Annotated in this window: 53 protein-coding genes (2 of these 53 cut by a window edge); 23 read left to right on the plus strand and 30 right to left on the minus strand. The window is 65.7% G+C overall.

Annotated elements, in window-relative coordinates:
- A protein-coding gene (locus JQ507_21895; protein QRI67615.1) for an NAD(P)-dependent oxidoreductase crosses the window boundary here: on the minus strand, nt 1-152 show its 5' portion. Its footprint begins 460 nt before the window's first position; only the first 152 of its 612 coding nucleotides appear in the window; the start codon lies at nt 150-152; its stop codon lies beyond the left edge, outside the window.
- A 103-nt stretch (nt 153-255) separates the two neighbouring features.
- Between JQ507_21895 and JQ507_21900 the strand changes: the two genes are divergently transcribed.
- The gene (locus tag JQ507_21900; protein QRI67616.1) at nt 256-642 is read left to right on the plus strand and encodes a helix-turn-helix transcriptional regulator; all 387 of its coding nucleotides are present in this window, start codon (nt 256-258) and stop codon (nt 640-642) included.
- A 39-nt stretch (nt 643-681) separates the two neighbouring features.
- Here the strand turns inward: JQ507_21900 and JQ507_21905 are convergent, their stop codons facing one another.
- Nucleotides 682-1,095: a flagellar assembly protein FliX gene (locus tag JQ507_21905; protein QRI67617.1), complete on the minus strand. Its 414-nt coding sequence runs from the start codon at nt 1,093-1,095 to the stop codon at nt 682-684.
- 264 nt (nt 1,096-1,359) lie between these two features.
- On the opposite strand from JQ507_21905, the gene JQ507_21910 reads away from it, so the two are divergent.
- From JQ507_21910 to JQ507_21925, 4 genes are all read left to right on the plus strand, one after another.
- Nucleotides 1,360-2,484, plus strand: a complete 1,125-nt coding sequence (locus JQ507_21910; GenBank protein QRI67618.1) for a flagellar basal body P-ring protein FlgI — start codon at nt 1,360-1,362, stop codon at nt 2,482-2,484.
- Nucleotides 2,484-2,840: a flagellar assembly peptidoglycan hydrolase FlgJ gene (gene flgJ / locus JQ507_21915; protein QRI67619.1), complete on the plus strand. Its 357-nt coding sequence runs from the start codon at nt 2,484-2,486 to the stop codon at nt 2,838-2,840. The genes JQ507_21910 and flgJ overlap by 1 nt, the downstream gene beginning before the upstream one ends.
- A 24-nt stretch (nt 2,841-2,864) precedes the next feature.
- Nucleotides 2,865-3,365: a hypothetical protein gene (locus tag JQ507_21920; protein QRI67620.1), complete on the plus strand. Its 501-nt coding sequence runs from the start codon at nt 2,865-2,867 to the stop codon at nt 3,363-3,365.
- 161 nt (nt 3,366-3,526) lie between these two features.
- The gene (locus JQ507_21925) at nt 3,527-3,913 is read left to right on the plus strand and encodes a hypothetical protein (GenBank protein ID QRI67621.1); all 387 of its coding nucleotides are present in this window, start codon (nt 3,527-3,529) and stop codon (nt 3,911-3,913) included.
- Nucleotides 3,914-3,929: 16 nt separating this feature from the next.
- On the opposite strand, the gene JQ507_21930 is transcribed toward JQ507_21925, so the two are convergent.
- The 3 genes from JQ507_21930 to JQ507_21940 form a co-directional block, all read right to left on the minus strand.
- Nucleotides 3,930-4,292 carry a hypothetical protein gene (locus tag JQ507_21930; GenBank protein QRI67622.1) on the minus strand — a complete coding sequence of 121 codons (363 nt, stop codon included), beginning with the start codon at nt 4,290-4,292 and terminating at the stop codon, nt 3,930-3,932.
- 28 nt (nt 4,293-4,320) lie between these two features.
- A complete protein-coding gene (gene flaF / locus JQ507_21935) occupies nt 4,321-4,686 on the minus strand; it encodes a flagellar biosynthesis regulator FlaF (GenBank protein QRI67623.1) in 366 nt (121 codons plus the stop codon).
- 207 nt (nt 4,687-4,893) lie between these two features.
- Nucleotides 4,894-6,054 (minus strand): hypothetical protein, encoded by a 1,161-nt coding sequence (locus tag JQ507_21940; GenBank protein QRI67624.1) that lies wholly within the window; start codon nt 6,052-6,054, stop codon nt 4,894-4,896.
- Between JQ507_21940 and JQ507_21945 the strand changes: the two genes are divergently transcribed.
- Nucleotides 6,041-6,193 carry a hypothetical protein gene (locus JQ507_21945; GenBank protein QRI67625.1) on the plus strand — a complete coding sequence of 51 codons (153 nt, stop codon included), beginning with the start codon at nt 6,041-6,043 and terminating at the stop codon, nt 6,191-6,193. The two genes, JQ507_21940 and JQ507_21945, sit on opposite strands and share 14 nt — an antisense overlap.
- A 230-nt stretch (nt 6,194-6,423) precedes the next feature.
- A complete protein-coding gene (gene flbT, locus JQ507_21950) occupies nt 6,424-6,855 on the plus strand; it encodes a flagellar biosynthesis repressor FlbT (GenBank protein QRI67626.1) in 432 nt (143 codons plus the stop codon).
- A gap of 132 nt (nt 6,856-6,987) precedes the next feature.
- Here flbT and JQ507_21955 read toward each other — a convergent pair whose 3' ends face one another.
- The 5 genes from JQ507_21955 to JQ507_21975 all read right to left on the minus strand — a co-directional run bounded on the left by JQ507_21955 (nt 6,988) and on the right by JQ507_21975 (nt 14,918).
- Nucleotides 6,988-8,868 (minus strand): flagellar protein, encoded by a 1,881-nt coding sequence (locus tag JQ507_21955; protein ID QRI67627.1) that lies wholly within the window; start codon nt 8,866-8,868, stop codon nt 6,988-6,990.
- A gap of 7 nt (nt 8,869-8,875) precedes the next feature.
- A complete protein-coding gene (gene flgK, locus JQ507_21960; GenBank protein QRI67628.1) occupies nt 8,876-10,753 on the minus strand; it encodes a flagellar hook-associated protein FlgK in 1,878 nt (625 codons plus the stop codon).
- Between the two features lie 46 nt (nt 10,754-10,799).
- Nucleotides 10,800-12,620, minus strand: a complete 1,821-nt coding sequence (locus JQ507_21965; GenBank protein ID QRI67629.1) for a flagellar hook-basal body complex protein — start codon at nt 12,618-12,620, stop codon at nt 10,800-10,802.
- 230 nt (nt 12,621-12,850) lie between these two features.
- Nucleotides 12,851-13,351, minus strand: a complete 501-nt coding sequence (gene msrB, locus JQ507_21970) for a peptide-methionine (R)-S-oxide reductase MsrB (GenBank protein QRI67630.1) — start codon at nt 13,349-13,351, stop codon at nt 12,851-12,853.
- Between the two features lie 64 nt (nt 13,352-13,415).
- On the minus strand, nt 13,416-14,918 hold the full coding sequence (locus tag JQ507_21975) for an FAD-binding oxidoreductase (GenBank protein QRI67631.1): 1,503 nt from the start codon (nt 14,916-14,918) through the stop codon (nt 13,416-13,418).
- A 94-nt stretch (nt 14,919-15,012) separates the two neighbouring features.
- Here JQ507_21975 and JQ507_21980 point away from each other — a divergent pair, with 94 nt between their 5' ends.
- Nucleotides 15,013-15,555 (plus strand): histidine phosphatase family protein, encoded by a 543-nt coding sequence (locus JQ507_21980; protein QRI67632.1) that lies wholly within the window; start codon nt 15,013-15,015, stop codon nt 15,553-15,555.
- A gap of 155 nt (nt 15,556-15,710) precedes the next feature.
- Nucleotides 15,711-16,136, plus strand: a complete 426-nt coding sequence (locus JQ507_21985; GenBank protein ID QRI67633.1) for a universal stress protein — start codon at nt 15,711-15,713, stop codon at nt 16,134-16,136.
- A 143-nt stretch (nt 16,137-16,279) separates the two neighbouring features.
- Here the strand turns inward: JQ507_21985 and JQ507_21990 are convergent, their stop codons facing one another.
- Complete coding sequence (locus tag JQ507_21990) at nt 16,280-16,516, minus strand: DUF1127 domain-containing protein (GenBank protein ID QRI67634.1); 237 nt, start codon at nt 16,514-16,516, stop codon at nt 16,280-16,282.
- Between the two features lie 181 nt (nt 16,517-16,697).
- Between JQ507_21990 and JQ507_21995 the strand changes: the two genes are divergently transcribed.
- Nucleotides 16,698-18,041: a PLP-dependent aminotransferase family protein gene (locus JQ507_21995; GenBank protein QRI67635.1), complete on the plus strand. Its 1,344-nt coding sequence runs from the start codon at nt 16,698-16,700 to the stop codon at nt 18,039-18,041.
- Between the two features lie 573 nt (nt 18,042-18,614).
- Here the strand turns inward: JQ507_21995 and JQ507_22000 are convergent.
- The 3 genes from JQ507_22000 to JQ507_22010 all read right to left on the minus strand — a co-directional run bounded on the left by JQ507_22000 (nt 18,615) and on the right by JQ507_22010 (nt 20,365).
- Nucleotides 18,615-18,974 carry a hypothetical protein gene (locus JQ507_22000; GenBank protein QRI67636.1) on the minus strand — a complete coding sequence of 120 codons (360 nt, stop codon included), beginning with the start codon at nt 18,972-18,974 and terminating at the stop codon, nt 18,615-18,617.
- A gap of 98 nt (nt 18,975-19,072) precedes the next feature.
- Entirely contained in the window at nt 19,073-19,666 is a 594-nt protein-coding gene (locus JQ507_22005) for a YdcF family protein (protein ID QRI67637.1), read from the minus strand.
- Nucleotides 19,667-19,738: 72 nt separating this feature from the next.
- Nucleotides 19,739-20,365: a hypothetical protein gene (locus JQ507_22010; GenBank protein ID QRI73457.1), complete on the minus strand. Its 627-nt coding sequence runs from the start codon at nt 20,363-20,365 to the stop codon at nt 19,739-19,741.
- A gap of 83 nt (nt 20,366-20,448) precedes the next feature.
- Between JQ507_22010 and JQ507_22015 the strand changes: the two genes are divergently transcribed.
- Nucleotides 20,449-20,883: a hypothetical protein gene (locus tag JQ507_22015; GenBank protein ID QRI67638.1), complete on the plus strand. Its 435-nt coding sequence runs from the start codon at nt 20,449-20,451 to the stop codon at nt 20,881-20,883.
- Nucleotides 20,884-21,154: 271 nt separating this feature from the next.
- Nucleotides 21,155-22,453 (plus strand): adenylate/guanylate cyclase domain-containing protein, encoded by a 1,299-nt coding sequence (locus JQ507_22020; GenBank protein ID QRI67639.1) that lies wholly within the window; start codon nt 21,155-21,157, stop codon nt 22,451-22,453.
- Nucleotides 22,454-22,642: 189 nt separating this feature from the next.
- On the opposite strand, the gene JQ507_22025 is transcribed toward JQ507_22020, so the two are convergent.
- The gene (locus JQ507_22025) at nt 22,643-25,045 is read right to left on the minus strand and encodes an EAL domain-containing protein (protein QRI67640.1); all 2,403 of its coding nucleotides are present in this window, start codon (nt 25,043-25,045) and stop codon (nt 22,643-22,645) included.
- Between the two features lie 198 nt (nt 25,046-25,243).
- Nucleotides 25,244-26,662: an MFS transporter gene (locus JQ507_22030; GenBank protein ID QRI67641.1), complete on the minus strand. Its 1,419-nt coding sequence runs from the start codon at nt 26,660-26,662 to the stop codon at nt 25,244-25,246.
- A gap of 307 nt (nt 26,663-26,969) precedes the next feature.
- On the opposite strand from JQ507_22030, the gene JQ507_22035 reads away from it, so the two are divergent.
- The 3 genes from JQ507_22035 to JQ507_22045 all read left to right on the plus strand — a co-directional run bounded on the left by JQ507_22035 (nt 26,970) and on the right by JQ507_22045 (nt 30,406).
- Complete coding sequence (locus JQ507_22035) at nt 26,970-27,242, plus strand: hypothetical protein (protein QRI67642.1); 273 nt, start codon at nt 26,970-26,972, stop codon at nt 27,240-27,242.
- Nucleotides 27,243-27,268: 26 nt separating this feature from the next.
- Entirely contained in the window at nt 27,269-28,345 is a 1,077-nt protein-coding gene (locus JQ507_22040) for a UPF0104 family protein (GenBank protein ID QRI67643.1), read from the plus strand.
- Between the two features lie 102 nt (nt 28,346-28,447).
- Entirely contained in the window at nt 28,448-30,406 is a 1,959-nt protein-coding gene (locus JQ507_22045) for a hypothetical protein (protein QRI67644.1), read from the plus strand.
- Nucleotides 30,407-30,458: 52 nt separating this feature from the next.
- Here JQ507_22045 and JQ507_22050 read toward each other — a convergent pair whose 3' ends face one another.
- Both JQ507_22050 and JQ507_22055 read right to left on the minus strand, forming a co-directional pair.
- Nucleotides 30,459-31,031: a DUF2147 domain-containing protein gene (locus JQ507_22050; protein ID QRI67645.1), complete on the minus strand. Its 573-nt coding sequence runs from the start codon at nt 31,029-31,031 to the stop codon at nt 30,459-30,461.
- A 123-nt stretch (nt 31,032-31,154) separates the two neighbouring features.
- Entirely contained in the window at nt 31,155-32,183 is a 1,029-nt protein-coding gene (locus JQ507_22055; GenBank protein ID QRI67646.1) for an NAD(P)/FAD-dependent oxidoreductase, read from the minus strand.
- Between the two features lie 163 nt (nt 32,184-32,346).
- Between JQ507_22055 and JQ507_22060 the strand changes: the two genes are divergently transcribed.
- Nucleotides 32,347-32,808 (plus strand): acyl-CoA thioesterase, encoded by a 462-nt coding sequence (locus JQ507_22060; protein QRI67647.1) that lies wholly within the window; start codon nt 32,347-32,349, stop codon nt 32,806-32,808.
- Between the two features lie 6 nt (nt 32,809-32,814).
- On the opposite strand, the gene JQ507_22065 is transcribed toward JQ507_22060, so the two are convergent.
- Nucleotides 32,815-33,135: a (2Fe-2S)-binding protein gene (locus JQ507_22065; protein ID QRI67648.1), complete on the minus strand. Its 321-nt coding sequence runs from the start codon at nt 33,133-33,135 to the stop codon at nt 32,815-32,817.
- Between the two features lie 162 nt (nt 33,136-33,297).
- The gene (locus JQ507_22070) at nt 33,298-33,675 is read right to left on the minus strand and encodes an Hpt domain-containing protein (GenBank protein ID QRI67649.1); all 378 of its coding nucleotides are present in this window, start codon (nt 33,673-33,675) and stop codon (nt 33,298-33,300) included.
- A gap of 380 nt (nt 33,676-34,055) precedes the next feature.
- Here JQ507_22070 and JQ507_22075 point away from each other — a divergent pair, with 380 nt between their 5' ends.
- Together JQ507_22075 and JQ507_22080 are read left to right on the plus strand one after the other, a co-directional pair.
- The gene (locus tag JQ507_22075; protein QRI67650.1) at nt 34,056-39,953 is read left to right on the plus strand and encodes a negative regulator of septation ring formation; all 5,898 of its coding nucleotides are present in this window, start codon (nt 34,056-34,058) and stop codon (nt 39,951-39,953) included.
- 105 nt (nt 39,954-40,058) lie between these two features.
- Nucleotides 40,059-40,556: a hypothetical protein gene (locus JQ507_22080; GenBank protein ID QRI67651.1), complete on the plus strand. Its 498-nt coding sequence runs from the start codon at nt 40,059-40,061 to the stop codon at nt 40,554-40,556.
- 39 nt (nt 40,557-40,595) lie between these two features.
- Here JQ507_22080 and JQ507_22085 read toward each other — a convergent pair whose 3' ends face one another.
- From JQ507_22085 to JQ507_22095, 3 genes are all read right to left on the minus strand, one after another.
- Entirely contained in the window at nt 40,596-41,468 is an 873-nt protein-coding gene (locus JQ507_22085; protein QRI67652.1) for an MCE family protein, read from the minus strand.
- Between the two features lie 133 nt (nt 41,469-41,601).
- Nucleotides 41,602-42,372: an ABC transporter ATP-binding protein gene (locus tag JQ507_22090; GenBank protein QRI67653.1), complete on the minus strand. Its 771-nt coding sequence runs from the start codon at nt 42,370-42,372 to the stop codon at nt 41,602-41,604.
- A 2-nt stretch (nt 42,373-42,374) separates the two neighbouring features.
- Nucleotides 42,375-43,508 (minus strand): ABC transporter permease, encoded by a 1,134-nt coding sequence (locus JQ507_22095; GenBank protein ID QRI67654.1) that lies wholly within the window; start codon nt 43,506-43,508, stop codon nt 42,375-42,377.
- A gap of 144 nt (nt 43,509-43,652) precedes the next feature.
- Here JQ507_22095 and JQ507_22100 point away from each other — a divergent pair, with 144 nt between their 5' ends.
- A complete protein-coding gene (locus JQ507_22100) occupies nt 43,653-44,654 on the plus strand; it encodes a dipeptide epimerase (protein ID QRI67655.1) in 1,002 nt (333 codons plus the stop codon).
- Here JQ507_22100 and JQ507_22105 read toward each other — a convergent pair.
- Nucleotides 44,624-45,823 (minus strand): MFS transporter, encoded by a 1,200-nt coding sequence (locus tag JQ507_22105; GenBank protein QRI67656.1) that lies wholly within the window; start codon nt 45,821-45,823, stop codon nt 44,624-44,626. The genes JQ507_22100 and JQ507_22105 overlap by 31 nt on opposite strands.
- Before the next feature lie 75 nt (nt 45,824-45,898).
- Here JQ507_22105 and JQ507_22110 point away from each other — a divergent pair, with 75 nt between their 5' ends.
- The gene (locus JQ507_22110; protein QRI67657.1) at nt 45,899-47,203 is read left to right on the plus strand and encodes a hypothetical protein; all 1,305 of its coding nucleotides are present in this window, start codon (nt 45,899-45,901) and stop codon (nt 47,201-47,203) included.
- Between the two features lie 158 nt (nt 47,204-47,361).
- Nucleotides 47,362-48,924, plus strand: a complete 1,563-nt coding sequence (locus JQ507_22115; protein ID QRI73458.1) for a caspase family protein — start codon at nt 47,362-47,364, stop codon at nt 48,922-48,924.
- A 59-nt stretch (nt 48,925-48,983) separates the two neighbouring features.
- On the opposite strand, the gene JQ507_22120 is transcribed toward JQ507_22115, so the two are convergent.
- The 4 genes from JQ507_22120 to thiD form a co-directional block, all read right to left on the minus strand.
- Complete coding sequence (locus JQ507_22120; GenBank protein ID QRI67658.1) at nt 48,984-49,973, minus strand: threonine/serine dehydratase; 990 nt, start codon at nt 49,971-49,973, stop codon at nt 48,984-48,986.
- 57 nt (nt 49,974-50,030) lie between these two features.
- On the minus strand, nt 50,031-51,122 hold the full coding sequence (locus tag JQ507_22125) for a glycosyltransferase family 1 protein (protein ID QRI67659.1): 1,092 nt from the start codon (nt 51,120-51,122) through the stop codon (nt 50,031-50,033).
- Nucleotides 51,119-51,931: a UDP-2,3-diacylglucosamine diphosphatase gene (locus JQ507_22130; protein ID QRI67660.1), complete on the minus strand. Its 813-nt coding sequence runs from the start codon at nt 51,929-51,931 to the stop codon at nt 51,119-51,121. The genes JQ507_22125 and JQ507_22130 overlap by 4 nt, the downstream gene beginning before the upstream one ends.
- Before the next feature lie 231 nt (nt 51,932-52,162).
- Entirely contained in the window at nt 52,163-52,960 is a 798-nt protein-coding gene (gene thiD / locus JQ507_22135) for a bifunctional hydroxymethylpyrimidine kinase/phosphomethylpyrimidine kinase (GenBank protein QRI67661.1), read from the minus strand.
- A 207-nt stretch (nt 52,961-53,167) separates the two neighbouring features.
- Here thiD and JQ507_22140 point away from each other — a divergent pair, with 207 nt between their 5' ends.
- Nucleotides 53,168-53,416 (plus strand): Lrp/AsnC ligand binding domain-containing protein, encoded by a 249-nt coding sequence (locus JQ507_22140; protein QRI67662.1) that lies wholly within the window; start codon nt 53,168-53,170, stop codon nt 53,414-53,416.
- 112 nt (nt 53,417-53,528) lie between these two features.
- Here the strand turns inward: JQ507_22140 and JQ507_22145 are convergent, their stop codons facing one another.
- Complete coding sequence (locus tag JQ507_22145) at nt 53,529-54,869, minus strand: caspase family protein (GenBank protein QRI67663.1); 1,341 nt, start codon at nt 54,867-54,869, stop codon at nt 53,529-53,531.
- Nucleotides 54,866-55,807 carry a DUF4399 domain-containing protein gene (locus tag JQ507_22150; GenBank protein QRI73459.1) on the minus strand — a complete coding sequence of 314 codons (942 nt, stop codon included), beginning with the start codon at nt 55,805-55,807 and terminating at the stop codon, nt 54,866-54,868. Before JQ507_22150 ends, JQ507_22145 begins: the two co-directional genes overlap by 4 nt.
- 231 nt (nt 55,808-56,038) lie before the next feature.
- Here JQ507_22150 and JQ507_22155 point away from each other — a divergent pair, with 231 nt between their 5' ends.
- Nucleotides 56,039-56,233 carry the beginning of a formylglycine-generating enzyme family protein gene (locus JQ507_22155; protein ID QRI67664.1) on the plus strand. The gene runs 693 nt beyond the window's last position, so only the first 195 of its 888 coding nucleotides appear in the window; its start codon is at nt 56,039-56,041; the stop codon falls past the right edge of the window.

A 56,233-nucleotide genomic window follows, 5' to 3' on the forward strand; every position in this document is an offset into this window, starting at 1 on the left:
TTCACGTCCCCCTTCCGGGCGGTGACGCCCGGCAGGGTTGCGATCTTCTCCGGGTTGCGGGCGATGGCGGTGACGGCGTGGCCGCGGCGGGCCAGTTCCGCCGTGATGCGCGAGCCGGCCTGGCCGGATGCGCCGGCGATGGCGATCTTCATCTCAAGTCTCCGATTGATGGTTTCCGATGGTGACTAGATAGCGAAATGGATGTAGGTGTGAAGAAGGCACTCTTGTCTCACCTGATTACGCCGGAGTAACCCGATGAAAGCCTCGAGCCTGAAGCCGGACGCCTATGCCGCCAATTGCCCGACGCGCCAGATCCTCGACCGGGTCGGCGACAAATGGGCGGTGCTGATCCTGCTGCTGCTGCGCAGCGAGCCGATGCGCTTCAACCAGCTCCGCCGCGCCATCGAGGGCATTTCGCAGAAGATGCTGTCGCAGGTGCTGAAGAGCCTGGAGCGCGACGGGCTGCTGCGCCGCCGCGCGATCGCGACCGTCCCGGTCACCGTGGAGTATTCGATCACGCCGCTCGGCTCGACACTCGCCCAGGCGGTCGATCCGCTGCGCGACTGGGCCGAGCAGAATCTGAAGGAGGTGCTGGCTGCGCAGCGCCACTACGACGCCCAGCGCAAGGCACTGGCGGCCTGAGACGCGCGTGGCGTGAGACAGGGGGATTGAGGGAAGAGCCTAGTATTGCCCGGCCTTGGCGAGCTCGACTTCGACCCGCAGTTCGATCTCGCCGAGCACGGCGTCGAGGCCGGGATCGCCGGAGGATTCCTTCAAGCTCGCCGCGGCATCACGCAGCCGGTTCACGGTTGAGGAATCGAAATTGCCTGAGAGCAGGCCGAGCTTGAGCGCGTCGAGCACGTCGAGGGCGCCCTTGCCGCGGGCCACCGAGCGCTTGCGGCGTTCGGTCGGGTCCTCGACGCCCTGCAGCGCGAGCAATGCATCGAGGCTGGCGGCGGCCTTTGGTGCTGCGGTGGAGCGGACCTCCTCCTGCGCGCTGGTCGCGTCCGGCAGCGAGAAGCCGCTCGACGAGGTGCGCCGCGTGGCGCTGGTGGACGTGCCAAGCGTGGTGCCGTTCGGTCCGTAGATGCGCATCGCCATGATCCCGCAGGCCTGAATGCCGCAAGCATCGCCGTTTTATGGTTAACGACACGTAAACGACCCGGCAATTTCTGCCGCCACACGGCAGTTTCGCGCTTGCTGGCCAACCCCAACCCAACGCGAGCAAGACAATTTCGATAAATATATCAATACATTGCCCCAACGAAACAAAGTGGCACGCAGCTCGCATGGTTAATGGCGGATCGCCGTCATGGGAGTGTCGCGCGATCCGCCAGTGAGTTCGAGGGGAGCATCAGGATGCCCGGCATCCGCATCGTAAGTCTATTCGGGTTGGCCTGCGCCGCGCTGCTCGCGCTGGCGGCTTCCGCCATGCCCGCGGCCGCGACGTCGCGGATCAAGGATCTCGCCAACATCGAAGGCGTGCGGCAGAACCAGCTGATCGGCTATGGCCTCGTGGTCGGCCTCAACGGCACCGGCGATACGCTCAACAACATCCCCTTCACCAAGCAGTCGCTGCAAGCCATGCTCGAGCGCATGGGCGTCAACATCCGCGGCGCCACCATCCGCACCGGCAACGTCGCCGCGGTGATGGTCACCGGCAACCTGCCGCCGTTCGGCACCCAGGGCACACGCATGGACGTGACCGTCTCCGCGCTCGGCGATGCCAAGGACCTGCGCGGCGGCACCCTGCTCGTCACCCCCCTGCTCGGCGCCGACGGCAATGTCTACGCGGTGGCGCAGGGCACGCTGGCGATCTCCGGCTTCCAGGCCGAGGGCGAGGCCGCCAAGGTCGTGCGCGGCGTGCCGACGGTCGGCCGCATCGCCAACGGCGCCATCATCGAGCGCGAGATCGAGTTCGCGCTCAACCGCCTGCCCAATGTGCGGCTCGCGCTGCGCAATGCCGACTTCACCACCGCCAAGCGGATCGCCGCCGCGGTCAACGACTATCTCGGCGTCAAGACCGCCGAGCCGCTCGATCCCTCCACGGTGCAGCTCTCGATCCCGCCGGAGTTCAAGGGCAACGTCGTCGCCTTCCTGACCGAGATCGAGCAGTTGCAGGTCGATCCCGACCTCGCCGCGCGGATCGTGATCGATGAACGCTCCGGCATCATCGTGATGGGCCGCGACGTCCGCGTCGCAACCGTAGCGGTGGCGCAAGGCAATCTCACCGTCACGATCTCGGAAGCCCCGCAGGTCAGCCAGCCCAATCCGCTGTCGCGCGGCCGCACCGTGGTGACGCCGCGCAGCAATGTGCAGGTCACCGAGGACGGCAAGAAGTTCGCGGTGGTCAAGGACGGCGTCTCGCTGCAGCAACTCGTCGACGGCCTCAACGGCCTCGGCATCGGACCGCGCGACCTCATCAGCATCCTGCAGGCGATCAAGGCCGCCGGCGCGATCGAAGCCGACATCGAGGTGATGTGATGGCAAGCCTGATCAACAGCACCACCGGCAGCATGCCGAACAAGGCGTTGATGCCGATGTTCAAGGGCCGTCCCGATCCGGTGCTGCAGGACGCGATGAAGAAGCTCACGCCGCAGCAGATCACCAAGGCGAAGGCCACCGCGACCGATTTCGAATCGATGTTCCTGAACTCGATGTTCTCGCAGATGACGACCGGCCTGAAGGGTGAAGGTCCCTACGGCGACACGGTCGGTACCGGCCCGTGGCGCTCGATGCTGACCGACGAGTATTCGAAGAATTTCGCCAAGTCCGGCGGCGTCGGCATTTCCAACGACGTGTTCCGCTCGCTGATCCTGCAGCAGGCGAACAAGAGCTAATTCCGCTATCCAAGGAGCAGCGCGATGAACCAGCGTCCACAGCAGCCGCGGCCAGCCTCCGCCCCCGTCGCGCGGGGTGCGACGTCGACGCCTCCCGACGTCGCGCGTCTTGCCAACGAGCTGACCGAGGTGATGGGCGGCTTGCTCGCCGTCATCGAGCGGGAGACCGAGTTCGTCCGCGCCGGCAAGATCCGCGAGGGCATGCGGCTCGAGGCGCAGAAATCGGAGCTGTCTCGGCGCTATATGCTCGCGGTGGAGCATCTGAAATCGATGCAGAAGATGCTGTCGCAGAGCGAGCCCGAACTGCTCGCGACGCTGCGGCGTCATCACGAGACGTTCCGCGCGATGCTGCAGGTCAATCTGACGGTGCTTGCGACCGCGCACGCCGTCTCCGAAGGCATCGTGCGCGGCGTCAATGCCGAGGTGCAGCGCCGCAACATCCCGAACACCTACACCGCGAACGGACAACGCGCCGCGCCAGGTCCGCGCAACATGACTCCGATCGCCGTCAGTCGGACGCTCTGACGCGCACGGCCTACAATTTAGTTCAATTCGACGCGGCCTTGGCAGCACGCCGTTCAGCGTGTTCTCTAACACCCTATTGAGAGGTTCCCCGTAGAGTTGCGGATCGTGAGGGGTTGGGATTTGACTCGAGCAAACTAGTGCCTGTGCACTACGAGGCTGCCATGAGTACAGATTTCAACATCAAGCCGGTGGGGGCACCGGTTGCAGCGCCGATGATCACTCCCGCGAGCGATACGGCGCAGAAGGCGGTGAAGACCGAATTGCCCGCGAGCCAGAGCGTCACCGCTCCGGAGCCGAGCGTGCGCGTCACGATCGACCCCAACGCCGTCAACGCGTCAATTTCAAATCGGGCCCCATCGGTCACCGACCAGGTCATCATCGATCGCGACGCCCGCGCCGTGGTCTATCAGGTGGTCGACAATCGCACCAACCTTGTGGTGAGGCAGTTTCCGGAAGAAGCCGTCTTGCGCCGCCGCGCCTATTTCCACGCGCTCGATCTCAGCAAGGACGCGCCGACCCGGGCACGCGCAACCGACCGCCGCGCGTAACCAGGCGAATGGAGCCTCACTTCTGTGTAGCGTAGGCCTTGTCGAGATAGGTCGATCCGGTGGCCGGATCGGTGACAACATTGGCGATCAATGCCGTCCCCTGCTGCACCAGCGAAAACTTGGTATCGCCGACCCGGAACGCGCCGTCCTTGATCAGGACGTCCTGGTACTTGCTGGTGCCTTCGCTCTGATAGTGAACCTTGGCGCGGAAGCCGTCGACGTTCGACACCGAGATGTTGAACGACTTGTTGTTGGCGTACTTGCCGCTCCAGCTGCCCTCATAGAGCTTCGGATCGACGGCCACATAGGGCGTCTTCGACGGCACCGTGAGGCCGGCGGCCTTGTAGTTGGCGGACAGGATGCTCAACACGTCGGCCATGGCTAGGCCTCCATCGTGAACCGGTCAATCAGCCGCGGCCGGAGAGGCCGGCGGCGATATTGCAGTTGATGTCGATCAGAGACTTCAGCTTCGCCGGATCCGGGTTCATCTGGATGTCGATGGTCTGCTTCATCACGAACACGCTGATGTTTGCGATGTTCTGACGCACCTCGAGCGGCTGCGGATTGTCGTTGCCCTCTGCCGCGCTGAGGAAGATCGACCACAGCCGGCGATTGAACAGCAATGCGTGATCGAGCGCCTTGTCGAGGCCGTTCCAGTTCGCCTGGACTTCCTGCAGCTGCCGCGCGGCCTTCAAGAGCGCCTGCGCTTCGATTTCACGTGGGGACGCCGTCGTCGTTGAGGTACGAGCGTAGGCCTGGGCTGCATTCGACATTAATGACCTCGATGGGATGCGGATTTCTCGAGCCGCGGAGACGCAATTCTAGCGCTCGATATTTATGCATCCGGCGCCTTTAAATATGGTTAGCAGACGTTACGAAATACGCCGTTCTTACGGCATGGACAGATACCGTAATATCCCGGAGATAAACGAGAAACGGCGGGGTTTCCCCCGCCGTTCCTGAAGTGCTTGTCGTCGCGCTTAGCGGAGCAGCTGCAGCACGCTCTGCTGGCTCTGGTTGGCGAGCGCGAGCGCCGAGACCGCGATCGACTGGCGGGTCGACAGCGCCTGGCTGTTGGCCGCTTCCTCGTTGGTGTCGGCCAGCGTCAGGTTCGAAGAACCGGTCTGCAGCACGTTGATCAGGTTCTTGGAGAAGTCCTGACGGATCTGCACGATCGAGAGGTTCGAACCCAGCGTCGAGGCTTCGCTGCGCAGCGAGGAACTCGCCGTGCTCAGCGAAGCGATCACGTTGTTCGCCGAGTTGTTGTCGAGGAAGTCGGTTCCCGCCGCCAGCGATTTCAGGCCGAGGCCCGCGGCGTCGAACTTGACGCCGGTGATGCTGAGCGTGGACTTGCCGGTCTCGTTGAAGGTCAGCTTGAGGCTGTCGCCGCTCAGCAGGTTGATGCCGTTGAACGAGGAGTCCTGCGCCGTGGTCGTGATCTGCGAGATGGTGTTGTTGTACTGCGTCACCAGGGCCGCACGGGCCGACTGCGAGGCCGCATCGGCAACCGGGGCAGTCGCGGCGCCGAACGTCGCAGTGCCGGTGCCGGTGTAGGTCACCGCACCGATCGTCGAGGACGCCGCGTCATTGGTCGTGGTGATGACGAGCTTGTTGGAGCTGTCGAGGCTCGCCGTCAGATTGCTGGCCGACAGCGACGTGTTCAGCTGGGCAAGCGACGTGCTGGCACCAAAGGTGAAGGTGAAGGCGGGCTGGCCGGCAGAGGCCGCGATCGCCAGGGTGTCACCGCTCTTGATCGTGGCGCCGTCGACGAGGTTCGCCGCCGTTCCGCCGAGCGCCGCCGCCGAGCTCACCGTCGACCGCGTGGTGTAGCCGGTCGGGCTCTGCAGCACCTGGTTGGCAATCGACTTCGCGGTATCGACCAGCTTCTGCAGCGAGGTGATGCCGGTGTTGGCAGCCTGCAGCACCTGCACACCGTTGCCGATGCCGTCGAGCAGGTTGTTGATGTCGCTGGCGCGATTGTCGAGCGACTGAGCGGTGAAGAAGTTGGTCGGGTTGTCGAGCGCCGTATTGACCTTCTTGCCGGTGGCAAGGCGGTTCTGCGTGGTGGAGAGCAGATCGGCGGTGGACTGGAGGGAGAGGAGGTTCTGGCGAACGGAGGAGGAGAGAATGATACCGGACATTTTCATACCTTTCTGGTGTGAAACTGAGGAAAAAACCGCGCCAATCCTTTCTGATCGGGCGGATGGCCGATCCTGCGGACAAGCCGCCAAGGAAAAAGAAATCTCCGGCAAGGCATTTAAATCAAATGCGGAAGAATAAAATTGTCGCCATTGGGCGAAGTTCGCCGCGAAAACTACTGAGACAACTGCCGATTCCGGCCGAACGCCGCCGCCTGTGCGGGCTCGTCATTCACCAAGCATTAACCATCATGGGAAAGGATCGCTGTCGCATCGGCCCCGGGCCGCAACGGCGGCTGCTAAGCAGTGCCGAGCACAACCTCGATCCGCTAGCGATGACATCGCGCGATTGCCCGGCAAAGGAGAACGGTCATGGCCCTGAAGGTCGAACTCAAGCCGAACGAGCGCATCATCGTCGGCAATTGCGTGATCACCAACACCGATCAGCGTGCTCGCCTCCTGATCGACGGCGACCGCATCCCGATCCTGCGCGAGAAGGATATCCTGACGCCGGAGACCGCGGACACGCCGGCGAAGCTGATCTATCTCGCAGTGCAGCTGATGTATCTGTCGCCGGACCCGATGGCGCACCACCCGACCTATTTCAGCCTGGTGCGCGACATCATCACCGCGATGCCGAGCGCCTGGCCGTTCATCGAGAGCGTCAACAACTTCATCCTCAACGGCGATCTCTATCACGCGCTGAAGGAATCCAAGAAGCTGATCGCGCATGAGGAGAAGCTGCTGGAAAGCGCGCGCGGCCAGCAGAAGGCCAACCAGGACGATACCCGCAAGAGCGCGTAGAGCTTCTCGTCCTGACGCGTTTTCTTCACGCGAACCGGCGTCATTTCGCTTGAAACGCCAGCCTCTCGGTCTGAACGAACAAGGCCCCCGCGAGGAGGCCTTGTTGCTGGCTGGAGATAGGCAGGCGGGCAATCAGCCGATCGGCAGATACTTCAACAGCGTGGTCTGATACAGCATCGACGTGGTCTGGTACGAGGCCTGCAAGCTGGTTTGCAACGCCAGGATCTTGGTCGCGACCTCATCCTGATTGACGCCCTCGATCGAGTCGAGCATCGTTTCCGACATGCTCTTGAGCTGGGTCTGGCGATCGGTTGCCGCCTTGGTCGCGGTCTGGGCACCGGCGAACTCGGCCTGCACGTCCTGGATCTGCTGCTGGCCGCTCTGCGGGGCAAGATTCGCGCCGACCCGCTGCGCGAGCGCGGTCACCTGTGCGTTCGCATTCGGATTGCTGGCATTGGTGGTCACCGCGGCGTACACCGCGACATTCTGCAGCAAGTAGCGGAACGCCTGTTCGTTGGCGCGCGCGCCATACTGCACCGTGATCGACTGATCGACTTGCGCGAGGGCGGTGCCGCGTGCGGATCCCGGGCCGTTTTCGCCGGTGTACCAGTACACGGTGTTGGCGGGCGTGCCCGCGACCAGATTGCTCGCTGTATTGAAGGGCGGTCCCCCTACCCTGAGCGGCGCCGGGGTCGCGGTCGTGTTGTTGGCAATGCCGAGCGCGCCGAGTGCTGCGGTGTTGGAGCTCGAGATCGCAAGGTTCTGACCATCGGCGCCGTGGAGGGTGATCGCGCCATTGCTGATGGTCGACGGATTCTTGGTGCCGCTGATCTGGTCGATCTTCGACATCAGCGTCTGCACGCTGTCGGTGATGTTGACCTGGTTGCCGGTGGCGCCCGAGGCCACGAAGGTGATCGGGGTGCCGTTCACCGTGATGGTGTCGCCGGCCGCGAAACTCGTGGACAGCGAATCGGTGCCCGCCGCCCCCGAAAGGGCGGTGGCGCCCGAGATCGGCGCCGGCGGCGTGTTGTGGTTATTGACGGCGGCGCCCGACACGGTCGCGACCGGATTGAAGAAGTTGTTCGAAGCCGCGATCGCGGAGGCCGCGACCAGTGATGTGTCGCTCAGCGTCTTGATGGACGACGTCAACGTCGCCTGAAGGTTGGCCGTCGTCGCCGTGGTGTCGGCACCGATCAGGAACGAACCGGCCGGCGGCGGGTTCGTCGTCGTTGCCGTGAGCTCGACTGCATCGGTGGTGCCGTCGGGCAGCGTGAAGTTGAACTTGATCTTGTCGCCATCTTTCGGATTGACGGCGCCGAGATCGACCGACGCCGACTTCGGCGTCCCGGCCGGCTGCGTCACCGTGGCGCCGGTCAATGACGACTGCACCGACAGCAGCTTCAGGCCGAATGGCGAGCCGTCCTCAGCGACGCTGGTCACCGTCGTGGTCGCCGGCGGCGACGACACGCTGAGGCGTCCCATCAGGTTGGCGCCCTGATCGGCCTGCTTGCGCTCGTTGATCAGCTGGGTGAGGCCGGCCTGGGTCGCCGTGCCCTTCAACATGGTGTCGGCAGGCACCGTGGCCGGCGTATCCATGGCACGGCCGGAGAACAGATAGCGGTCGCCCGACTGGGTATTGAGCATCGCGACCGCGTTGGCGAACGCGGCCTGCGCCGTGATCTGGCCCGAGGTCTGCCCGTTCTCGTTGAGCGTCAGCGTCGCCGTCGTCGAAGCGTTCTTCACCTGACTGCCGACGTCGGACAGCCCCTGCAAGCTGAGATTGGCTACACTCAGGCGGGTGTTGAGGTTGGTGGCGGTGTCGGAAAACGCATTGATGCCGCTGATCTGCGCACGCAGGCTGAGTGCGAAGCCGCGATCGAGCCCCTGCCCCGCATAGGTCGTCGATACCTTGCCGGTCGCAAGCTGCGTCGTCAGGTCATTGAGCTGATTGCGCAGGTTGAGGATATTGGTGCCGATATAGGAAGTTCTGCCGCTTACGCCGTCGATCGACATGTTACCCTCACGAGATCTGCAGCAGCGCGTCGTACATCTGCTTGATCGACGACATCACGCGCGCATTGGCGGAATAGGCGTTCTGGAGCGAGAGCAGATGCGCCATCTCCTCGTCCATGTTGACGCCGGAGGTCGAGTCCATCTTGGTCTGCAGCGTATTCAGCACGACGTCCTGACCGTCGGCCAATTGCTTGGCGGCCGTCGCCGATTCGCCCTGCTGGCTGATGAACTGCTTGGCAAAGTTCAGCAGCGTGCCGGTGAACGGCGCGCCTGACGTGCCGAGACCGGTCTGCGGCGAATAGCTGAACGAGGCGTTCGACAGCTGGTTCAGAACGAGGTTGGCCCGTGTGGTGTCTCCGGCCGGGGTCTGCGGATTGGTCGCGTACACGACCATACGCGAGGGATCGCCGACCAGGGCGGTATTGACACTGATGCGCGCGGCAAGACCGGTCGACTGCGAGCCGTTTCCGGTGATCGCGCCGGTGTAGAGCGCGCCATTGTCAGTGAACATCGGAAGCTGCGGATCTCCCGACGTCAGCGACGAAACCGTCGACGTGACCGAAGCTGTGGTCACGGTTGCCTTGTTGGCGGCGCCATCGTTGAGCACCCGCAACGTCGATCCCGAGGGGTTGGAGAACTGCAGGCCCGTTCCGCCGAGCGCGCCGTTGAGCTGGGCCAGCACCGAACTCATGCCGCCGGAGAAGTCCACTCCCAGCACTTCGTCGTTCGGATCGACGGTCGCGCTGTTGCTCAGCGGCAGCACGCTCGGATCATTGACACGGATGATCGACAGATTGTGCGTGAGGCCTGTGGTGTTGTCCTTGTAGGAGACGTGGATGGTATTGCCGTTCTGCAGTCCCGAAAGATCGAGGTCGAAGCCGGACTGCGCGCCCGCCGTCGCCGCCGTGCCCGCCGTCGTCTTGTCCGACAGCGCGCTCGACATCGAGGCGGCGAACTGGTCGATCTGCGTCTGCGCCTTCACCAGCGTGTTGTCGCGCAGCTCGAGATAGGCCGCGATCTTGCCCGATCGGATCGAGTTGGTCGACACCATGTCATAGGTGCCGCCTTGCGGAAACGTGATGGTGATGGTGCCGACGGTACTCTTGGTCGGATCGGAATTGTACTGCGTGTTGGGCGTCATCGTGCCCTGGGCGTTGAAGCTGAGCGTCGCGGCCTGGGCGCCGACCAGTTGCACGCCGGAATTGGTGAACACGGTCACCTGGTTCTGGCTGTTGGTCACGGTGCGGATGTCCATCAGCTGCGAAAGCTGCGTGACGTAGCGGTCGCGCTGGTCGAGCAACGCCGCGGTCGACGCGTCCTGCGTGCCGCCAGTGGCCTGCAGCTGCACATTGAGGCGCGCAATCTGCTGCAATGCATTGTTCGCAGTGTTGATGGAGTCGTTGATGCCGGCCTCTGCGTTGGCGCGCAGCGTCTGGATTCCCTGCGAGGTCGCGTTGAGCTGCTGCGCCATCGATTGCGCGGCATTGACGACGCCGATGCGGGCCGACTGCGAGTCCGGGCTGGTCGACAGCCCCTGCACCGCGGTCAGGAACTTGTTGTAGGCGTCCTCGATCGTGCCGGTGGAGTCGGGATTGCCGTAGACGCCCTGCAGATTGGACAGGAAACTTGAGCGGACGTCGGCGTAGGCGGCGCCCGACGTCTCGGTACGCAGCTGGGTCTGCAGGAATTCGTCGAGCTGGCGGTTGACGCCCGTGATCAGGACGCTCGACCCGAACTGGCCGGTGGTGCCGGTATCCTGGTTCAGCGTCTTCCTGACGTAACCGGGCGTTTCCGCATTGGCGACGTTCGACGACACGAGCGAGAGCGAGGCTTGCGTGGCACGCAGGCCCGACATCGCAGTGGAGAGGGCTTGGCTCAAACCCATGATGTGTACTCGCCTTTACTGCTTCACACGCGCATCATCGATGCGATCAGCGCACGACGTTCAAGAGATCCTGCACCATCGAATTGGTCGTCGTGATCACCTTGGTGTTGGCCGAATAGGCCTGCTGGGTCACGATCAGCTTGGTGAACTCGTCGGCGATATCGGTGTTCGAGCTCTCGAGCGACGAACCGACGATGGTGCCGGCCTTGCCGAACAGCGCCGCGCCGGACTCGTCGGTCGCCTCGAACGCACCGCCGTCGATGCGCTTGAGGAAGTTGGTGCCGTTGAAGGTCGCCACCGAGATTTCGGCGAGGTCGATGTTGCGGCCGTTGGTGTAGTTGCCGACGATGCGGCCGTTGGTCGAGACGCTGACCGACTGCAGCTGGCCGGCCGGGAAACCGTCCTGCTGGATCTGGTTGACCTGGACGTTGCCGTTGGCGTCCGCGAACTGGGTCACGCCCCCGGAGCCGAAATTGATCACCGGGCTGCCGAGCGACACGCCGTTGACCACGGCATTATTGAGCGTGACCGACGAGATCGCCGGCGACATCTGGCCGTTCGCCGCGAAGGTGAAGTTCACGTTCGCGTTCTGCCACGCAACCTGCGTGCCGGTCGCATTGGGATTGACCTGGTAGAACATGTTCCAGGTATCGGTATGGCCGGCGCCGAGCGAGGCGCTGTCGCTCTTGGCCCAGCGCAATTGCAGGTTAACCGGCGCGCCGGAGACGTCGTAGGCCGTGACTGCGCCGCCGGCGACGCTCTCGTTGAGGAACGTCGTGTTGTCGTTGCCGACCACCTGGCCGGTGCCGACCGTGCCGCCGCCGCCACGCGTCGCCTGCGCAGTGGTGGTGAAGCCGAGAGCCGTGAATGCAGCGTTGTTCGAGCTCGTCACCGACAGATCGGAGTTGACGCCGGAATGCAGGGTGATCTTGCCGCCGCTGATTGTGGAGGGAGTCGGGGGGACGGTGGCAGCGGCACCGGTGATCGAGTCGATCTTGCCGAGCAACGTTCCGATGCTATCGGTGACGTTGAGCTGGTTGGCGCCCGCGCCCGAAGCCACGAACGTGATCACCGTGCTGTTGATCGTGATGGTGTCGCCGACGTTGAAATTGGAAGCGATCGAGTCGGTGCCGGAGGCGCCCGAAAGCAAGGTCGCGGCGGTATTCGCCGCCTGCGGCGTCTGCTTGTTGTTCTGCGCGGCGCCGGTGACGGAGGAATCGGTATACGGCGCGGCCGGCGTGCCCAGCACCAACGGATTATGGCCAGCGCTGAACGCGCCCGGCCGCAGCAGCTCGGAGCCCGGCACCGACGTGTCGTGCGCGGTGGTCAGAGGGTAGGACGCGAGGTTGGCGCGATAATCGATCTTGGTGGTCTGCTGCGCAGGCAGGAAGTCGTTCTTGAACCGCAGCACCTGCGGCGAGGAGCCGGAGGGGTTGCCGGTGGTCGGGTCGATCCGCACGCCCTCGAGATAATAGCCGGCGCCGTTGACGAGGTAACCGTCCTTGTTGAGCTGGAAATCGCCGCGGCGGGTATAGCGGTCGACGCCGTCGAACACCGGCGAGCCGTCGGTGAAGCCGCCGGGCTTTTGCACCGCGAAGAAGCCGTTGCCGTTGATCGCCATGAAGGTCGCGACCGAGGCCGACTGCACGTCGCCCTGCACCGAGTTGGTCGAGCGCGACTGCGCGGTGACGCCGCCGGCGAGCTGCGCGGTCAGCGCGGTCTGCGGGACGAGGTCGAGGAAGGAGGTATCGATGCGCTTGAAGGCCGTGGTCTGCGAGTTGGCGATGTTGCCGGAGATATTCTCAAGCGCGTACGACCCTGCGCGCAAGCCACCGACCGCCGTCGTAAGTGCGCCGAAGATACCCATGACATGTTCTCCAATTCGATTCCCGGCGGCTGGCAATCAGCAGATGGCCGCATCGGCGGAGCATGTCGCAAAGGTCGTGCCAGGAAACGAAACGTAACAAAATCATGCGCTTGAAAAAAATGCCCCGGCCGTTTAACCGGGGCACAATTGCCGGGCAGGCAACAATTGCCGGGAGGGAGCGCAGTTTTGACCGCGACGCGAACCGGTCCCTGCTTCGCTCGAAAACGCTGTCAGGTCGCCGACGGCGCCGCCGGGTGGAACATCAGCGCAAAGCCGTCCATGCAGTAGCGCAGCCCGGTCGGCTTCGGGCCGTCGTCGAACACATGGCCGAGATGGCCGCCGCAGCGGCGGCAATGCACCTCGGTGCGCAGCATGCCGAAGGTGCGGTCCGACGTAGTGCCGATAGCGTTGTCCAGCGGCTTGTAGAAGCTCGGCCAGCCGGTGCCGCTCTCATACTTGGTCTCGGACGAGAACAGCGGCAGATCGCAGCCGGCGCAGGCGAAGGTGCCCTTGCGGTGCTCTTTGAGCAGCGGGCTCGATCCCGGCCGCTCGGTGCCCTGGTTGCGCAGGATCTCGTATTGCTGCGGCGTCAGCTGCGCGCGCCATTCGGCGTCGGTCTTCTCGATCTCGAATTTCTCGGCGGCATGCGCCGGCGAGGCGCGCAGCCAGCGGAAGGCCGCGAAGCTCAGCAGGCTGGCGACGGAAGCAAGCAGGATACGGCGATCGATCATTAATCATCTCCGATGCGGACGGGCAAACAGGTTCGCCAACAAATACGAACCCCGCCGCCGGACGTTACATCCGCCCGTCGGAGATCCGCTCACTTTCTTGCGAGGCGTGAGGATACGGCGTCTCACCCTCCCCGATCCGCCGGGGCGGCACGGGCGGCGGCACCGGCCGCACCACGGCTCCCGGCGGCGGACGGCGCGGCGCCGGTCCCCGGGTTCCGGCCTTGAGATTGGCCTCGGCCAGCCGCGCCTCGCGCAGCCGTTCCTTCGCACGTGCACTCTCGCGATGGCGCGCCAGGGTGCCCGCCACGGATGCAGCGCCCCTCGCCCACAAGCCGACGAAATGACCGGCGACACGACCGGTGGTGCCGCCGGCCCAGACCAGCTCGAACGGAGAAAACAGCCGCCAGCGGTCATCGCCCCACAGAATGCTGCGCGCGATCAACTGCCCGGCGAGCGCCGAGGTGTTGAGCCCCTGCCGGCCGAAGCCGCTCGCCACCCACAGGCCTCTGCGCAGCTGTCCGATCTGCGGCATGCCGTGCACGGTGACACCAACCGCGCCGCCGAACGTGTCGGCGATCGGAACCTTCCCGAGCTGCGGGAACACCGTGGCAATCCGGCGCTGCACCGCCGCACCAAGCCGCTTCGGCCGCGCGTTCCAGGTGGTTTCGGGACTGGCCCACAACAGGCGATCGCCATCGACGACGCGAAAATGGTCGATGCCGTTGCTGTCGACGACCGAGCCGGAAAAGGCGATCGCCTCGGCCAGCCGTTCTCCGAGCGGCTCGGTCAACGCCGCGTAGCGCCACACCGGCAGCAGCGTATCGGACAGGCGCTTCAGCGGCGCGCCGAGGTGGATATTGCCGGCGAGGACGATGTGATTGGCACGCAAGCGCGCCGACGGCGTCACGATGCGTTTGCGGATGCCCGAAAAGTCGATGCTGACGACCGGCGTCTCCTCGAAGATCCGGACCCCCGCCCGCACAGCCAGCGCGGCGAGGCCGTGGACATATTTGCGGCCATCGATCTGGAACGCCTTCGGATAGTAGATGCCATGGAAGTAGCGGCCGGTCCTGAGCACGCTGCGGACGCGATCGACCTGCCAGCCTTCGACTTCGGTCGCAAATTCCTCGCCAATCGTCTGCAGGCGGCCGATCAGCGCTTCGCCGACATCGACATTGGAGACTTCCAGCGCGCCGTCGCTTGGGCTGATGCCCGGGATCAAATCCTCGGTGGCGGTGGCGCGCACATAATCGGCGCCCTCCTTGGACAGCGCCCATAGCTGCCGGGCATCATCGAGGCCGACGCGCTCGATCACATCCGCGATCGGCAGGCCGAAGCCCGGCATCACGGTGCCGAGATGGTGGCCGGAGGCGTTCCAGCCGACCTGGCGCCCCTCGAGCACGGCGACGCTGGCCCCGAGCCGCGCCGCCTCGCGGGCCACGGTCAGGCCCGCCAGCCCCGCCCCGACCACGCAGATGTCGACGTCGAGGTCGAACGCCAGGCGGTCGCGGAACGGCGAGGCCGCCGCATCGGGGCCGTCTGCCGCACTTGTGGAAGTCTCGCTCATGTCGTTTCTTACGAACCGCTGCGGCGCTTGTCACCTTGTCCAGGGCATGAGCCTGTAGAATTAATTCGACCAGACCGAATCGAGATGGAAGTCCATGCGCCGTTTGCTGCTGCTGCGTCACGCCAAGACCGAAACCGACGCGCCGTCGGGGCAGGACCAGGACCGCCGTCTCGATGAGCGCGGCCACCGCGATGCGGCTGAGATCGGCGGCTGGATCGCGCGCCACCCGCCGTTGCCCGATCTGGCGCTGGTGTCGCCGGCGGTCCGCACCACGCAGACCTTTGAGATCGTGCGCGAGGCGCTGACGGGTGCCGGACCTGCGCCGAAAGTCGACTTCGTGCCGGAACTCTACGGCGCCGATCCGGCGCTGCTGCTGACCGCGATCCGGATGGCCTCGGTCACCGATCCGAAGCAGCTGATGCTGATCGGCCATAATCCCGGCATGCACGAGCTGGCGCTGACGCTGACCGGCAGCGGCGACGAGGCGGCCAAGCGCGCGCTCGCCGACAATCTGCCGACTTCGGGACTCGCCGTGTTCGACTTCGCGACCGACGACTGGAACGACGTCTCCTTCCGCCGCGGCAAGCTCGTCCTGTTCGTCAGCCCTAAACTGTTGAAGCAGGCCTCGCGCGGCTGACGCGAGCGGACACCGCCGCGCCGCCATGTTATATTGCCGATGCGCGACAGGGGGACCGGTTCGCGTCGACCACGAGCTACTGCAAGAAAAAGAAGGCGCGCGTCCCTGGCACAGGGACCAAACGGCTCCAGACCAATCGCGGACAGGAGGCGCAGATGTACAAGTCCATTCTCGTGCCGATCGACCTCGCCGATACCGATCTGGCGAAGCCTGCGATCGCAACCGCTGCGACACTGTCGCAAACCTGGAACGGCGCGGTGCGTCTGCTCAACGTGCTGCCGATGACGCCGGTGATGCTCGCCGAATATGTGCCGGCGGATTTCGACAGCCAGCAGCGTGAAACATCGGAAGAGGCGCTGGCGATCGTGGCGCGCGAATCCGGCATCGCGCCCGGGCGCATCTCGGGCGTGGTCCGCCAGGGCGGCATCTATCACGAGATCCTCGAGGAGGCCGCGACCATGAAGGCCGATTTGATCGTGATGACCTCGCACCGCCCGGCGATGCGCACCTACTTCCTAGGCTCGAATGCCGGCCACGTGGTGCGCTACGCCAAATGCTCGGTGCTGGTGGTGCGGCACTGAAGCGCGATCGGTCCGGCCGCACCGCGTACCATCTCAACGACCGCGGCAGGAGCGCGCCGCTGCCGAAATATCGAAAACAACCCCATGCAAAGCAGTCAGGCGGCCGCTTCCTCGCCCGGCCCCCTCGCCCGCAAGGGATCGGCTCAACGGATCCGGACCAGCTCGAGGTCAAAGTTGCCGGCCACGGCGGTCTCGATCTGGCAGCGCGAGATTCCGATGTCGCGCAGTGTCCGGTCGTCGAGCTGGCGCAGCGTCTTGATCGCCTCGCGGCGCACCCAATAGGTCGCGAGTGCATCGCCCCACACGCGGAGCAATCGGAGCAATTCACTCACCATGCTGGACCGCGCGGGCGCTGCGGCGGCTGAGGACATCGTCGTCATTATCATCTCCTTCGACGCGCAAACGGCAAGGCTATGCCGTTGACGCAAATGCCGTTTCAGCACCTGCGCCGTCGTGACCTCGGATTGCTTGCGCTCTCCTCGGTGCAATCATGGGCTTGTTCCCTCCTAAATGATCCGGTACATTGCTCGGAGCAAGGAAAACATTGCTCTCGGTGCAATAATGTCGCGGTTCGAATATCTGAAGCTGGCGGATGCGGTGGCCGCCGAGATCGCCAGCGGCGCGCTGAAGGCGGGCGACCGCCTGCCGCCGCAGCGCCATTTCGCCTATGACCGCAACATCGCGGTCTCGACCGCGAGCCGGGTCTACACCGAGCTGTTGCGGCGCGGGCTGGTGGTCGGCGAAGTCGGCCGCGGCACCTTCGTGTCGGGCGAGGCGCGCCGCGGCAATGCTGCCCCACCCGAGCCGCGCGGCGCCCGCATCGACCTCGAATTCAACTATCCGCTGCTGCCGCACCAGGCGACCATGATCGCAAAGAGCCTCGAAGGGCTGGAGCGGCCCGAGGTGCTCGAGGGCGCGCTGCGGCCGGCGACCAGTTACGGCACGCGGGCGGCGCGGACGATCTCCTCGGAATTCCTGGCGCGCAAGAGCTGGGCACCGAATCCCGACCAGATCGTGTTCACCGCCAATGGCCGGCAATGCATCGCCTCGGCGCTGGCCGCCGTCGTGCCGCCCGGCGGCCGCTGCGGCGTTGAGGCGCTGACCTACCCGTTCGTGAAGGGCATAGCCGCGCGGCTCGGCATCTCGCTGGTGCCGCTCGCGATGGACGAGCACGGCGTCCGCCCCGATGCGGTGCAAAAGGCGCACCGCGAGGCGCATCTGTCTGCGCTCTACGTCCAGCCCACGATCCAGAACCCGCTCAGCATCACCATGCCGGCCGAGCGCCGCGCCGAGCTGCTGCGCGTGATCGAGAAGCTCGGCCTCGTCGTGATCGAGGACGGCGTCTACGGCTTCCTCGATGACGAGATGCCGCTGGCCGCGCTCGCACCCGACAGCTGCATCGTGCTCGACAGCCTGTCGAAGAAGGTCGCGCCCGGTCTCGCGCTCGGCTTCATCGTGTCGCCGCCGCGACTGCGCGAAAGCATCATGGCCGCGGTGCGCTCGGGCGGCTGGACCGCGTCGGGCTACGCCTTTGCCGCAGGCCAGCGCCTGATGGCCGACGGCACCGCCGCCGAGCTGTCACGGCTGAAGCGGATCGACGCCGGCCGCCGCCAGCAGATCGCGGCGAAGCATCTGGCCGATTTCGAGATCCAGACCAACCCGAAGTCCTATCATCTCTGGCTGACCCTGCCGCCGCATTGGCGCTCGCAGACCCTGGTCGCCGCCGCAGCGCGCCGCGATATCGCGTTGACGCCGTCGACGACCTTCGCCGCCACGCCCGGGCACGCGCCCAATGCAGTGCGGCTTGCACTCGCCGCGCCGCCGATGGAGCAACTCGACCTCGGCCTGCGGACACTGGCGGGAATGCTGAGCGCGACCGAAGAGGATTTCGACTCGACGGAGTGACACCGCTCGACGGAGTGACACCGTGCCGAGCGACCGGCCTTCTTCGATCTCCGGCCGGCTTTATTTTGCATCAGCGCCCCCTGTAAGTCTCCCGTCAGCGACCGGCAGTAGCATCGCGCGCAAGAGGCTCTGATGCGCAGCCTGTTGACGGGATATTTCATGATCTACGGGTTTCCCATTCAGAACTGGGTGCCTCCGACATTTGCGGTGCTCCTGGCCTGGATCGCGTTTTCGCGCCGGGTGTTCAAGTAATCAACGATGGGTGATTGGCTCGTCAGCGGCACGGCAGTTCAGAACTGGATTCTGGTGGCGCTCGCGATCACCGCGCTTGCAGCAGCCTATTCCTGGTGGTCGAAGCGCTAACGCATGATGAACTGTGATCGAAAGGCTTCGGCCGGGCGCTCGCTTCACCTCTCCCTTTGGGAGAGGTCGATTTGCGAAGCAAATCGGGTGAGGGGCGCAGCTCTAACGAGAGAGTGTAACCCCTCACCCGACGCTACGCGCCGACCTCTCCCAAAGGGAGAGGTGAACCTCCGCTGCCGATCTAGGTTCAAGCCAATCCCATGATGCACGCTAGAAACCACAGGCAGCATACGTCTTCCGGGCCAGACGAAAATGCGCGCCGTCGGCGACGAAGTCGACATCCAGGCACTGGTTGCCTCGACGATACTCGCCGATCGCGCCGCATTGCAGATATTCGAGGTTGATCCGCCAGCGCTTTTCTTGCGGCGAGTAGGTCGCAAAGTCGTGCTGCGCGACCGGCGTACCTTTGCAAATTCCGGCAACATATTGCCGCACGTCGAGGGGCAGAGAATCGATGTGATGAGGATCAGCCAGATCATGCTTGTTGCCGACGCTGCCGCCCTTGGAAACAGCCGGCGCGACACTCAAGAGCATGAGACAAAGAGCGAGAAGGGGGATCCGGATTGTCATCTGACACTCCAGCTAGAAGCAAATCGTACGGCAATGTTACAGCGGGTTGCTTACAGCCCGCTTACAATCCGGCCGGCGAGAACGTGCAGATTCGTGCTTCAGGCGACCGGCCATCGCGCGATGAATCCCCGCACCAAGTACGGCTCGATCTTGTCCCATTCCGTCAGGACACGGCGACGAAATTCGGGAACGGTGTGCCAGAGCGCGCGCGGGACCGCAAAGCTATCCACCGTCACCAGCATCTTCTCGACCTCCGGCCAGTGCCGCTGCAGCGTCATGGGATAGCGCCGCGCGGTCCAGCTATTGCCGAGACAGATCACGCTGCTGATATTGGCGAGCCCGAGCGCCGCGTCGATCACCGGCAGCGAGAAGATCACGTTCTCGCCGGTGTTCCGCGCGCGATGCTCCTCGAGGATCCGCTCGGCCGGCACGCCGCCCGCGACTATGGCGCCCTTGATGATCTCGCATTCCGAGCGGACATCGCCCGGCGTGACGCCGCCGCTCACGATCGACCAGCGCGCGAAGCCGTCGCGCCAGAGCCGGACAGCCGCGTCGACCAGCTCGGCGACATCGCCGCGGGTGCCGAACACGAACAGCAGATCGGCGGGCTTGAGCGGCGTCTCGATCAGGTGCCGGGCATTGATCGCGGCGATCTCGTCGTCGGACGGCATCCGCAAGCTTCGATCATCCATGCCCCTGCCCGTTCCGTTCGCGACACCACACGCCGACGATGCCGCGCACGAGGCAATGCACGAAGTCACGTTTCATTGCGCTTGATTGCGATCCGGCTTGGGCAACGGCTTGGGTAGCAGCGTGTCGGGCAGTTGATCGAAGCCGTAGCGCCGCGGGCGGTTGCGGCCGACGAAGCCGCCGACCTGCCAGGTGAACAGCGCGGCGAAGCCGAGCAGGAACAGCGCGCCTGTCCAGTTCGCGGTCATCAACGCCATCACCAGCAATCCGACCATCGCCACCGCAAGCCACGCCAGCACGGCCAGCGCCGCGGTGTATGTCTTCGACCCGAGACCTCCGACCAGCCTCGCCGTGCTGCCGGCCGCCTGCATCCGGCGATGCAGCTCGACGATGAAGTCGCGATAGAGATGGCCCTGCGGCGCGACCAGCGTCGCGGTCTGCCAGGTGGTCGAGAGGATCGCGATCCGCCCGCCCTTGGCATGGTCGATGTCGACGCGAAACCGCTGCTGCTGCATCGACACCGGGCGATACGACAGCTTCACGGCGGAAATGTCGGCATAGTCCCACACGCCCGATCGGCCGGCGATCCGCCACGACAGCCCCTCATCGGTCAGCTCGAACTGGTGCGCCGAGCCGACCAAGGAGGCCTTGTAGGCATAGCGCACGGCTGCGCCCTCGCCTGCCTCCGACCGCGCCTGCAACGTTGTTGGCAATTTGCCGTTCCGCCTGTTCGGACACATCCGCGCGCTTGCATGGAGTGTCGTGCCTATCCTACAAGCGAGCCATGCCCGAGACGACCTATTTTCCGCGTTACCTCATCCTCGGCGGCGCGATGATTTCAGGCGTGCTGCTGGCGCTGGCCGTGCATATGCTCGGTGCGCGCTATGGGCTTGATCTCGGCGGGCTGTGGCGTTCCGACAGCCACGAGTTCATGCCGGCAGGTGCGGCGATCGCCTGGTGGCTGATCGCGAGCGTCGGGTTCTCGGGCGGCTATTTCACCGCCAATCTGATGCACAGCGCAGTGGCCGGCCAGATCCCGCAGCGGATGCGGCAGTTCCTGATCGTCGTCGGCGTGCTGATGCTGGCCGGCGCCGGCCAGGCGGCCTCCGCACCGAGCGCGGTGTCGACCATCTCCGCCGTGCTCGCCGGCCTCGCCGCTTTGTGCCTCGGCGCCGTGATGGCGTTTTGCGGCGCCTATTTTGCGCTGAGGAAGAGCTAGCGCGTCTACTCGTAAACGTTCGGACTCGGAGGTAGAGCGGATGTCGCTCCGCTTGGCCGCGGCAGACGGCTTATGGCCCGTTGCTGACCTCCGGGGCCATCGCCGAGATTTCCGAGTCCGAGAGGACACTTGGTTCCGAGGCTCGGATGTCGCACCTTGACCCCAAGCCGCCATTCGACCGTCGCTCGATTACAACTGGCCGGGGCTTCTCAGAAGTACGGCTTCGCGATACCGTGGCACGGACCTATCGGCCGGAGCGTCGGAGGGTACAATGGCGGTGCCAGTCACGCGCTATGCCAAGAGTGGCGAAGTTCATATCGCCTATCAGGTCTTTGGCGATGGCGCGATTGATCTCGTATTTGTGCCGGGGTTCATCTCGCACATCGAGAACTACTGGGAGCATCCAGATCTAGCCCGATGGCTCCTTCGTCTCGGGACCTTTGCCCGCGTGATCATGTTCGACAAGCGTGGGACCGGGCTGTCTGACCCGGTCTCCGAAATGCCGTCACTGGACATGCGCATGGATGATGTTCGCGCGGTGATGGACGCGGCGGCAAGCAAGAGCGCGGCCTTGCTGGGCGTCTCGGAGGGTGGGGGCTTGGCGGCGCTGTTTGCCGCGACCTATCCTGAACGTTGCCAGCGGCTGGTGCTGTACGGCACGTTTGCGCGCTTCCCAATTTCCGACGAGGTCCTCAAGCCTCTCATAAAGTACATCGATCGAGCCTGGGGGAGCGGCGTAAGTCTGCCCGTCTGGGCACCGTCACGCCGAAGCGACCAGGCCATGCAGCAATGGTGGGGTCGCTTTGAGCGACTGGGCGGGAGCCCCGCCGCGACAGTTGCCGTCCTTCGCATGGCCGCCGAAACCGACGTCAGCGGCGTTCTGTCCTCGATTCGGGTGCCGACACTCGTGATCCATTGCAAGGATGATACGCTTATCCCCGTCGAGTGCGGACGTTTCATTGCGCAGACTATCCCCGGCGCGCAGTGGATCGAGTTGGCCGGACAGGATCATCTCTTCTTCATTCACGAGCAGATCGGCGACTTCGTCGAGGAGTTCCTGACCGGATCGGTCTCGGAAGCCGAAAGCCACCGCGTGCTCGCAACCGTCCTGTTCACGGACATCGTCGGTTCGACGGCACGCGCCGAGCAAGTCGGCGATAAACATTGGCATGACCTGCTCGGCGCACATCATGCTACGGTGAGGCGCGAACTCGCACGTTACCGGGGCCGTGAGGTGAAATCGCTGGGAGACGGATTTCTCGCCACCTTCGACGGACCCGCCCGCGCGGTCCGCTGTGCTTGCGCCATTGCTGATGCTGTGCGGCTGCTGGGCATTGAAGTCCGCTGCGGCCTGCATACCGGCGAGATCGAAACTGGAGACAACGACGTGCTGGGAATCGCGGTCCACATTGCATCACGCATCTCCGCGTCTGCCGTCGCGGGCGAAGTCCTCGTATCGCGGACCGTGAAGGACCTGGTCTCTGGCTCAGGCCTGCAGTTCAGTGAGCGGGGAAAGCACTCGCTCAAGGGACTCCAGGATCCGATGGAGCTCTATGCAACCGTACGCTGAGGCTGGCAGGACCGCAGTCTTCGATCTGAGCGGTCGCAGAGCCCGCATCTGGTCCCAAGGCCGACATGCCACCATCTCCGTTTCATCGTCGCCATTCAAGTGCGAAGCGGACGCTGCCAATTTGTGAACAGCGCCCGAGCCAAGTGGACGCCGGCTCGCGTCAAGAAACCGCGTCCGACAAGAAGCCAGTCAGGCCACCGACCGTTCCGGCGCCCGGCGCAACATCTTGGCGACGTCAGCCGCCGGCCGCGGCGGGCTGAACAGATAGCCCTGCGCCTGCGTGCAGCCTTCCCGACGCAGCAGGTCGAACTGGGTATCGGTCTCGACGCCTTCGGCCGTGGTGACGATGCCGAGGCTCTTGCCGAGACCGGTGACCGCGCGCACGATCGCCATCGAGTCCTCGCGCGTTGCAAGGTCCGTCACGAACGACCGGTCGATCTTGATCTTGTCGAACGGGAAGCTGCGCAGATAGCTCAGCGAGGAATAGCCGGTGCCGAAATCGTCCAGCGAGATGCGGACGCCGAAGCCGCGCAGCTCGTGCAGCACCGCGAGCGTCGCCTCGCTGTTCTGCAGCAGCACTGATTCGGTGATCTCGAGCTCGAGCCGATCCGGCGACAGGCCCGACGCATCCAGCGCCGCCCGCACCGACGATACCAGGTTCGGATTCTTGAACTGCACCGGAGACAGGTTGACGGCAACCGCGATGTCAGCGGGCCACCCTGCGGCCTCGAAGCAAGCCTTGCGCAGCACGATCTCGCCGAGCGGGACGATCAGTCCGGTTTCCTCGGCGACGGGGATGAAATTGTTGGGCGCGATCAGCCCGCGCAGGCCATGATTCCAGCGCGCCAGCGCCTCGAAGGCGACCACCCGGTCGCCCTCGACGTCGCGGATCGGCTGGTAATAGACCTCGAACTCGTCGTGCTCGAGCGCAAGCCGCAGGTCACGCTCCAGCAGGCGGCGCGCCTGCGCGCGCGCATCCATCCCGGTCTCGAAGAACCGGTAGGTGCCGCGGCCGTCGGCCTTGGCGCGGTACAGCGCGAGATCGGCCTTCTGCAGCAGCTCGTCGGGATCCTTGCCGTCCTCGGGCGCGAGCGAGATGCCGATGCTGACGCCGATCACGAGCTGGTGGCCTTCGATCTCGTAGGGCGCGGCGATCCGCTCGACCACGTAGCTTGCCAGCGACGACACCACGGACGGTTCGCAATTGCTGCAGAACTGCACGATGGCGAATTCGTCACCGCCGAGCCGTGCCACGGTGTCGTGCTCGGTCACGCATTCGCCGAGCCGGCGCGCGACCTCGCGGAGCAGCGCATCGCCGATCGGATGTCCGAGCGTGTCGTTGATCTCCTTGAAATGATCGAGGTCGAGGCAGAGCACCGCCACCTGGTCGGTGCGCTTGGCCAATCTCGAGGCCTTCTCGAGTTGCTCGCGGAACAGCGTCCGGTTCGGCAGGTTGGTCAGCGCGTCATGCCGCGCCATATGTGAAATCTGCTCCTGGGCCTGCTGCCACTCGGTGATGTCCTCGAAAGTCGCGACCCAGCCGCCGCCCTTCATCGGCTGGTCGACGACGCGGATCGCGCGGTCATTGCGGTTGACGATCCGCGTCGCGCCGTTGCCGGCCCTGGCTTCGGCGACAAGCGCATTGCAGAACTCGGTGGGATCGCCGTCCCACTCGCCGATGGAATGCAGGTCCTGCAGGACGTCGATCAGCAGACGCCCCTGCAACGGCACGCGATTGCGCCCCATGATCTCGCTGTAGCGCTCGTTGAACAGCATGATGCGGCCATCGGCATCGAACATGCACAGCCCCTGCGACATGTTCTCGAGCGCGGTATCGAGCACCACCTTCTGCTTGTGGAGCTCGGTCTTGGCGCGGCGATCGAGGATGGAGGCGATCAGCGACAGCCCGAGGATCGCGAAGGCGGCAACCGCGGTCATCAACGAGAGCGCGCGCGGCGAGACCGAAAGCCCGTCGGGAACGATGGTCGGATCCGGAACGAGCGTCACGGCGCCCATCGCGGTGAAATGATGCGAGACGATCGCAACGGTCAGGAGACCGGTCGCGGCCGCGGTGATGCCAAGTCGCTCGCCGCGCGCGGCAACGACCAGCGCGAACGCGCCAAGCAGGCTTCCAAATGCGATCGAGGCGACGACGATGCCGGGGGACCAGACGATGCGCGCGGGCAATTCCAGCCCCAGCATGCCGGTGTAATGCATCGCCGCGACACCGACGCCGACGATGGCGCCACCGGCGGCGACCGTCCACCAGCGTTCGTTGAGCGTTGCGACCGCCAGGCCGATCGCCAGGATCGCAACCGCGAGCACCAGCGACAGCAGCGTGATCGGAATGTTGTACCCGGCCTCGATGCCGGGATCGTAGGCCAGCATGGCGACGAAATGGGTGGCCCAGATGCCGCAACCGCCGACCGCCGCATCGAGGCCTATCCAGATCTCGCGGGCGCGGCCCTGTGCGGCGCGGGCCCGGTGAAACAGGCTGATCGCGACGGCGCTGGCGAGCAGGCAGATCACCCCACCAAGGACGACCAACCGCCAGTCATGTTCCAGGGTGAGACAGGTGAGTACGCGATACATATAGGCCCCCGTTATGGACCCATAAGAACAAGCGCATTCGTGTACGAACGGTAACCGCACCGCAGCAAGCTTCCACGCATGGTGAAGAAGCCTTGAATGCACGGAGTACCGTCGAGAAAAACCGTTGTCCTCACACGCAATTCAGCCTTCTCGGCAGCCTTGGCCATCCGGCGACCGCCCGTGAGGGGCAAGCCTCGCTCAGGGCCGTGCTTGTGATGAGGCGCCGATCCAGACCAGCGCGGCGGCGGCAAGCAGGACGCCGGCGGAGATCACGAGAGCCGCATGCAGGCCGGCCATGAAGGCGGCGGACCGGCCGACCATCGAGCCGAACAGCGCGACACCGAGCACGCTGCCGGTCTGCCGGGTCGCATTCAGCACCCCGGCCGCGATCCCGGCATGCTGCGGCTCGGCGCTGCCGAGCAGCGTCGATGTCAATGGCGGCACCAGGAGCCCGAGGCCGCCGCTGATCGCGAGCAGTTGCAGGCAGATCGCGGGATAGCTCGTGCCGGGACCGATGAACAGCAGCGCCAGGCATCCGGCAGCCGAGAGCGCGGCGCCGAGCGCGATCGCCGCCGGCGCACCGATCCGCTCCGCAACACGCGGCGCAATCAGGTTGGCCGGCAGCACCGCGCCGAGCATCGGCACGAACGCCAGCCCGGTTGCGAACGCCGAGAGCCGGTTGACCTGCTGGAAGTAGAGGCTGAGCACGAAGATCAGCCCGTAGAACGCGACGTTCACCAGCAGGCCGACCAGCGAGGTCAGCGCGAACATTCGATGACTGAACAGCGAGAGCGGCAGCATCGGCTGCGCGGCGCGCGCCTCGCGCCAGACGAACAGCACGGAGAACACGCCGGCGAGCAGGAAGCCCGCGATCACGAACGGGCTGCTCCAGCCGAGCGCGCCGCCTTCGATCAGCGCGCCGGCCAGCGTGCCGAGCGCGGCGATCGCCGCAAGTTGCCCCGGCAGATCGAGCCGGTGCTGCTGATGGCGCGCGGTTTCGCCGGCAAAGCGCCAGGCGAGCCACAGCCCGGCGAGGCCGATCGGCAGGTTGACCAGGAAGATCGCGCGCCAGCCGACCAGCGTGATCAGCGCGCCGCCGACGAACGGGCCGGCGGTCAATGCAAGGCTGGCGCCGGCGGCCCAGACGCCGACCGCGCGTCCCCGCGCCTTGTCGTCCGCATAGGCGTGGCGGAGCAGCGCGAGCGAGTTGGGCACCAGGATCGCCGCGGCCAGTCCCTGCACGCAGCGCGCGGCGATCAGCGTCGCGGCATCAGGCGCGACCGCGCAGGCGACCGAGGCCGCGGTGAAGATCGCAAAACCCGCCATGAAGATGCGCTTGGCGCCGATCCGGTCGCCGAGCGCGCCCGCGGTCAGGATGAAGGCCGCAAAGGCGATGGTGTAGGCGCTGACCACCCATTGCAGCTCGGCGACGCCGCCGCCGAGCGAGCCGCCGATGGCGTTGAGCGCCGTGTTGACGATGGTGACGTCGAGCTGCACGACGCCGTAGCCGAGGCTCATCGCGGCCAGCGTCAGCGTCGCCGCGAGCCCGGCCGGCTGCCGTTGCGACGCCGCGTGCTGCTCCGGCATGCGCCGGAGGTTCAGGGATGTCTGTTGCATGGTCTTGACCTCGCTCTGGGCAACCAATGCGAGACATAGGCCTTCGCTTCCCCCGAACACTTCGCCATCGATCGAAGTGTGGCATCGTCGCGCCGGGCGGGCCATGTGGCCGCAGCCATCTTGCGCGGCGTTTTGCCTCAATAGACCTACGGACCGCCCTCCGGGCGTCTCATTCCGGCCCCAACGGCGGTCCACAGCCGGATCACGCGCATGCGCGGATCGACTTCACGCTTTGGTAAACGCCGCAGCCGGCCCTGCCGTCCCCATGCTGACGCATATCGTCCATTCGCTCTGTTCCGGAAGCCCTGTGGCCGCGACGCTGCGGCGGCAAAACCGGCAAAAAACCGACGAATTTGCCTTGAACAGCGGACCAAGCGGCGATCCGTTCGCAGCCGCCGACATGGCGGCGACTCACATTCCGCTCAGCGAGAACATATGTAGGCAGTATGACAATGACGCCGGACGGAAGCCGAAGCTTGGCTTGTCAAGGGCTGCACAACGCATCGGTTTTGCCTTATGGGTCATCGCGTACGGTGCGCTTGCCCGTCACCCGTCGCCATTCGCGACCGGGTCCCACTGAAATTTGCCGCCTCGCCGGGAGGATGAATGCTTCGGCTGCTGACCACGCTTGGGCGTGGTTTCAAGGAAAAGATCGGCTGGAAACGGCTCGGAATCGCCGCGAGTGTATTGATCATCGCGCTGGCGATCACCTCGCTGGTCCACACCCTGAAGGGGGTCGATACCGGTGTCATCCTCACCGCGCTGACCGACATCGCGCCGCACCGGATCGCGCTCGCGGCGCTCTGTGTGGTCGGAGCGTTCTGCACGCTCACCTTCTATGACTTCTTCGCGCTGCGCACGATCGGCAAGACCCACGTCCCCTACCGCATCGCAGCACTCTCGAGCTTCACAAGCTACACGATCGGCCACAATATCGGCGCCACCGTGTTTACCGGCGGCGCGATCCGCTTCCGGATCTATTCCGATTACGGCCTCTCCGCCATCGACGTCGCCAAGATCTGCTTTCTGTCGGGACTGACCTTCTGGCTCGGCAATCTGTTCGTGCTCGGCTTCGGCATGGCCTGGCACCCGGCCGCGGCGTCGGCGATGGACCTGCTGCCGCCGGCGATGAACCGGCTGATCGCGCTCGGCTGCCTTGCCGGCATCGGCGCCTATTTCGTCTGGCTCTTGACCGGCGACAAGCGCCGCGAGCTCGGCCAGAACGGCTGGAAGGTGGTGCTGCCCTCGGCCAAGCTGACGCTGCTGCAGATCTTCATCGGCGTGGTCGATCTCGGCTTCTGCGCGCTCGCGATGTATCTCTTGATGCCGACCGAGCCGCATATCGACTTCGTCTCGCTGGCGGTCGTGTTCATCCTGGCAACCCTGCTCGGATTCGCAAGCCACGCCCCGGGCTCGATCGGCGTGTTCGACGCCGCGATGCTGGTGGCGCTGCCGGAGTTCAGCAAGGAACAATTGCTGGCGACGCTGGTGGTGTTCCGCATCCTCTATTTCCTGATCCCGTTCGGGATCTCGATCTCGATCATGGGCATGCGCGAGCTGTGGCTGAACGTGGTGCAGCCCTGGCAGGAACGCAAGCGATTGAGCCAAGCCTGCACGGCTTCGGCGACCGTGCGGCAACCGATCGAAAGCCGGCAGCAGCGGATCAGGCAGCTGAAACGGTAACAGCGACGTTATCTGCCCCCGACCCGGGTTTTCGATTCCGGTTTTTTGATCCCCGCAGCCGCCTCTCTTATTTTCGCCGCACCGCTCACGTCAAACCGCGCCATGATTGGCTTTTTGGTTCGATTTTCGTTTCGTGTGACGGCCTGCAGCGTGCTGCTCGGCAGCGCGCTCGCAACGGTATCGGCTCCGGCCGCAAGGGCGCAGGATAACCAGCTTTCGATCTCCTGGGAGGTCCGCAACCGTTTCCGCCTGTTCCGCGAGGAACGCGACTTCCGCCTGCATGTCGAAAGCGGGCTCGGCCGCAGCGTGCTGGCCTCGGAACAGGCGCTGGAACTGCAAAGCGACGGCCGCGGCTGGGCGCGCAACATGGTCAACCGGCTGTGCATCGACCTGCAGGGCCGCGTCAGCGAGCCGTGCAGCCGCGACAACGTCAAGGAAAGCTATCTGACGCCGATCGATCACCCGATCGTGGTGCGGCTCACCGGCCCGGTTCCGGTCGGCGCGACCTGCGCCTGGTCGTTCGACGACGGCGACGGGCCGCAATCCTCGACCTTCGATTGCGCCGAACCGGTCAATCTGCGCGTCCGCTACGGCCGCACCACCGTCGCGACCGTCGACGTCGCCAGCGGCTCGGACGCCAACCAGCGCGTGACGACGCCGATCGCGGTGCGCGATCTGCTGATCGCGGGCCTCGGCGACAGCATCGCATCGGGTGAAGGCAATCCCGATCGCCCGATCGCGCTCTCCGACGAAGGGTTCTGTTTCCGCTCCTATCTCGGCGGCGCGCAATATTACCGACCGAGCCGCGCCGGCTACAAAGGCGGCCGCGCCTGCGAAGCGCCGGACACCCTCACCAACTGGCAGCGCCAGAGCGCGCTGTGGCTCAATTCGGCGTGCCATCGTTCGCTGTACAGCTACCAGACCCGCACCGCGCTTGCGCTCGCCGTGCAATATCCGCACATCGCGGTAACCTATCTGCCGCTGGCCTGCACCGGCGCGACCATAGCCGACGGGCTGCTCGGCTCGCAGCAGGCGCGCGAATGTCTGCCGACGAAAACCGCCAACACCTGCTCGGGCACCGTCAACGGCCAGATCGCCGAGCTGCGCACGGCACTCGCAGCCGCCAAGCGCCGGCAGCCGGACCGCGCGCTCGATCTCTTGCTGCTGTCGATCGGCGCCAACGACATCTACTTCTCCGGCCTCGTCGCCAACGTGATCGTCGACACGCCGACCGAACGCACGCTGTTCAGCCAGGGCGGCTCGATGGCCAGCGTCGACGATGCGCGTTCAGCGCTGGCGCGCGACCTGCCGGCTGATTTCGCCAAGCTGCGCGATGCGCTGAAGCCGCTCGTCGGCGGCGACCTGTCGCGCGTGATCTACACGGCCTATGCCAATCCGGCGCTGGCCAGCGGCGGCGCGCCCTGCCCCGGCGGCCGCGCCGGCTTCGAGATCCATCCCTCGTTCAACGCCGATCCCAAGCGGCTCGCCTCGGTCTCGAGCTTCGTGCAGAACGAGTTCCTGCCGCAACTCAAGGCGATCGCGCAGTGCCAGTCCGGCATCATCTGCCGCAATCCGCAGGCCGACCGCATGACCTTCGTCGATGCGCATCAGGACGCGTTCGCAAGCCATGGCTTCTGCGCGCGCGCCTCGAGCGATCCGGAGTTCGATCGCGACTGCTTCGCCGCCAACGGCGACAGCTTCGTCTCCGACATCGTCGCCGCGGCGAGCCAGCCGCTGAAATGCGGCCGCAGCGCCGGCGAATACCGCGCCTACCTGCCGCGTGCGCGCTGGATCCGCGACGCCAATGACAGCTATTTCGCGGCGATGACCTATCCGCAGGGCCTGCCGTCCTCGATGCAGCCGACCGACATCCACGACGCGACATGGGGCATCCTGTCGGCGGTGTATGGCGGCGCGGTGCATCCCAGCGCCGAAGGTCATGCGGCGATGGCCGATGCCGCCGTGCCTGCAGCCGCCACTGTGCTGCAACTGAACACCACGGTGCCCGAGGTGCTGTCCGAGCCGGTCGCACCACTGCCGACCACGCCAGAACAGCGCTGAACGCGCGCACGGCACGAAGGCGAGCGCGATCCGGATCGGAGCGTAGGGAGTCCTAGTGCCGCTTCGTCGCGGGCAACGGCGCAGGCGGCGGCGGCTTCACCGCTGCGGCTTGCGCCGGCAGATATTTGGCGACGATCGCGGGATCGAGCTGCGCCAGCGCGGTGTCGGGCAGCCGGGTCCAGACCTCGTCCTTGCCGAACAGCGAGATGCCGAGGTAGCCGCGCATGGTCAGCGTCTGCCCATCGGCGCTCAGCGTCATCTTGGCCTTGTAGACCTTGCCGTTGCGCGGATCGAGCACGTTGCCGCCTTCATAGGCAAGTCCGTTGCGCTTCATGTCGCGGATCAGCGGAATGCCGAGCCACGGCATGTCCTTGCGATCGTCGGTGCATTTCGAGCAGACCGGATTGGGCTGATCGCCGGGCGCCGAAAACATCTTGGCGATCATGCCTTCGTACAGGCCGTTGCGCTCGATTACCAGGAACCAGCCCTCGGTCTTGCCGTCTTCGATCTTCTGCCAGAGACCGGCCGCCGTCGGCTCCGCCGCCGAAGCCGCAAGCGGAGCAGTTAGCGAAAAGGCCGCGGCGAGCGCCAAGATCAGCCGGAGTCTGGATAGCGTGTTCCGCATCATCGTCACCTGATCGATCAAACCCGACTACGAGCAGACTACGGCCATTTCACGAAGCGTTCCAGTACCCGCGCCGCGCGGGAAATGGCCGATGCCCCGGCATTGGTCTCCGTTGGAGTGGAATCAGTTCACGCCGAGCTTCTTCTGCAAACTGGATGACGAGGTTGTGTACTGGAACACCAGCCGCTTGTCCGGATACACGTAGCGGTGCGCCTTCTGCGCCATCAGCGCGCCCTCGTGGAAGCCGGAGAGAATGAGCTTCAGCTTGCCCGGGTAGGTGTTGATATCGCCGATCGCGAAGATGCCTGAGACGTTGGTCTCGAACGCCGCGGTGTCGACCGGCACCAGATTGTTCTCGAGCGCCACGCCCCAGTTCGCGACCGGACCGAGCTTCATGGTGAGGCCGAAGAACGGCAGCATCGTATCGCAGGCGATCGTCGACATCGCATTGTCGTTGCCCTTCAAGGCCGCGCCGGAGAGTTGACCGTTGGCGCCTTCGAGCCCGGTGACCTGGCCGATCCTGAGATCCATCTTGCCGTCGGCCACCAGCGTACGCATCTGCTCGACGCTGTGCGGCGCCGCGCGGAAATCGTCGCGCCGGTGCAGCAGCGTGATGCGCTTGGCGATCGGATGCAGGTTGAGCGTCCAGTCGAGCGCGGAATCGCCGCCGCCGACGATCAGGATGTTCTTGTCGCGGAACTGCTCCATCTTGCGCACGGCATAGAACACCGAGGTTCCCTCATAGGCCTCGATGCCCGGCACCGGGGGGCGCTTGGGCTGGAACGAACCGCCGCCCGCGGAGATCACCACGACCTTGGCTTCGAACTCCTTGCCGGCATCGGTCTTCACGCGAAACAAGGGATCGCCGATCTTCTCGATGCTCTCGACCATCTCGTTGAGGTGGAAGGTCGGGTTGAACGGCTTGATCTGCTCCAGCAGCTGATCGGTGAGGCCCTGGCCGGTGACGAAGGGAATGCCGGGAATGTCGTAGATCGGCTTCTCGGGATAGAGTTCGGCGCACTGCCCGCCGATCTTGTCGAGGATGTCGACCAGATGCACCTTCATGTCGAGCAGGCCCAGTTCGAACACGGCGAACAGTCCGCAGGGGCCCGCGCCAATAATCAGCACATCGGTCTTGATCGCTTCGCTCATGTCCGCTTCTTTTCAGTTGAGGTCGACTGGACGGCTTTTCGCCTGTCCAGCCAAGTGGGCCGGATCGGGACATGCATAATAGGGACCGCGGCCGGCGCGGCAACCCCTTGCCGAGCCTTCGTAACTCGGCTGTATGGACGGAAACTGACGGAGATCGATTGTCGTGAACGCCCCTGTCCGCGTGGAAGACACGCCGCGCCTGGAAGATTTCCCCTATCGCCTGTCCGACAACGTGCGCTTTGCCGATCTCGACCCGAACGGGCACGTCAACAACGCGGTCTATGCGAGCTATTTTGAAACCGGCCGCGTCACGCTGGTGAAGGACCGCAGCATGGGACTGATGCCGGCCGGGCTCGGCTGGATCATGGTGCGTCTCGACATCCATTTCCGCGCCGAGCTGCACTGGCCGGGCCAGATCGAACTCGGGCTCGGTCTCGTCAAGTTCGGACGGACATCGACCACTTTCGATCAGGTGGTGTTTTCGGAAGGCAGATGCGTGGCGTCGGCGAAGGCGGTCACCGTGATGATCGATGAGGCGACGCGCAGGCCGACACCGCTGCCGGCGGAGGTCAAGGAGAACTTCCGCCGCTGGGTCCGTCGCGGGGTGAACCCGGACGGCGAGTGACGGAGCTTAGGCCTGCCGTTCCGGCGTCGACACGACCAGTCCGTCGAGCTCGTCGGTGACCTTGATTTGGCAGGACAGCCGCGAGTTCGGACGCACGTCGAAGCCGAAATCCAGCATGTCCTCTTCCATCGGCGACGGCGCACCGACCTTCTCGCGCCACGCTTCATCGACATAGACATGGCAGGTCGCACAGGCGCAGGCGCCGCCGCATTCGGCTTCAATGCCGGGAATGGCGTTGCGGATCGCGCCTTCCATTACCGTTGCGCCGTTCTCGATATCAATGGAGCGCTTCTCGCCGGAATGGTCGATAAAGTGGATTTTGGCCATGATTGCTCGTGCTGCCGGAATACGCCGGACGATGGATGGAAAGGTCCCGGGCAGTCGTATAACGGGTCGATCCGCACAGCGCCAGCACGGAGACCGAAATCCTGCCGGCCGGCCGGGATAGCGTCCAGGCGCTAGCGGCAAGCCGGTGGGGATGCGGAAGGCCTAGGACCGGCCCAGAATCAGCTCGATCGCCGTGCGCGCCTCGGCAATCGCGACCCCGAGCGCGGCAAGCGGCTGGGCCGGATCGGAACCGCCGGCCAGCGCGGTTTCAAGGTTAGCGGCGGCCTCGGCGACGCCGAAAGCCCCGATCGCCCGCGCCGATCCCTTCAGGGTATGGGCATGGGTCGGAGCGTCGGGCGGCAAGCCGGCCAGCTCACCAAGGATCCGGGCCGACTGGGTCGAGAACATCGCCAGCACTTCCCGCTCCAGCCCCGGATCGCCCAGCGTCATGCGCTGAAGGTGATCGACGTCGATCGGCCCGCCGCCGGGAGCGAGCGGCGGCGATTGCGTCCATTCAACCCGTTCGAGATGAAGCGGCATGGCCTGTCCCTGTCGTCTCCCCCGGGGTCTTCACCGGCGGACCGTCGGCGAGCCAATCACGAAACTGGTTAACGAATTGTTGTCGGGATGATCGGCAAAACCGCCTGATTCTGGACAATTTCCGGACACAATCGGCCCTCTGCGGCTGGAATTTCGAGTACCCATAAGGCCTTATGGCGCAAAGCTGTTAACGATGATTAAGAAAGTATTAATCGCAAGCATTTCATTCGCACCACTCTCCCCATAGGATGTTTGTGGATGTAGCGGACAAGCCGCCGAGGGGGGCGCTTGCGCTCCGCTTGTGGGCACCGGCTTCGAGCTTGCGTGGGGACGATCGCAGGCTCGCCGACGCGTAGATAGTGAGAGGGCTTGGACTGAACATGGCGAACACTCCCAAGAAGGTCAAAGATCCCACCGAAGTCGCGCTTTCTGCCATCCAGGAAGCCCTCAACATCAGCGAACAGGGCACGGAAAACCGCAGCCCCCTCAACGAAGGCGCGGTGCCGCCCAGCCTGCCGCCGTCGGCGCCGGATTTTTCCGCCACATCGTTCGAGTCCCGTCCGACTTCCGATCGTTCGGCCTTCGAGCCGATCGAGGAGCCGCGCGCCCCGCGCCGCGCCGCCAATGACGATCGCGAGACCATCGGCCAGATGCTGCAGACCCTGCAGGGAGGGCGCGCCCGCAACGCCTTCACGCTGTTCTTCGTCTGCTCCGGCGCCTGGTTGCTCGGCGGCGCCATCCTCACCATCGCGTTCTGGCCGGCCCTGCAGGCATCGATGGCCCAGGGCACCGGCGTGCTGGTGCTCGCCGGCCTCGCCGCGCTGTTCGCCGTTCCGATCCTGCTGTTCTACTACCTCGCCAGCCTCGCCTCGCACGGCCAGCGCATGCAGATGATCGCGCAATCGATGGCGCAGGTCGCGATGCGATTCTCCGAGCCGGAAAACGCCGCCGCCGATTCCATGGTGACGGTCGGCCAGGCGATCCGCCGCGAAGTCGCGGCGATGGGCGACGGCGTCGAGCGCGCGATCGCGCGCGCCGGCGAGCTCGAGACCCTCGTCGCCAACGAGGTCGCGGCGCTGGAGCGCGCCTATTCCGACAATGAAGTACGCATCCGCGCGCTGCTGCAGGACATCGCCCACCAGCGCGACAATCTGGTCGGCCAGGCCGAGCAGGTGCGCAGCGCCATCTCCGGCGTGCAGATCGACCTGCGCCACGACATCGCGCTGATCTCGGACGCGATCGCCTCGCGCGTCGACGAGGTCGCCAAGAGCATCACCGGTGCGCTGGAAGAGCGCGGCCAGCACATCACGACCGCGCTGAGCCATGCCGGCGACAACATGATCCTCGCGCTCGGCGAGCGCGGCGGCGACCTGCTCGACCGGCTCGAGGAAGCCAGCGCCGAGACCACGCGCGCGGTGATGGACGCCTCCGAGCGGCTGACCACCAGCCTCAACTTCAAGACCGGCCACGTCCATGACGAGTTCGTCGATCTGGCCGACCGCGTCCACGAGATGCTGAACGAGCGCATCGACCGCATCACCGGCGAGTTCGAGCAGCGTTCGTCCGCCATCGTCGACGGCATCTCCGACCGCACCGAGGAGGTCCACGACTCGCTGAAGAACTCCGCCGACTCGCTGCTGCTCGAGCTCGAGCTGCGCAGCAACGACCTCGTCAGCAAGATCGACGACGCCGGCAACCGCCTCGCCGGCCAGATCATGACGTCCGGCGACAGGGCGAGCGAGGCGCTCGACGTCACCGTCAATTCGCTGGTCGCCAAGGTGGTGGGCCAGACCGAGACGGCGCACGACTCGCTGTCGCTGCAGATGAGCGCGTTCGACGACCTCGTGAAGAACCACGGCAGCGAACTCGCCGAGAAATTCGCCCGCGACTCCGGCACGCTCGGCGCGCTGATCACCCGCCACATCTCGGAATTCGACCGCACGGTGAAGACCTTCGGCGGCGACATCGTCGAGCGCATGGGTCAGCGGACCCAGGACATCGCCGACAGCCTGAAGACCTATGTCGACACCTTCGACAATCGCGTCACCGCCAATGGCGGCGAGATCACCGCCTCGCTCGACCAGCGCCTGCTGCAGTTCGAGACCACGCTCGGCAGCCGCGTCACCACGCTCGACGCCTCGCTGACCGACAAGCTGTCGTCGTTCGACAGTTCGCTCGCCAGCAAGATCGGCTCGTTCGACGGCCGCCTGCAGTCGCTCGACGACGCGATCGACAGCCGCATGAAGACGCTCGAGGTCACCTTCGAGAGCCGCGCCAAGTCGGTCACCGACACCATCGACGGCCATCTCGGCACGCTCGCGACGCAGCTGACCGAAGGCGCCACCCAGGCGATCCACTCGATCGACTCGCGCCTCGGCCTGCTCACCACGACCCTGACCGAAGGCACCGTGCAGGCGATCGCCGCGGTCGACCACCGCATCAATGGCGTCACCGAGACGATCGACGGCCACAGCATCCGCCTCGTCGACACCATCAACGGCCACAGCACCCGCCTCGCCGACACCATCAATGGCCACAGCGCGAACCTGACAGACACGATCTCGGCGCGCTTCGCCGACATCCAGCAGGGCATCGAGAGCCGCGTCGGCGTCATCGCCGGTGACATCGACACCCGCGTCGCGCAGTTCGAGGACCTGCTCGGCTCCCGCGTCGAGGCCGTCGCCGGCCGCATCGAGAGCAGCGGCCGCCAGGCCAGCGAGGACCTGATGTCCCGCGCCGAGCTGCTGTCGTCGAGCATCAAGTCCCATGTCGAGGACGCCGAGCGCTCGCTGACCAACCTCGTGGTCAACACCAGCGAAACCATCCAGACCGGCGCGCGCACCGCGCAGCAGGCGCTGCTCAGCGTGTCCGCCGACGTCGGCAACCAGCTCAAGCTGAGCTCGGCCGAGGTCGAGAGCGTGCTGACCGCCGTCGGCACCAGCGCCGCCAACTCGATCCTCACCAGTGCCCGCGACGCGCAGGTCTCGCTGGTCTCCGCCTCCGGCGACGTCGCCTCGCAGATCAAGGCGCTGTCGGAGGACGTCGAGCGCACGCTGCAGGCAGCCGGCAGCGCCACCGCCGCGTCCGTGCTGTCGGGCGCCCGCGACGCGCAGACCACGCTGGTCAGCGCCTCGGTCGAGGCCGCAAGCCAGGTCAAGTCGCTGGCCGCCGATGTCGAGCAATCGCTGTCGATGTCCGGCTCCGCCGCCGCCGAAGCGATCATGACCGGCGCCCGCGAGGCCCAGACCACGCTGATCTCGACCTCGACCGACGTCACCGGCCAGGTCAAGGCGCTCGCCAGCGACGTCGAGCGCTCGCTGTCGATGGCCGGCTCCGCAACTGCGGAAGCCGTCGTCGCCTCCGCCCGCGAGGCTCAGAGCACGCTGGCTGGTGCGTCGACCGAAGCCGCCAATCTCGTCCGCACGCTGGCGGCCGACATGCAGCACTCGCTCTCGACCGCCGGCACCGCGACCGCGGAATCCATCGTCGCCTCCGCCCGCGAGGCCCAGAGCACGCTGGCCGGCGCGTCGACCGACGCCACCAACCTGGTCCGCACGCTGGCGGCCGATATCGAGCGCTCGCTGTCGATGGCTGGCACCGCGACCGCGGAATCCATCGTCGCCTCCGCCCGCGAGGCCCAGAGCACGCTGGCTGGCGCCTCCACCGAGGCCACCGATCTGGTCCGCACCCTGGCGGCCGACATGGAGCGCTCGCTGTCGATGGCCGGCTCCGCCACCGCGGAATCGATCACGTCAGGCGCGCGTGAAGCGCAGAGCACGCTGGTCAATGCGTCGACCGAAGCTGCGACCAAGGTGTCGGCACTTGCCGCCGACATCCAGCGTGCGCTGTCGATGGCCGGTTCAGGCACCGCCGAGGTGCTGACGGCCGGCGCCCGCGAGGCGCAGAACACCCTCGTCGCCGCGTCGACGGAGGCGGCCAACCACGTCAAGTCGCTGGCAGCCGATGTCGAGCGCACCCTGACGTCGGTCGGCACCAACACCGCCCAGTCGATCCTCGGCAGTGCGCGCGATGCCCAGAGCTCGTTCGTCGCGACGTCCAGCGAGGCCGCAACCCAGATCCGCGCGATCTCCGTCGAGATCGAGCGCTCGCTGACCACCGCCAGCGCCGAGACCGCGCAGACCATCCTGGGCAGCGCCCGCGAAGCCCAGAGCTCGTTTGCTGCGACCTCCGCCGATGCCGCCGCCCAGATCCGCACGCTCTCGACCGATATCGAGCGTGCGCTAAGCTCGGTCACGGCCAAGACCACCGACAACATCCAGACCTCGGCGCAGAACGCGCAGGCCGCACTGATCACCATGTCCAACGAGGTCTCGACCAAGGTCAAGACAACCTCCGCCGACATCGAGCGTTCGGTGCTGTCCGCCACCAGCGCGTTCGGCTCGGCGATGACCGGCAAGACCGACGAGATCGTTACCTATGTGCAGCAGCAGACCGAGCGTCTGTCGCAGATGGTCGACGGCCGCCGCGGCTCGCTGGTCGAGGCGCTGACCGCCAAGACCACGCAACTTGCGAGCGATATGGATCGCGCCACCGCCGACGCGCTGAAGGCGATCGAAACCCGCGGCCTCGCCTTCTCGCAGTCGATGTCGGCGCATGGCGGCGATGTCGCGCGCAACATCACCTCGGCCGGCGATCAGGCGACCGGCGCGGTGGCGAAGTCGCTCAAGGAGCTCGAGCAGGCCTCGCGCGCGGCGATCGACCAGTCGCGCCAGGTCTCGATCTCGGCCGTCACCGAGATGCAGGAGACCAGCAAGATCCTGCGCACCGATACGGTGGCGCTGTTCGAGCGGCTGCGCGAGGGCAACATCCTGCTGCAGGAAGTGTTGACCGGCGCCCACGACAACCTCAACTCGCTGGAGCGCGCGCTGGTGACCCGCGTGGCCGACTTCGTGTCCGCCATGAACGACGTCACCTCACGCAACGGCGTCGCGACCCAGACGCTGGAAGACCAGCTCACGGTGTTCAACAGCAAGACCGGCAAGGCGCTGGAGGATCTCGGCGCGCTGTCGAGCCAGTTCGAGACCCACGGCAAGGCGCTGATCGAGGCGGCTGCCGTGGTCGAGCAGGCCAACCGCTCGACGACGGCCTCCGTCAGCGAGCGTAAGGAGGCGCTGGAGGCGCTGGTCACGACCATCGACCTGCGCACCACCGATCTCGACCAGCGGCTGTCGCGCTTCACCGGGCTGCTCGACGAATCGCTCGGCGCGGCCGAGGAACGCGCCCGCGACATCGCCCGCGTGGTGGCGGAGACCGCCGGCGCCGGTTCGGCTGCGATCAGCAGGCAGTTCGAGGCGGTGCGCCAGGCCGCCGAGAACGAGCGCCAGCAGACCGTCGACGCGATGAACGAGCTCTACCAGCAGAGCAACGCCGAGACCGATGCGATGTTCAGGGAATCGACGGAGAAGTTCTCCGCGATGGTCGCGGCGATGAAGCAGATGGCGAGCGAGATGCACAGCGAGCTCGAGGCCACCCGCAACGAGCTGCGCCGCGGCGTGCTGGAAATGCCGCAGGAGGCCGCCGAGAATACCGCGCAGATGCGCAAGGTGATCGTCGACCAGATCGAGGCGCTGGCCGAGCTGAACCGCATCGTCGCCCATCACGGCCGCGGGCTCGACGTGGTCTCAACCAACCGCGCCAGCGTCCGGCACGAAGAGCCGGTGATGGCTGCCGCCGGCGGCCGCGCCGACCTGCGGATGCGGGACAGCGTCCGTGACAACGGCAACAGTGCCTCGACGCTGCCGCCGCCCGATCTCGGCATGGCGAGCTCGCGCCGCACCGAGGCTCCGTCGGTCAGCCCGGCCGGCCCCAACAACGCCGACGGCTGGCTCTCCGACCTGCTCAATCGCAGCGACGCACCGCCGCCGGCCCCGCAGGCCCGCGATGCCCAGCAGCGCCCGCGTCCGCAGCAGCAGCCCGCCGCCAATCCGCTGGAGTCGCTGTCGCTCGACATCGGCCGGCTGATGGACCGCACGCTGGCGGCGGAGATGTGGGATCGCTACCAGCGCGGCGAGAACAAGGCGTTCTCCAAACGCCTCTACACGCCCGCCGGCCAGAAGGCCTTCGACGAAGTGGCCCGCAAGTACCGCTCCGACCGCGGCTTCAAGCAGACGGTCGACCGCTACATCGCGGAGTTCGAGCGCCTGCTCGACGAAGTCGCCCGCGAAGGCCGCGGCCAGCAGGAGCTGGCTGGCCACCTGACCTCGGAGACCGGGCTGGTCTACACCCTGCTCGCGCACGCCGCGGGACGGCTGGGGTGAGCGGCGAACACTGATGGCGAATAGAAGCGGAGGCCTGACGGCCTCCGTTTTGCTGTTGACCGATGCAAGGCTAAAATTGCGCCGGAACGAGCTGAGAGGCTTCAGATGTTGCGCACAGGCTGGCGTCCCGTCGTCGCGCTGACGGTGCTCGGAACAGCTGGATTTGCCGCAGTCGCGACGGCGGATCCGATTGAACCGTCGAAGATCCGGACCATCAGGATTGCACCACCATCGGCTGACGACCGTGGTGATCCATTGACGGCTCCTCCAAAGTACAACCGCCTTCACGTGTTGACGGTGCGGCCAAGACTACCCGACGAGCAGCGCGACGCTGCGGGCCGCGAGTGGTCGACAACAACGGTGGTAAGCAAGCCCGCGGCCGATGCGCACGTCGTTCAAACGACGCCGGTCAGACCTGCCTCCGATGAGCTCCGCAATACGTCCGGCGGCAAATGGTCGGGCACACAGGGCCTCGTCAGTGCCACATCCGATCCCCACCACATTCGCAGCTTGAGCATCCGCCCGGAGCAGCCGGAGCCATATTCCCGCTATGGTCGCTTCGCTCCGGAAACCCTCGAGCCTTCTCAGGCGGCGCCCCAGTAAGAAAGTGGATGGCCGTCGGTCCCGAACGGGCGGCGCAGCCTACTGCCGGCGCCGTGGCCCGGGCGCTGCGGCGGCGGGAGCCGGCGCGGGCTCGGGTGCGGCATTGTTGCTGCCGCCGAAGATCACCCGGCTCGGATTGCGGTCGAAATTGTTCACGGCGCGGCTGATGTCGGCGAGCGTGCGGCGGCCGTCGTTGATCAGGAGATTGGAGCGCTTGTCGATATTGTCGGCGAGCTCGCGGATCGACTTCACCATCTGGTTCAGCTCGCTGCCGTTGTTGCCGCCGGCGATCGCATTGAGGCCCAGCATCAGATTGTCGGCCTTGGCCATCACGCCGTCGACCTTGACCATGACGTTGTCGATCTTCTCGGAATTGCGCGCCAGCGCCTCGGTGAAGACCTCGAGGTTCTTCAGCGAATTCTTCACCGACTGCTGATTGTCGGCGACGATGCGGTTGACGTTTTGCAGGGTGGCGCGGATCGCCTCGGTGACGTCCTGCAATGCGTTGGGGTCGGCGGTCAGGACCGGGATGCCGTCCTCATCGAGCGGCACCGGCGGGGCGGCCTCCTCGCCGCCCTTCAGCGAGATCGCGGCGACGCCGGTGAGGCCCTGGAATTCGAGACCGACCAGGGTGTCCTTGCGGAGCGGCGCGCTGTTCTCGATCATCGCCAGCGCGACCACGCGCCTGGGGTTGTCGAGCTTCACCGACACCACCTCTCCTATCCGGATACCGTTGAAATTGACATTGCCGCCGTTGCGCAGGCCCGACGCCGGCCCCTCGAAGATCACCCGCAAGGGGCTGCGCTGCTTGGTGGTGTGCAGGCTCTGGAACCACAGCACGAAGCCGAACGCGGCGGCAATCACCGCCAGCGTGAAAGCCCCGATCAAGACGTAGTTCGCCCGCGTTTCCATCAATTGCTCGCGTTATTCACTCTTGAATTACTCTTGGGCTCTCGCGCACTGAGCCTGCATCCGAGCCCTTCGAATTTCCTGCTGGCGCATGATCTCGTCCGAAAAACCGGTCTCCTCGCTTCGGGATCATGGGCTAGGCCACAACGGCTCGGGCGCGCTTGCCGTTGAAATATTGCTGCAACCACGGATGCTGCGATGCCTTCATGTCGGCGATCGATCCTGCAGCAATGATCTTACCGTTCCCTAAAACGGCGATACGGTCGCACGCGGTGTAAAGACTGTCGAGATCATGGGTTACCATGAAAACGGTCAGCCCCAAAGTGCGCTGCAAGGTGCGCACCAGCTCGTCGAAATCGCCGGCGCCGATCGGATCGAGGCCGGACGTCGGCTCGTCGAGAAACACGAGTTCCGGATCGAGCGCGAGTGCGCGCGCCAGCGCGACGCGCTTGACCATGCCGCCGGACAATTCCGACGGATAGCGGTCGGCAACCTCAGGCTTGAGGCCGACCATCACCAGCTTCGCCACCATGATCTCGTCGAGCAGCCGCTGCGAGACGCGCAGATATTCGCGCGCCGGGAACTGGATGTTCTGGCGCACCGTCAGCGAGGAGAACAGCGCGCCCTGCTGGAACAGGATGCCCCAGCGCCGCTCGACGGCGCGGCGCTGCGACGAGCTCGCGGCATCGAGATCGACGCCGAACACTTCGATGCGGCCGGAGACCTTCGGCACGAGGCCGATGATGGTGCGCGTCAGCACCGACTTGCCGGCGCCCGACGGGCCGACGAAGCCTAATATCTCTCCGCGCTTGACGTCGAGGTCGAGGCCGTCGAGCACACGCGTGGTGCCGAATTGCACGGTGACGTCGCGGACCCGGATGATGGCGTCGATGTCCTCGTCCGCCATGATCACATCCCGATCGAGGCGAAGAAGATCGCGAACACGCCGTCCATCACGATCACGAAGAAAATCCCCTTCACCACCGAGGCGGTGGTGTGCTGACCGAGCGATTCCGCCGAGCCCTGCACCGCCAGCCCCTCGACGCAGGCGACGATGCCGATCACCGCGGCCATGACGGGTGCCTTGACCATGCCGACGACGAAATGGTCGATCGATATGGCATCACGAAGGCGGAGCAGGAAGGCCTCCGGATCGACGCCGCCATAGAGCCAGGCGACCAGGCCGCCGCCATAGAGCGCGGCCATCGCGCCGAGGAACGCCAGGATCGGCAGCGCCAAGACCAGCGCCAGCATGCGCGGCAGGATCAGGACCTCGATCGGATCGAAGCCCATGGTGCGCAGCGCGTCGATCTCCTCGCGCATCTTCATCGAGCCGAGCTCGGCGGTATAGGCCGAGCCGGAGCGGCCCGCGACCATGATCGCGACCAGCAGCACGCCGATCTCGCGCAGCACCAGCACGCCGAGCATGTCGACCACGAAGATGTCGGCGCCGAACCTGCGGAAATGGAAGATGCCCTGCTGCGAGATGATGCAGCCGATCAGGAAGGTGATCAGCACCACGATCGGCACCGCGCGCAAGCAGACCTGCTCGAGGTGATGCACCGTCGAGGTGAAGCGGAAGCTGCGCGGATGGATCAGCACCTTGGCGGCCGCGGCCAGCACCGCGCCGAGCATGTCGACGAGGCCGATGATGGTGCCGCCGATCCCGGCCACGGTGCGCCCGATCTGCTCGAGCATGCCCGAGATCAGCAGCGGTTCGCGCACGGCCTTGGACGCGGGGCCGACGCGGCGGACCTCATCGACCAGGCTGGAATAGTTCGCGGAGAGGCCCGCGATCTCGGCTTCGGCGCCGGCATCGCTCAGGCTACGGCGCAGCCGCTCGATAAGCCAGGCGCCGAACGTGTCGAGGCTTGCGACCTGCGACACGTCGATGAAGATATGAGGGCGGCTGCCGCGCAGTCGCTCGGCGTCGGAGACGATCCGCTCGAGCGCAGGGGCAAAGCGGGCGGTCCAGTTGCCCGCCGCGCACAACGCCAGTCCTTCGCCTTGGGCTATCCGCTCCAGTGTCGGGTCGCCGCTCACCTTTTTGCCTACCCCTCAAGCCGGCTGGCCGCCGCAACTGCAGATCTCCGGCGGCTTGCCGGATCGGCTTGTCGAATCTGTCACTAACCAGCCATAGTTGGTTGCGCGTCGCAAGCTACGGTTCAGGAAATAGTAGACTTTAAAATGACTTCCACCCCGCCCGGAGCGATTTCCCTCAACGTGCGGATCGAGCGTTGGCCGATCGCCGGCTCGTTTACGATCAGCCGCGGCGCCAAGACCGAGGCCGTCGTCGTGGTGGCCGCGGTCGGCCAGGGCGGCCTCATCGGCCGCGGCGAATGCGTGCCCTACCCGCGCTACGACGAGAAGCCGGAGGCAACCCTGGAGGCGATCCAGGCGATGCAGGAGCCCCTTGCCGGCGGCATGGACCGCATCGCCCTGCAAGCCCGGATGCCCGCCGGGGCCGCCCGCAATGCACTGGATTGCGCATTGGCGGACCTCGAGGCCAAACGCGCCGGCCAGCGCATCTGGAACCTGTTCGGCCGGCCTGCGCCCGAACCGCGCACCACCGCCTACACGATCTCGCTGGGCCCTCCCGAAGCAATGGCCGAGGCCACCGCCAAGGCCGCGCACCGCGCGCTGCTCAAGATCAAGCTCGGCGGCGACGGCGACGGTGCGCGGATCGCCGCCGTGCGCAGGGCCGCGCCAACCTCCGAATTGATCGTCGATGCCAATGAGGCCTGGACCGAGGACAACCTCGCCGCCAACCTCAAGGCCTGCGCCGATGCCGGCGTCACGCTGATCGAGCAGCCGCTGCCGGCCGGCAAGGATGAGGCGCTGGCGCGGATCGAGCGCCCGGTTGCGGTCTGCGCCGACGAGAGCGTGCATGACCGCGCCTCGCTTGCCGGATTGCGCGGCCGCTATGATGCCGTCAACATCAAGCTCGACAAGACCGGCGGACTGACCGAGGCGCTCGCGATGGCGGACGCCGCCCGCGCGCTCGGCTTCGAGATCATGATCGGCTGCATGGTGGCGACTTCGCTGTCGATGGCGCCGGCGATGCTGATCGCGCAAGCCGCGCGCTTCGTCGATCTCGACGGCCCGCTGCTGCTGGCCAACGACCGCGACAACGGCCTGCGCTACGAGGGCAGCCTGGTCTATCCGCCCGACGCCGCGCTCTGGGGGTGATGGATGAGTCGCTTCCGCGCCAGCCACATCACCAGCCCACCGGTCGCCGCCATCGCCGCCATCATGTCGTAGACGCCGAGCCCGAAGCGCGCATAGACCATGCCGCTGACGATCGCCGTGGTGCTGGCGACGATGCCGCCGCAGGCGGTGAGATAGCCCTGCGCGCGCGCCATCACATGCACCGGCACGTGATGCACCATCAGCCCCATGATGCCGACCTGGGTCAGCCCGAAGCTTAAGCCGTGTCCGAGCTGGACCACGGCAAGCACCGCAAGTGGCGGATCCTGCGCAGTGATCGCCCAGCGCGCGACGGCGCTGGCGGCCGCGATCATCACCAGCACCGCCGACGGCAGCGTGAAGCGCGGTGAGGCCGCGAACAGCACGATCTCGGCGATCACGCCGAGCACCCAGAGCACCGCGATAGTCAGGCCGCTGAAACCGGCCTGCTGCCAGGCAATCGAGGCGAAGATGTAATAGGCGCCGTGGCTGCCCTGGATCAGCGCCGAGGAGACGATGATGGCGAGGAAGGTCGGGTTGCGCAGCAACCGCGGCGAACCGGCCGCGTGCGCGACTGCGGCGACCGGACGGCCCAGCGGCCGCAAGGTCAGCCCGACCAGCGCGCCGAGCACGGTCACGGCGGTGATGATCCAGATCAGATCGACCTCCGCGACATAACGCAGCAGGAACCCGCTGATCAGCGCACAGACCGCGAACGCCGCCGAGCCCCACAGCCGCAGCGGTCCGTAGGTGAGACCGAATTGCCTGACGCCGCGCAGCGCATAGGCGTCGGTAAGCGGCACCATCGGCGTCCAGACGCAGCAGGTCAGCGCATAGACCGCGAGCAGCACGAAGGGCTGGTGCTGGGTGCCGATCACGGCAAAGCCGAACGCCGTGGCTACTCCCGTGGCGATGATCGCGCCGCGCAGCATCTGGCGGCGTTCCGCCACTGCCGTGACCAGCGGCAGCACGGTGAAGCGCGTCACCGGCGGCACCGCGGTGATGATGCCGATCCAGGTGGCATCGATGCCGATCGCCTTCAGCCACACGGTGAAAAACGGCAGATGCACGCCGGTCATGCCGAACAGGGTGGCATAGAATGCCGCGAGCCTTCGCGCGAATCGCCGCGATGCAACTTTTGCTGCAATGGGGATTTGTGATTCGGAAGACATCAATTCAATTGCGATTCGCGCGATATCGTGGTGATCGTTAGCGTAACGCGCAGTGATTTGCGCGAAGAGATTGTGATGGCCGAAGAAGCATTCGCCCTGTCGCCGATATCCGCCCGCGCGGCGCTGCCGAGCGAGGAGGACTATGCCGCGATCAGCGCGGCCTTCATGGAGACCTCGCGGGGCCGCTGGTTCCTCGGCGAATACGCCAAGCGCAACCGCAATGCCGATACGCGCATGGTGCTCGATGCCGTGGCGCGGATCGAGGATAGCCTCAGCGCGCAGCGGCAGGCCGCCCAAGCTGCCATCAGGGACGAGCAGCTGGCGCAGGCGCTGGACGCCTTGCGCGGTGCGATCGAGGCCGCCCGGGCCTCCGCCATCACAGCGCTCGACGGCATCAGCTTCGAGCCGAATCTGGCGCCGGTGCGCAAGGGCGTGCGGGTGATTCGGGAGATCTCCTGGCGGCTGCGCGAGATCGGCAATGACGGCCGGATCTGCGACATCATCGATTCGCAGGCCAGCGCGATCGAGGCCGGTGCTGCGCAGATATCGATGGACGACGCCAAGGCCGTGCTGGATTCCGCCTTCGCGGCGCTGGCCCGCCGCCTCAGCGAATTCGATCCGGACAAGGCGACGACGCCTGCGGCCGAGCCGGTCACGGCCGAAGCACCGGTTGCGGAACCGGCCGCGGCCGCTCCTTCACCGCCGCCCGCGGCCGAAAGCACTGCCGCCGAGAGCGCCACCCTCGATGCGACGCTGGCCGCCACGCCGTCAGCGCCGCCTCAGGAGGCCGTTGCGACGCCGAACGGCGAAGCCGAGATGCCGGTTGCGCCGTCCTCCGAGGTCGCCGCAGCAACAGTCCCGCAGCCGAGCGAAGCCTGGCTCAAGGCTGAGGCTGCGCTGGCCGAAGCCGAGGCCGCCGAGCTGGCGCGCGCCACCGACGCGGCCGCCGCCGACGCCCATGACGAAGCAGTGCTCGACCTGATCGCGATGGAGATGGGCGCGCCCGATCCGGTCGACGAAGAGGCGATCGCCGAGGAAATGCGCGCCGCCGAGGAGCTGCGTGTCGCCGAGGCGATGGCTGCCGAGCCCGAGCACGAAATGGTTGCACCGGCCATTCAGCCGGAGCCTGCACCGGCGCCCGAGCCGAAGGTCAAGGTCGAGCCGGCACTGGTCGCTGTCGCGTCGATCGCTACCCCGACGGCGGTGCCGCCGCCTCTCCCGCCCACCGTTGCGGCTGCGCCGGCTCCTGCGGCAGAGGTCTCGCTCGGCTCTACCATCATCGCCAGCGGCCTCCTGAAAAAGCCGAACGCCGCCGCCAACGATCCGCTCGCGCCGATCCGCCGCATGACCCAGGCCGAGAAGATCGCGTTCTTCTCGTAAGGCGGACGCGTTCGCGCTACGCATCCATCTGCTATCGAGCACCCACGCAGCGTGACCCAGCTCACGTACCGCGGGCGCATGCGCGTCTAGCCTCCCTGCGACCGGTCCCGCACCGGGATCAGCATTGGGAGCGCGCGATGGTCCGCCTGACATCCATCATGATATCGGCCGCATTACTCGGCCTGGTGAGCCTCGGTGGATCAAGCACGGCGTTTGCCGAGGCCGGCGGCGTCACCGTCGGCAATGCAACCCATGCGGCGGCGCCGTCCATCGATCAAACGGTCCCGCCGGCAACATCGGCCGCAACGACGCCGGCTGCGCTCCGCGGCCCCGAGCAGCGCGTTGCGCTCGTGATCGGCAATGCGAATTACGAGAACGCACCGAAACTCGCCAATCCCGGCAACGACGCGCAGTCGATGGCCGAGCTGTTGAACTCTGCCGGCTTCGAGGTGATCTCCGCGACCGACCTCAGGCGGGGCGACATGGTGAAGGTGTTGCGGGATTTCTCCGACAAGGTCGCGGCGCGCGGCACGGGCACGGTCGCGATGATCTATTACGCCGGGCACGGCGTGCAGCTCGCCGGGGAGAACTACCTGATCCCGGTCGACGCGAAGATCGCGGCGCCGTCCGACCTCGACGGCAATTCGGTGCGCCTCGTCGACGTGATGGGCACGCTCGAGAATATCCCGAGCCGGATGCGCATCGTGGTGCTCGATGCCTGCCGCAACAACCCGTTCCCCAACGTCAACGATGCCGGCCGCGGCCTTGCCGTCGTCGATGCGCCGAGCGGCTCGATCGTCGGCTACTCCACCGCGCCGGGCATGGAGGCACAGGACGGCAACAACGGCCACAGCCCCTACACCAACGCCTTCCTGCGGCTGGCGCGCGAGCCCAACCTGCCGATCGAGCAGCTGTTCAAGCGCGTTCGCCTCGAGGTCAACGCGACGACCGACGGCCGGCAGACGCCATGGGAGAGCTCGTCGCTGACCTCGGATTTCTATTTCTTCGGCGACACCACCGTCGCGGCATCGCGTGCGCCCGCGAACGAGCCTGTCGTGCAGATGGCATCGAACCTGCCGAACCGCTCGGTGCGCCAAGCCTATGATTTCGTGCTGTCGGAGGGGCGACCGGACTACTATGAGGAATTCATCCGGCTCTATCCGCGCGATCCGCTGTGCGATCGCATTCGCTTCCTGCTCACGAACTGGCTGCAGGTCGCGGCCTGGCACAAGGCGGTGCTTGCCAACACGCCGTTCGCCTACAAGACCTTCCACGACAATTTCGCCGGCAGCCCCTATGCGCAGCAGGCGCTGAAGCTGCAGGCGCAGCCGAAGGCCGTGCCGCCGATGCAATTCACGCGGCTTTCAAATCGTCAGACCTTGCAGCCGATCAATGCGGGCCTGCAGGGCGCCGGCGGCAATGGCCAGATCGGCGGCGGCAAGATCGTCAACATGCCCGCGCCCGGGGCGAAGCCGGTCGGGATGCCGACCTCGATCGGCAAGGGCAAGGTCGCGAGCCTTCCTGTTGCAAATGCCGGCAAGAACGCATCGAGCCCGGTCATGAAAGACAGCGACCAGCACCGCTTCCACGCGGTGCGGCAGAGCATGCAAGTCGACCGGATGCGATCAGGCGGTGGTGGCCGCGCCGTGTTCCACCCAACTCCGTCCGGCTCGTATCCCGGCGGAATGAGCGGCAGCCATCATGGCGGCTTCAGGCGCTGATCGGCCACACCGCACAACGAAACGGGGGCAGAGCGACCATCGCCCTGCCCCCGCTGTTTTCAGGCGACGAGCTTCGCGAACAGGTCGGCGTCGACGTTGCCGCCCGAGAGCACGATGACGACGTTCTTGCCCCTGGCGTCGATCCGCCCCGCCAGCAGCGCGGCGAGCCCGATGGCGCCACCGGGTTCGACCACGAGCTTCAGCTCGCGATAGGCAAAAGCGACAGCCGCACCAACCTCTTCGTCGGAAGCGTTGACACCGTTTGCGAGCAGCTTGCTGTTGATCGCAAAGGTGAGCTCGCCCGGCATCATCGCCATCAGCGCGTCGCAGATGGTGCGCGGCGCAACCGCATGGGCCTCGCGATGTCCGACCTTGAGCGACAGCGCGTGATCGTCATAGCCCGCGGGCTCGGCGACGATCACCTGGGCCTGCGGATATTTCGCCTTCACGGCGGTCGCAACACCGGCGATCAATCCGCCGCCCGACGCCGGCGCCACGACGATATCAGGTGTGAGCCCGAGCGCGGCCATGTCCTCGGCAATCTCGCGGCCGGCGGTGCCCTGGCCCGCGATCACCAGGGGATCGTCATAGGGAGGCACCAAGGTCGCGCCGCGCTTGCTGGCGATGCCGCTGGCGATTGCCGCGCGGTCGTCGCGATCGCGATCGTACAGCACGACCTCGGCGCCATAGGACTTGGTCCGCTCGCGCTTGGTGAGCGGCGAGTCCGCAGGCATCACGATGGTCGCCTGCATGTTGAGAATCTTGGCCGCCGCGGCCACGCCCTGGGCATGGTTGCCCGAGGAGAACGCCACGACGCCCCCGCTCCGCTTGTCCTGCGGGATCGAGGCGAGCTTGTTGAAGGCGCCGCGGAACTTGAATGACCCGGTCCGTTGCAACATCTCGGGCTTGAGGAAGACCCGGCTGCCGACCCGTTCGTTGAGAACGGGGAAGGTCAGGAGCGGCGTGCGCACCGCGAACGGCGCGACCACCCTTGCGGCGGCATCGATGTCCGCGGCAGCGACGGGTGGATTTAAAACGGTGTCCGTCATCCACGATTTGTATCGCGGCGGGATGCAGCCCTGCAAGACGCTTTGGCGTGAGTTTGTTTAGCGCGAGGTTGGGTGACTGGCCGGCAAGGCCGCGAAATGGTGCTCTTCGGCACCGAATTCGAATACTTCCCCCTCGCCGTCGGGCGCGGCAGGGCGGATGTTCATGCAGCGCTCGATGAACACCCGAGCGGACGCCTGCCAGGTGTGGAGCGCGGCGAAATCGACGCAGGCCTGCCGCGGGATGCTGAGCGCTTCCAGGCAGGCATGGTGCAGGTCCTCGTCGAGCACGCCGACCGGCGCCGCGCCGATCACGTCGCGGGGGCCGGTGACCGGAAAAGCGGCAACCGGCAGGCCGCTCGCCAAGGCCTCGAGCAGCACGAGACCGAACGTATCGGTGCGGCTGGGGAAAACGAACACATCGGCCGCGGCATAGATCTCAGCCAATTCTTCCCCGTGGCGGGCGCCGAGGAAGACGGCTTCGGGATATTTCCGCTCCAGCGCCGCTCGCGCCGGGCCGTCGCCAACCACCACCTTGGTGCCGGGCAAATCGAGATCGAGGAATGCTTCGAGGTTCTTTTCCACCGCGACCCGGCCGACGCTGAGATATACCGGCTGCGGCAGGCAGAGATCGACATCGCGTGGATGGAACAGGGCGGTATCGACGCCGCGCGACCACAGCACGACGTTGCGGAAGCCGCGCTGGCGCAACTCGGCGGCCAGCGCCGGGGTTGCCGCCATCACCGCCCGGCTCGGCTTGTGGAACCAGCGCAGCGCGCGCCACACCCAGGCTTCGGGAACCGGCGTGCGCGCCGAGACATATTCGGGGAAACGGGTGTGGAAGCTCGTCGTGAACGGCAGGCCGCGCTTGCGGCAATAGCGGCGGACCGAAAGCCCGATCGGGCCTTCGGTCGCGATATGGATGCTGTCGGGCTTGGCCGCATCGATCAGGCTGGCGACCTTGGCCTGGTACGGCAGTGCCAGCCGCAAATCGCGATAGCTCGGCATCGCGAAGGTGCGGAACTCGTCCGGCGTCAGGAAGCTCACCTCGACCCCGAGCGACTTCGCCGCCTGTGCCATCATGGTCAGCGTGCGGACAACCCCGTTGACCTGGGGATGCCACGCATCGGTCGCGACCAGGATATGCGTCATGCAGCGCGTGCCGTTACCCGCGGAACTGGCGCGATCCGGCGCACCGGGTCGGTCCAGGTGATGATTTCGAAGCTGCCGTCCTCGTGCTCGGCGAGCGCGGTGCAGCTCTCCACCCAGTCGCCGCAATTCATGTAGCGGATGCCGTGCTCGTCATGAATCGTCGCGTAGTGGATGTGGCCGCAGATCACGCCGTCGCAGCCGTGACGACGCGCCTCGCCGGCAAGCGTGGCCTCGAAGGCGCCGATATAATTCACCGCCTTCTTGACCTTCAGCTTGGCCCATTGCGACAGCGACCAGTAGGGCACGCCAAACATCTTGCGGAAGAAGTTGACGAAGCGATTCATCTGGATCGCGAAGTCGTAGGCCTTGTCGCCGAGATGGGCGAGCCAGCGCGCATTCTGCACCACGAGGTCGAAGATGTCGCCGTGGATCACGAGGTAGCGCTTGCCGTCGGCGCCGGTGTGGACGGTGTTCTCCACCACGTCGATGCCGCCGAAATGCGTGCCGTAATATTTGCGCAAGAACTCGTCGTGGTTGCCCGGGACGTAGATCACCTTGGCGCCCTTACGCGCCTTGCGCAGCATCTTCTGCACGAAATCATTGTGGGTCTGCGGCCAGTACCAGTTCGACTTCAGCGCCCAGCCGTCGACGATATCACCAACGAGGTAGATCGTGTCGGCATCGTGAGAGCGAAGGAAGTCCAACAGGCGGTCGGCTTGCGAACCGCGGGCTCCGAGATGGACATCGGAGATAAACAAAGTGCGAAAGCGCCGCTCGGGGCTCTCTTCACTCAAGGAGTCACTTCCCATGCCTGTGCACCTAACAGATTCCTGTGACAAGGCGATGACGATCCCCGCGACCTGAGGCTCCACAAAGAGTTAACGAGAATCAGCAGCGCGCCCCTGCCCTGCGGATAACAGCCGCATGCGACAATCTGGCGACATCGGCGGTCGCGGCTGTGTGCAGCGGGCGTTGTGTTGCGCGCATATCGCGGCGGGACAACGCGACGATTACGTAGATGGGTAACGGGCTACACGGCTTCAATAGTACTTGTGGAAGTGATGCACCGGCCCGTGACCGCGGCCGACGGCGAAGCGATCGGCGGCGGCGATCGCGTCTGATATCCAGGCCTTGGCGTTGCGCACGGCGGTCTCCATGTCGTCGCCCTTCGCGAGCCCGGCCGCGATCGCCGACGACAGCGAGCAGCCGGTGCCGTGCGTGTTTGATGTCGCGATACGCGGCGCCGCGAGCGCGATGCTGCGCGCGCCTTCGATCAGGTAGTCGATGCTCTCGGCGCCGTGCCCATGACCGCCCTTCACCAGCACCGCGCGACAGCCCATCGCCAGCAATCGTTTGCCCTGCTGCTCGACGTCGGCCTCACTTGCAGCGACCGGTTCGTTCAGCAGCGCCGCCGCTTCGGGCAGGTTCGGCGTGATCAGCGAGGCCAGCGGAAACAGCATGGTCTTCAGCGCATCGACCGCCTCGGCGGCCAGCAGCCGATCGCCTGATGTTGCGACCATCACCGGGTCGAGCACGATGTGACACGGCGCCCAGCGCCGCAGGCCGTCGGCGATCGCGGCGATGGTTTCGGCCTGCGCGACCATGCCGATCTTGACCGCACCGACGTCGAGATCGGAGAACACGGCATCGATCTGTGCCGTGACGAATGCAGCGGGCACCGGATGGATGCCGCTGACCCCCGTGGTGTTCTGCGCGGTCAGCGCCGTGATCGCCGAGGCGCCATAGACCCCGAGCGCGGCAAAGCTCTTGAGGTCGGCCTGGATGCCCGCACCACCCGAGGAATCCGAGCCGGCAATGGTGAGCGCGACCGGCGTCATCTGGCGGCACCGGCGGCTGATACGAATGAGACCGTCACGAAGGAGACCATCATGAATGGGACTGTAGCGTGTCCTAGCCCGGACGCCCCCTGGCAGCAAGTTCGCCTGACTTTACCGCGAGTTGGCCTTGCCTTGCGCCTGCTTGCCCCCTTGCCTTGGCCGCCCGTTTTTGGCCTATAGTCGCGGAAATCCCCGGAGACGACTTTGATGGTTCCTTTCTTCGTCCAGATCAAATGCAAGCTCGGCCAGTCCTACACCGTCGCCAACGCACTGGCGGAAGCCGAGATTGCGTCGGAGATCTATTCCACGGCGGGCAATTACGATCTCCTGGTCAAATTCTACGTCGACCACGACACCGACATCGGCCATTTCATCAACGAGAAGGTTCAGGTGATCCCGGGCATCCAGGACACCCTCACCATCATCACCTTCAAGGCGTTCGGCGGCGCTCGCTAAAGCATGATCCGGAAAAGTGCGAAGCGGTTTTCCGAAAAGATCACGCTCAAACAAAGGTCTAAAGCGCGATGATGATTCAACCAAATCTCATCGCGCTTTAGAGACCAAGGCTCTAGAGACCAAGGCTTTCGCGCAGCCGCTGAAGCTGCGGTCGGATCTGCTCGCAATCAAGCTCCTGCTCGAACGTCCTGAACGCCTCGACGCTCGGCTCGCCGCGAAGCTTGGCAAGTCGCGCGGCATCTCGCGCGCAGACGTCGGCATCGGAAGACTGCGGGGCGGGTACGGCCTGACGTTGCGCCTGCTGCGCCCTGGGCGCTTCGGGCGCGGTTGGCTGCGGCGGATCGCTCGCCACGCTTTCAAGCAGGCGCTGCACCTGGGCCTTCAGCCGTTCGCAGGTCAGCTCGCGTTGCAGCTTGGCGATTTCTGCAGGCGACGGCTCGGCGCGCAATCGCGCCAGACGCTGCTCATCGCGGCTACAAGCCGTCGCGGGATCCGCCGTGTCGCGCACCGCCGGCGCAGGCTGGACCGGCGGGACCATCGCGACGGCGGGCTTGGTCGGGGCCGCCCCGGCGGCAGCCGGCGCCGGTCGCGAGGCGACAGCCGGCGGCTTGGCGGCGACGGGCGGATTGGCGACCTGCGAGGGTAGTGCGACCCGCTCGGTTTTCGGCTCGGGCTGCGGCACCAGCGAAATGGTGGCTCCGCCGAGCGAGCCATAGATGAACGGCTCCTGGCGCCCCCCGGTCATGCTGATCACATCGTCGCGCACGCGACCGAGGGCGATGCGGATATCGACGCCAGGCTCGGTGAGATGCCGCAGCAGCGCGGTCGCATAGGGGCTGTTCACGCCATCGCCATCGTAGGACACCGAGCCGGCCTTCGCGGCATAGGCCACCAGCGTGTCGGCGCTGACGTCTTCCAGCTTGCCGAGACCTCCCCGCATCTGCGAGCGCAGGCCGGCCGACCGGACGCGCGACGGGAACGGATTGTCGCGGCACGCGTCGAGCAGGATCAGGCGCAGCCGGCGCACCGACTGCAGCGCCCAGATCAGGCGATCAAGCGCCACCGCCTCGTCGTCGACGTCGTAGTCGCGGCTCAACTTCGCGTCGACCGGAATCAGGTAGTTAGATCCGTTCATCTCGACGCCGTGGCCGGCATAATAGACCACGGCAATATCGGCGCTCTCCGCCGTGACCAGGAAGTCGCGCACCGCGCGCTTGAACTCGACGACGCCGAGATCGTTGCGCGAGATCACCACCTCAAAGCCGGCCGATTTCAGCAGGCCCGAAATCGCGGTAGCGTCGCTGATCGTGTTGCCGAGCGTCGGCGCGCTCTTATAGGCGGAATTGCCGATTACGAGCGCCACGCGCCGATCCGCGACAGCCGCAGTCGCAAACAAGGTCGAGGCCGCGAGGCAGGCGGCGTAGGCAATGGTTCGTCGCAGCGTCGTTCTCAATAGCGATAGTACCTATGCGTATGATGGTGCTTCCGGCGATACGGAGGGCGGCCATCGGAGGTGACGTTGACGGTGATGACCTCGGAGAAGACCGCCGGGTCATGCGGCGTATGGCTGAAATCGGCGAACAGCAGCCGCAGCTTGTGCTGGCCGAGCGGCAGCGTGATCTTGGCCTCGGTCTGGCCCGCACCGAAATGCAGATGGTTGAAGTCGCTCGGAATCGGCTGATCGAGCGGCGGCAGGTCGGCATCCACCAGCAAGTGATGATGGCCGGTGTTCGGCTTGTCGAAGCCCGCGGGCGCAACGCCCATGTTGAGCAGGCCGAAACGGATCACCGGGTTCGGCGGAATGTAGCTGCCGTCCCTAGGGTAGATGAAATAGACCTTGGCGTCCTTGGGCGATGGCCGGCGACCGGCAGGCGGAGCGGCGGCCGGTGCTGCGGCAGCCGCCGGCGCCGCAGCTGGCGGGGCCGGCGCGGCGGCCTGCGGAGCCGCGGCGGGATCGACGACCTTCACCTTGATGCGCTCCGAGATCACCGGCGGCGAATGCGGAACATGGTTCTTGTCGCCGAACACGAGCTGCAGCGTGTGTTCGCCGGGCGGCAGCGTCAGTTCGGTCTCGGTCTGCCCCGCCCCGAAATGCAGATGCTGGAAGTCGTTCGGGATCTCGACATTGAGCGGGGGCGTCGGCGCATCGATGATCAGGTGATGGTGGCCAGAATTCGCGCGATCCGAACCGGCGGGCGCAACACCCATGCCGCGCAGGCCAAAGTGGATGGTCGACTTCGGGGGAATTGAATCACCATCCTTGAGGCCGATGAAGTAGACGGCGGCGCCAGGTGGCGACGATGTCGGTCCCCCGGTCTGCGCTCGCGCGGGCACGGCGAATGCGAGCAGAGCAAGAAGCGGCACCAACGCTGACGGGAAAGACCTACGCATCTTCTGCAATCGCATCATTTGCAATTCCCCGATCCCGGCCACGTCGTCGCGGCCAATCGCATCATCAAAATTGTGTCCAGTCTTGTCCGCGCTGAAATCTCGGCTGCGCGATAACTGCTAGTCGTCTGCTTCGGAGCTCGGCTTGCCGATCATCGCTGAATGAAGCATTCTTGCTCCGCTTGATTGCACAATCGCGTTGACGATCATTGGCATTTTAGCCGGATACGATAGATGAAAATAAATTCCCTGTTTGTGATATCAATCACAGCGTTGGCCACAACACTTGGCGCCAACGGCAAGACCGCAACCCTCAGGCAGGATAGTGAATCTGGTTCGCATCGTCCAGCGCCTCCCGAACATCTGACCGTGGCGCAAGCTCCGACGCAGCCGTCGCGCCTTGAACCTGGAGACGTTTTCCGCGACTGT

It is taken from the genome of Bradyrhizobium sp. PSBB068 (assembly GCA_016839165.1).
GTDB lineage: Bacteria > Pseudomonadota > Alphaproteobacteria > Rhizobiales > Xanthobacteraceae > Bradyrhizobium.

What these genes read in the sequence shown, in the direction of transcription:
- JQ507_21900 (QRI67616.1), top strand. Translation starts at nt 256, where the DNA reads ATGAAAGCCTCGAGCCTGAAGCCGGACGCCTATGCCGCCAATTGCCCG.
- JQ507_21905 (QRI67617.1), bottom strand. Translation starts at nt 1,095, where the DNA reads ATGCGCATCTACGGACCGAACGGCACCACGCTTGGCACGTCCACCAGC.
- JQ507_21910 (QRI67618.1), top strand. Translation starts at nt 1,360, where the DNA reads ATGCCCGGCATCCGCATCGTAAGTCTATTCGGGTTGGCCTGCGCCGCG.
- flgJ (QRI67619.1), top strand. Translation starts at nt 2,484, where the DNA reads ATGGCAAGCCTGATCAACAGCACCACCGGCAGCATGCCGAACAAGGCG.
- JQ507_21920 (QRI67620.1), top strand. Translation starts at nt 2,865, where the DNA reads ATGAACCAGCGTCCACAGCAGCCGCGGCCAGCCTCCGCCCCCGTCGCG.
- JQ507_21925 (QRI67621.1), top strand. Translation starts at nt 3,527, where the DNA reads ATGAGTACAGATTTCAACATCAAGCCGGTGGGGGCACCGGTTGCAGCG.
- JQ507_21930 (QRI67622.1), bottom strand. Translation starts at nt 4,292, where the DNA reads ATGGCCGACGTGTTGAGCATCCTGTCCGCCAACTACAAGGCCGCCGGC.
- flaF (QRI67623.1), bottom strand. Translation starts at nt 4,686, where the DNA reads ATGTCGAATGCAGCCCAGGCCTACGCTCGTACCTCAACGACGACGGCG.
- JQ507_21945 (QRI67625.1), top strand. Translation starts at nt 6,041, where the DNA reads ATGATACCGGACATTTTCATACCTTTCTGGTGTGAAACTGAGGAAAAA.
- JQ507_21940 (QRI67624.1), bottom strand. Translation starts at nt 6,054, where the DNA reads ATGTCCGGTATCATTCTCTCCTCCTCCGTTCGCCAGAACCTCCTCTCC.
- flbT (QRI67626.1), top strand. Translation starts at nt 6,424, where the DNA reads ATGGCCCTGAAGGTCGAACTCAAGCCGAACGAGCGCATCATCGTCGGC.
- JQ507_21955 (QRI67627.1), bottom strand. Translation starts at nt 8,868, where the DNA reads ATGTCGATCGACGGCGTAAGCGGCAGAACTTCCTATATCGGCACCAAT.
- flgK (QRI67628.1), bottom strand. Translation starts at nt 10,753, where the DNA reads ATGGGTTTGAGCCAAGCCCTCTCCACTGCGATGTCGGGCCTGCGTGCC.
- JQ507_21965 (QRI67629.1), bottom strand. Translation starts at nt 12,620, where the DNA reads ATGGGTATCTTCGGCGCACTTACGACGGCGGTCGGTGGCTTGCGCGCA.
- msrB (QRI67630.1), bottom strand. Translation starts at nt 13,351, where the DNA reads ATGATCGATCGCCGTATCCTGCTTGCTTCCGTCGCCAGCCTGCTGAGC.
- JQ507_21975 (QRI67631.1), bottom strand. Translation starts at nt 14,918, where the DNA reads ATGAGCGAGACTTCCACAAGTGCGGCAGACGGCCCCGATGCGGCGGCC.
- JQ507_21980 (QRI67632.1), top strand. Translation starts at nt 15,013, where the DNA reads ATGCGCCGTTTGCTGCTGCTGCGTCACGCCAAGACCGAAACCGACGCG.
- JQ507_21985 (QRI67633.1), top strand. Translation starts at nt 15,711, where the DNA reads ATGTACAAGTCCATTCTCGTGCCGATCGACCTCGCCGATACCGATCTG.
- JQ507_21990 (QRI67634.1), bottom strand. Translation starts at nt 16,516, where the DNA reads ATGACGACGATGTCCTCAGCCGCCGCAGCGCCCGCGCGGTCCAGCATG.
- JQ507_21995 (QRI67635.1), top strand. Translation starts at nt 16,698, where the DNA reads ATGTCGCGGTTCGAATATCTGAAGCTGGCGGATGCGGTGGCCGCCGAG.
- JQ507_22000 (QRI67636.1), bottom strand. Translation starts at nt 18,974, where the DNA reads ATGACAATCCGGATCCCCCTTCTCGCTCTTTGTCTCATGCTCTTGAGT.
- JQ507_22005 (QRI67637.1), bottom strand. Translation starts at nt 19,666, where the DNA reads ATGGATGATCGAAGCTTGCGGATGCCGTCCGACGACGAGATCGCCGCG.
- JQ507_22015 (QRI67638.1), top strand. Translation starts at nt 20,449, where the DNA reads ATGCCCGAGACGACCTATTTTCCGCGTTACCTCATCCTCGGCGGCGCG.
- JQ507_22020 (QRI67639.1), top strand. Translation starts at nt 21,155, where the DNA reads ATGGCGGTGCCAGTCACGCGCTATGCCAAGAGTGGCGAAGTTCATATC.
- JQ507_22025 (QRI67640.1), bottom strand. Translation starts at nt 25,045, where the DNA reads ATGTATCGCGTACTCACCTGTCTCACCCTGGAACATGACTGGCGGTTG.
- JQ507_22030 (QRI67641.1), bottom strand. Translation starts at nt 26,662, where the DNA reads ATGCAACAGACATCCCTGAACCTCCGGCGCATGCCGGAGCAGCACGCG.
- JQ507_22040 (QRI67643.1), top strand. Translation starts at nt 27,269, where the DNA reads ATGCTTCGGCTGCTGACCACGCTTGGGCGTGGTTTCAAGGAAAAGATC.
- JQ507_22045 (QRI67644.1), top strand. Translation starts at nt 28,448, where the DNA reads ATGATTGGCTTTTTGGTTCGATTTTCGTTTCGTGTGACGGCCTGCAGC.
- JQ507_22050 (QRI67645.1), bottom strand. Translation starts at nt 31,031, where the DNA reads ATGCGGAACACGCTATCCAGACTCCGGCTGATCTTGGCGCTCGCCGCG.
- JQ507_22055 (QRI67646.1), bottom strand. Translation starts at nt 32,183, where the DNA reads ATGAGCGAAGCGATCAAGACCGATGTGCTGATTATTGGCGCGGGCCCC.
- JQ507_22065 (QRI67648.1), bottom strand. Translation starts at nt 33,135, where the DNA reads ATGGCCAAAATCCACTTTATCGACCATTCCGGCGAGAAGCGCTCCATT.
- JQ507_22070 (QRI67649.1), bottom strand. Translation starts at nt 33,675, where the DNA reads ATGCCGCTTCATCTCGAACGGGTTGAATGGACGCAATCGCCGCCGCTC.
- JQ507_22075 (QRI67650.1), top strand. Translation starts at nt 34,056, where the DNA reads ATGGCGAACACTCCCAAGAAGGTCAAAGATCCCACCGAAGTCGCGCTT.
- JQ507_22080 (QRI67651.1), top strand. Translation starts at nt 40,059, where the DNA reads ATGTTGCGCACAGGCTGGCGTCCCGTCGTCGCGCTGACGGTGCTCGGA.
- JQ507_22085 (QRI67652.1), bottom strand. Translation starts at nt 41,468, where the DNA reads ATGGAAACGCGGGCGAACTACGTCTTGATCGGGGCTTTCACGCTGGCG.
- JQ507_22090 (QRI67653.1), bottom strand. Translation starts at nt 42,372, where the DNA reads ATGGCGGACGAGGACATCGACGCCATCATCCGGGTCCGCGACGTCACC.
- JQ507_22100 (QRI67655.1), top strand. Translation starts at nt 43,653, where the DNA reads ATGACTTCCACCCCGCCCGGAGCGATTTCCCTCAACGTGCGGATCGAG.
- JQ507_22105 (QRI67656.1), bottom strand. Translation starts at nt 45,823, where the DNA reads ATGTCTTCCGAATCACAAATCCCCATTGCAGCAAAAGTTGCATCGCGG.
- JQ507_22110 (QRI67657.1), top strand. Translation starts at nt 45,899, where the DNA reads ATGGCCGAAGAAGCATTCGCCCTGTCGCCGATATCCGCCCGCGCGGCG.
- JQ507_22115 (QRI73458.1), top strand. Translation starts at nt 47,362, where the DNA reads ATGATATCGGCCGCATTACTCGGCCTGGTGAGCCTCGGTGGATCAAGC.
- JQ507_22120 (QRI67658.1), bottom strand. Translation starts at nt 49,973, where the DNA reads ATGACGGACACCGTTTTAAATCCACCCGTCGCTGCCGCGGACATCGAT.
- JQ507_22125 (QRI67659.1), bottom strand. Translation starts at nt 51,122, where the DNA reads ATGACGCATATCCTGGTCGCGACCGATGCGTGGCATCCCCAGGTCAAC.
- JQ507_22130 (QRI67660.1), bottom strand. Translation starts at nt 51,931, where the DNA reads ATGGGAAGTGACTCCTTGAGTGAAGAGAGCCCCGAGCGGCGCTTTCGC.
- thiD (QRI67661.1), bottom strand. Translation starts at nt 52,960, where the DNA reads ATGACGCCGGTCGCGCTCACCATTGCCGGCTCGGATTCCTCGGGTGGT.
- JQ507_22140 (QRI67662.1), top strand. Translation starts at nt 53,168, where the DNA reads ATGGTTCCTTTCTTCGTCCAGATCAAATGCAAGCTCGGCCAGTCCTAC.
- JQ507_22150 (QRI73459.1), bottom strand. Translation starts at nt 55,807, where the DNA reads ATGCGTAGGTCTTTCCCGTCAGCGTTGGTGCCGCTTCTTGCTCTGCTC.